The organism is Nonomuraea sp. NPDC049637 (genome assembly GCF_040675235.1).
Classification (GTDB): domain Bacteria; phylum Actinomycetota; class Actinomycetes; order Streptosporangiales; family Streptosporangiaceae; genus Nonomuraea.
The window spans coordinates 225974-283644 of the sequence record NZ_JBFAOM010000005.1 but is presented as its reverse complement, the minus strand read 5'-3'; the positions used below and the strand labels follow the sequence as shown (position 1 = coordinate 283644).

45 protein-coding genes (2 of these 45 running past the window's edge) are annotated in these 57671 nt (G+C 73.2%); 19 read left to right on the top strand and 26 right to left on the bottom strand.

Annotated features, from left to right (window positions below; translation table 11 throughout):
• Window positions 1-1193, top strand: the 3' portion of a protein-coding gene (locus AB0J71_RS09915) for a tetratricopeptide repeat protein (RefSeq protein ID WP_364413624.1). 196 nt of this gene lie to the left of the window's left edge; only the last 1193 of its 1389 coding nucleotides appear in the window; the start codon falls outside the window, past its left edge; it ends in the stop codon at window positions 1191-1193.
• A gap of 34 nt (window positions 1194-1227) precedes the next feature.
• Here AB0J71_RS09915 and ald read toward each other — a convergent pair whose 3' ends face one another.
• Window positions 1228-2337, bottom strand: a complete 1110-nt coding sequence (ald, locus tag AB0J71_RS09910; protein WP_364413622.1) for an alanine dehydrogenase — start codon at window positions 2335-2337, stop codon at window positions 1228-1230.
• A 52-nt stretch (window positions 2338-2389) separates the two neighbouring features.
• Window positions 2390-3772: an aspartate aminotransferase family protein gene (locus AB0J71_RS09905; protein WP_352326942.1), complete on the bottom strand. Its 1383-nt coding sequence runs from the start codon at window positions 3770-3772 to the stop codon at window positions 2390-2392.
• Window positions 3773-4003: 231 nt separating this feature from the next.
• Here AB0J71_RS09905 and AB0J71_RS09900 point away from each other — a divergent pair, with 231 nt between their 5' ends.
• Both AB0J71_RS09900 and AB0J71_RS09895 read left to right on the top strand, forming a co-directional pair.
• Window positions 4004-5359: a dipeptidase gene (locus AB0J71_RS09900; protein ID WP_352326941.1), complete on the top strand. Its 1356-nt coding sequence runs from the start codon at window positions 4004-4006 to the stop codon at window positions 5357-5359.
• Window positions 5360-5452: 93 nt separating this feature from the next.
• Window positions 5453-6223: a phytanoyl-CoA dioxygenase family protein gene (locus AB0J71_RS09895; RefSeq protein WP_364389208.1), complete on the top strand. Its 771-nt coding sequence runs from the start codon at window positions 5453-5455 to the stop codon at window positions 6221-6223.
• Window positions 6224-6504: 281 nt separating this feature from the next.
• Here AB0J71_RS09895 and AB0J71_RS09890 read toward each other — a convergent pair whose 3' ends face one another.
• The gene (locus AB0J71_RS09890; RefSeq protein ID WP_364413716.1) at window positions 6505-7017 is read right to left on the bottom strand and encodes a helix-turn-helix domain-containing protein; all 513 of its coding nucleotides are present in this window, start codon (window positions 7015-7017) and stop codon (window positions 6505-6507) included.
• A gap of 126 nt (window positions 7018-7143) precedes the next feature.
• On the opposite strand from AB0J71_RS09890, the gene AB0J71_RS09885 reads away from it, so the two are divergent.
• From AB0J71_RS09885 to AB0J71_RS09870, 4 genes are read left to right on the top strand one after another with little or no spacing between them, the layout of a single operon-like run.
• The gene (locus AB0J71_RS09885) at window positions 7144-7788 is read left to right on the top strand and encodes an alpha/beta hydrolase (RefSeq protein ID WP_352323082.1); all 645 of its coding nucleotides are present in this window, start codon (window positions 7144-7146) and stop codon (window positions 7786-7788) included.
• Between the two features lie 57 nt (window positions 7789-7845).
• Window positions 7846-8415: an ATP-binding cassette domain-containing protein gene (locus AB0J71_RS09880; RefSeq protein ID WP_352323083.1), complete on the top strand. Its 570-nt coding sequence runs from the start codon at window positions 7846-7848 to the stop codon at window positions 8413-8415.
• Window positions 8415-10694, top strand: a complete 2280-nt coding sequence (locus AB0J71_RS09875; protein ID WP_364413620.1) for a YhgE/Pip domain-containing protein — start codon at window positions 8415-8417, stop codon at window positions 10692-10694. Before AB0J71_RS09880 ends, AB0J71_RS09875 begins: the two co-directional genes overlap by 1 nt.
• Window positions 10691-11257 carry a TetR/AcrR family transcriptional regulator gene (locus tag AB0J71_RS09870; RefSeq protein WP_352323085.1) on the top strand — a complete coding sequence of 189 codons (567 nt, stop codon included), beginning with the start codon at window positions 10691-10693 and terminating at the stop codon, window positions 11255-11257. Before AB0J71_RS09875 ends, AB0J71_RS09870 begins: the two co-directional genes overlap by 4 nt.
• 7 nt (window positions 11258-11264) lie before the next feature.
• Here the strand turns inward: AB0J71_RS09870 and AB0J71_RS09865 are convergent, their stop codons facing one another.
• Window positions 11265-11786: a cysteine dioxygenase family protein gene (locus tag AB0J71_RS09865; RefSeq protein ID WP_352323086.1), complete on the bottom strand. Its 522-nt coding sequence runs from the start codon at window positions 11784-11786 to the stop codon at window positions 11265-11267.
• 117 nt (window positions 11787-11903) lie between these two features.
• On the opposite strand from AB0J71_RS09865, the gene AB0J71_RS09860 reads away from it, so the two are divergent.
• The 3 genes from AB0J71_RS09860 to AB0J71_RS09850 all read left to right on the top strand — a co-directional run bounded on the left by AB0J71_RS09860 (window position 11904) and on the right by AB0J71_RS09850 (window position 20273).
• Window positions 11904-12785 (top strand): LysR family transcriptional regulator, encoded by an 882-nt coding sequence (locus tag AB0J71_RS09860; RefSeq protein ID WP_352323087.1) that lies wholly within the window; start codon window positions 11904-11906, stop codon window positions 12783-12785.
• Window positions 12786-12806: 21 nt separating this feature from the next.
• Complete coding sequence (locus tag AB0J71_RS09855; protein ID WP_352323088.1) at window positions 12807-13436, top strand: LysE family translocator; 630 nt, start codon at window positions 12807-12809, stop codon at window positions 13434-13436.
• Window positions 13437-13520: 84 nt separating this feature from the next.
• Window positions 13521-20273, top strand: a complete 6753-nt coding sequence (locus tag AB0J71_RS09850; RefSeq protein WP_364413618.1) for a hypothetical protein — start codon at window positions 13521-13523, stop codon at window positions 20271-20273.
• A gap of 119 nt (window positions 20274-20392) precedes the next feature.
• Here AB0J71_RS09850 and AB0J71_RS09845 read toward each other — a convergent pair whose 3' ends face one another.
• From AB0J71_RS09845 to AB0J71_RS09825, 5 genes are read right to left on the bottom strand one after another with little or no spacing between them, the layout of a single operon-like run.
• Window positions 20393-21979: an acyl-CoA synthetase gene (locus tag AB0J71_RS09845; protein WP_352323090.1), complete on the bottom strand. Its 1587-nt coding sequence runs from the start codon at window positions 21977-21979 to the stop codon at window positions 20393-20395.
• Window positions 21979-23127, bottom strand: coding sequence for a thiolase domain-containing protein (locus AB0J71_RS09840; RefSeq protein ID WP_352323091.1), 1149 nt, complete (start codon window positions 23125-23127; stop codon window positions 21979-21981). The genes AB0J71_RS09845 and AB0J71_RS09840 overlap by 1 nt, the downstream gene beginning before the upstream one ends.
• 3 nt (window positions 23128-23130) lie before the next feature.
• Window positions 23131-24150 (bottom strand): thiolase domain-containing protein, encoded by a 1020-nt coding sequence (locus AB0J71_RS09835; protein ID WP_364413616.1) that lies wholly within the window; start codon window positions 24148-24150, stop codon window positions 23131-23133.
• Complete coding sequence (locus AB0J71_RS09830; protein WP_352323093.1) at window positions 24147-25049, bottom strand: OB-fold domain-containing protein; 903 nt, start codon at window positions 25047-25049, stop codon at window positions 24147-24149. Before AB0J71_RS09830 ends, AB0J71_RS09835 begins: the two co-directional genes overlap by 4 nt.
• A complete protein-coding gene (locus AB0J71_RS09825) occupies window positions 25039-26649 on the bottom strand; it encodes an acyl-CoA synthetase (protein WP_364413614.1) in 1611 nt (536 codons plus the stop codon). The genes AB0J71_RS09830 and AB0J71_RS09825 overlap by 11 nt, the downstream gene beginning before the upstream one ends.
• Window positions 26650-26774: 125 nt before the next feature.
• Between AB0J71_RS09825 and AB0J71_RS09820 the strand changes: the two genes are divergently transcribed.
• Together AB0J71_RS09820 and AB0J71_RS09815 are read left to right on the top strand one after the other, a co-directional pair.
• Entirely contained in the window at window positions 26775-27584 is an 810-nt protein-coding gene (locus AB0J71_RS09820; RefSeq protein ID WP_364413612.1) for a crotonase/enoyl-CoA hydratase family protein, read from the top strand.
• A gap of 105 nt (window positions 27585-27689) precedes the next feature.
• Window positions 27690-28163: a carboxymuconolactone decarboxylase family protein gene (locus tag AB0J71_RS09815; RefSeq protein ID WP_352323096.1), complete on the top strand. Its 474-nt coding sequence runs from the start codon at window positions 27690-27692 to the stop codon at window positions 28161-28163.
• Between the two features lie 150 nt (window positions 28164-28313).
• On the opposite strand, the gene AB0J71_RS09810 is transcribed toward AB0J71_RS09815, so the two are convergent.
• The 5 genes from AB0J71_RS09810 to AB0J71_RS09790 form a co-directional block, all read right to left on the bottom strand.
• Complete coding sequence (locus AB0J71_RS09810) at window positions 28314-29420, bottom strand: nitronate monooxygenase family protein (RefSeq protein ID WP_352323097.1); 1107 nt, start codon at window positions 29418-29420, stop codon at window positions 28314-28316.
• An 89-nt stretch (window positions 29421-29509) separates the two neighbouring features.
• Window positions 29510-30250 carry an SDR family NAD(P)-dependent oxidoreductase gene (locus AB0J71_RS09805; protein ID WP_364413610.1) on the bottom strand — a complete coding sequence of 247 codons (741 nt, stop codon included), beginning with the start codon at window positions 30248-30250 and terminating at the stop codon, window positions 29510-29512.
• A 52-nt stretch (window positions 30251-30302) separates the two neighbouring features.
• On the bottom strand, window positions 30303-31622 hold the full coding sequence (locus tag AB0J71_RS09800; protein WP_364413608.1) for an FAD-binding oxidoreductase: 1320 nt from the start codon (window positions 31620-31622) through the stop codon (window positions 30303-30305).
• Window positions 31619-32506 carry a decaprenyl-phosphate phosphoribosyltransferase gene (locus AB0J71_RS09795; protein WP_364413606.1) on the bottom strand — a complete coding sequence of 296 codons (888 nt, stop codon included), beginning with the start codon at window positions 32504-32506 and terminating at the stop codon, window positions 31619-31621. The genes AB0J71_RS09800 and AB0J71_RS09795 overlap by 4 nt, the downstream gene beginning before the upstream one ends.
• On the bottom strand, window positions 32503-33423 hold the full coding sequence (locus AB0J71_RS09790; protein ID WP_352323101.1) for a DUF3068 domain-containing protein: 921 nt from the start codon (window positions 33421-33423) through the stop codon (window positions 32503-32505). The genes AB0J71_RS09795 and AB0J71_RS09790 overlap by 4 nt, the downstream gene beginning before the upstream one ends.
• Window positions 33424-33543: 120 nt before the next feature.
• Here AB0J71_RS09790 and AB0J71_RS09785 point away from each other — a divergent pair, with 120 nt between their 5' ends.
• Entirely contained in the window at window positions 33544-34791 is a 1248-nt protein-coding gene (locus AB0J71_RS09785; protein ID WP_352323102.1) for an acyltransferase, read from the top strand.
• On the opposite strand, the gene AB0J71_RS09780 is transcribed toward AB0J71_RS09785, so the two are convergent.
• Window positions 34734-36557, bottom strand: a complete 1824-nt coding sequence (locus tag AB0J71_RS09780) for a hypothetical protein (protein ID WP_352323103.1) — start codon at window positions 36555-36557, stop codon at window positions 34734-34736. The genes AB0J71_RS09785 and AB0J71_RS09780 overlap by 58 nt on opposite strands.
• 34 nt (window positions 36558-36591) lie before the next feature.
• Here AB0J71_RS09780 and AB0J71_RS09775 point away from each other — a divergent pair, with 34 nt between their 5' ends.
• Window positions 36592-37329 carry a methyltransferase domain-containing protein gene (locus AB0J71_RS09775; protein WP_352349378.1) on the top strand — a complete coding sequence of 246 codons (738 nt, stop codon included), beginning with the start codon at window positions 36592-36594 and terminating at the stop codon, window positions 37327-37329.
• Here the strand turns inward: AB0J71_RS09775 and AB0J71_RS09770 are convergent.
• From AB0J71_RS09770 to AB0J71_RS09735, 8 genes are all read right to left on the bottom strand, one after another.
• Window positions 37270-38247 carry a DUF3068 domain-containing protein gene (locus AB0J71_RS09770; protein ID WP_364413604.1) on the bottom strand — a complete coding sequence of 326 codons (978 nt, stop codon included), beginning with the start codon at window positions 38245-38247 and terminating at the stop codon, window positions 37270-37272. The two genes, AB0J71_RS09775 and AB0J71_RS09770, sit on opposite strands and share 60 nt — an antisense overlap.
• On the bottom strand, window positions 38244-40082 hold the full coding sequence (locus AB0J71_RS09765; protein WP_364413602.1) for a hypothetical protein: 1839 nt from the start codon (window positions 40080-40082) through the stop codon (window positions 38244-38246). The genes AB0J71_RS09770 and AB0J71_RS09765 overlap by 4 nt, the downstream gene beginning before the upstream one ends.
• Entirely contained in the window at window positions 40079-44218 is a 4140-nt protein-coding gene (locus AB0J71_RS09760) for an alpha-(1->3)-arabinofuranosyltransferase (RefSeq protein ID WP_364413600.1), read from the bottom strand. The genes AB0J71_RS09765 and AB0J71_RS09760 overlap by 4 nt, the downstream gene beginning before the upstream one ends.
• Window positions 44215-45438 (bottom strand): glycosyltransferase family 4 protein, encoded by a 1224-nt coding sequence (locus tag AB0J71_RS09755; protein WP_352321740.1) that lies wholly within the window; start codon window positions 45436-45438, stop codon window positions 44215-44217. Before AB0J71_RS09755 ends, AB0J71_RS09760 begins: the two co-directional genes overlap by 4 nt.
• Window positions 45439-45520: 82 nt before the next feature.
• Window positions 45521-45652 carry a hypothetical protein gene (locus AB0J71_RS09750; RefSeq protein ID WP_260477562.1) on the bottom strand — a complete coding sequence of 44 codons (132 nt, stop codon included), beginning with the start codon at window positions 45650-45652 and terminating at the stop codon, window positions 45521-45523.
• Between the two features lie 124 nt (window positions 45653-45776).
• Window positions 45777-47285 (bottom strand): hypothetical protein, encoded by a 1509-nt coding sequence (locus AB0J71_RS09745; RefSeq protein ID WP_352321738.1) that lies wholly within the window; start codon window positions 47283-47285, stop codon window positions 45777-45779.
• A 77-nt stretch (window positions 47286-47362) separates the two neighbouring features.
• Window positions 47363-49540 (bottom strand): acyl-CoA dehydrogenase, encoded by a 2178-nt coding sequence (locus AB0J71_RS09740; RefSeq protein ID WP_364413598.1) that lies wholly within the window; start codon window positions 49538-49540, stop codon window positions 47363-47365.
• Window positions 49541-49610: 70 nt separating this feature from the next.
• Window positions 49611-50393, bottom strand: a complete 783-nt coding sequence (locus AB0J71_RS09735; RefSeq protein ID WP_364413596.1) for a hypothetical protein — start codon at window positions 50391-50393, stop codon at window positions 49611-49613.
• A gap of 749 nt (window positions 50394-51142) precedes the next feature.
• Between AB0J71_RS09735 and AB0J71_RS09730 the strand changes: the two genes are divergently transcribed.
• Window positions 51143-52573, top strand: coding sequence for an AMP-binding protein (locus tag AB0J71_RS09730; protein ID WP_364413594.1), 1431 nt, complete (start codon window positions 51143-51145; stop codon window positions 52571-52573).
• A gap of 19 nt (window positions 52574-52592) precedes the next feature.
• Window positions 52593-53681, top strand: a complete 1089-nt coding sequence (locus tag AB0J71_RS09725; protein WP_352321731.1) for a trypsin-like peptidase domain-containing protein — start codon at window positions 52593-52595, stop codon at window positions 53679-53681.
• Window positions 53682-53721: 40 nt separating this feature from the next.
• Here the strand turns inward: AB0J71_RS09725 and AB0J71_RS09720 are convergent, their stop codons facing one another.
• The 3 genes from AB0J71_RS09720 to AB0J71_RS09710 form a co-directional block, all read right to left on the bottom strand.
• Entirely contained in the window at window positions 53722-54261 is a 540-nt protein-coding gene (locus AB0J71_RS09720) for an OmpA family protein (RefSeq protein WP_352321729.1), read from the bottom strand.
• Entirely contained in the window at window positions 54245-54826 is a 582-nt protein-coding gene (locus AB0J71_RS09715) for a lipoprotein (protein ID WP_364413592.1), read from the bottom strand. Before AB0J71_RS09715 ends, AB0J71_RS09720 begins: the two co-directional genes overlap by 17 nt.
• 83 nt (window positions 54827-54909) lie before the next feature.
• Window positions 54910-55878, bottom strand: coding sequence for a helix-turn-helix domain-containing protein (locus AB0J71_RS09710; protein WP_364413590.1), 969 nt, complete (start codon window positions 55876-55878; stop codon window positions 54910-54912).
• A 99-nt stretch (window positions 55879-55977) separates the two neighbouring features.
• Here AB0J71_RS09710 and AB0J71_RS09705 point away from each other — a divergent pair, with 99 nt between their 5' ends.
• The 3 genes from AB0J71_RS09705 to AB0J71_RS09695 form a co-directional block, all read left to right on the top strand.
• Window positions 55978-56403, top strand: a complete 426-nt coding sequence (locus AB0J71_RS09705) for a hypothetical protein (protein WP_352321724.1) — start codon at window positions 55978-55980, stop codon at window positions 56401-56403.
• A 54-nt stretch (window positions 56404-56457) separates the two neighbouring features.
• Window positions 56458-56919: an SRPBCC family protein gene (locus AB0J71_RS09700; RefSeq protein ID WP_352321722.1), complete on the top strand. Its 462-nt coding sequence runs from the start codon at window positions 56458-56460 to the stop codon at window positions 56917-56919.
• A 68-nt stretch (window positions 56920-56987) separates the two neighbouring features.
• On the top strand, window positions 56988-57671 hold the 5' portion of the coding sequence (locus AB0J71_RS09695; protein ID WP_364413588.1) for a hypothetical protein. The gene runs 675 nt beyond the window's last position; 684 of the gene's 1359 nt are visible here — the first part of the coding sequence; the start codon lies at window positions 56988-56990; its stop codon lies off the right edge, out of view.

Sequence of the window (57671 nt, the reverse complement as noted above, 5' to 3'; positions counted from 1 at the left end):
ACAGCGCCTACAACCTGGGCGTCTGGCACGAGAAGCACGGCAGCCTGGAGGAGGCGGTCATCTGGTACGAGACCGCCGCGGCCACCGGCGACGCGGAGGCCGCCGCCAATCTCGCCACGCTCCTGCTGGAACAGCGCGGCGACGCCGGGGCCGCCAGAGCCTGGTTCGAACGCTCGGCCCTGGCCGGGTCACGTTCCGCGGCCCGCCGGCTGGCCCTGCTGTGCGAGGACACCGGCGAGACCGGCGTGGCCCGCGAGTGGCACCGCAGGGCGGCCGACGACGGCGACCTGGCCTCGGCCCACGACCTCGGCTTCCTGGCCTACTCGGCCGGCGAGGACGAGGAGACCGTGCGCTGGTGGGAGTACGCCGCCCGCGGCGGCCACGCCGACTCCGCCCACTGCATGGGCCTCTACCTGCACGCCAGCCGCGACCCCGAGGGCGCCGAGGCCTACTACCGGCTGGCCGCCAAGAACGAGCACCCGGGCGCCGCCTCCCGGCTCGGCGCCATCGCCCTGTCCCGCGGCGACCTGCGTACGGCCCGCGCCTGGTACGAGCGGGCGGCCGCGGCCGGGCGGCTGGAGGACCAGCGCATGGCCGGGTTCGTCTGCGTGGAGCTCGGCGACACCCCGGCCGCCAGCCACTGGTTCGGCAGGGCGGCGGCGGGCGGCGACGCCGAGTCCGCCTTCAACTACGGCCTGCTGCTGATCGCCGAGTTCGGCGATCTGGCCGGCGGCCGCCACTGGTTCCGCCAGGCGGCGCGGGCGGGCCACCACGGCGCGGCGGTCGAGCTGGGCGGGCTGCTGACGGTGGCCGGCGAGCTGGGCGAGGCCGAGGAGTGGCTGGCCGACCCGCCGCCGCAGGCGTGGGCGCGCACCGCCGAGCCCGAGCTGGCCGCCCGCGCCGAGCTGGCCGCGGCGGCCACCGGCCGCAGGGGCGGCGTGCCGCTGTCGGTGCCCGACCTGACGGAGGTGCTGGGCACCTGGGACCTGGTGACCAGGCCGCTGCACGACCACTCCGACGTGATCGGCTGGCTGGTGGAGCGGAGCGGGGTGCACCGCAGCGCGGTCGAGCACCTGGCGTCGGTGCGCGGCACGCTGCTGCGCCCCGGCAGCGCGCCGTGGCCGGGCACCGGCGAGATCCAGCACGTCCTCGCCACCGCCCGTGACCTGCGGCGCCGCCTGGGAGTGTGTTAGGGGCGCGACCGCCGGCCGCGCCCCTGGAGGACGATCAGAGAACGTCGGCGACCGGCGTGTACGGCAGCCCCAGCGCCTGGGCGACCGGCTCGTTGGTGAGCACGCCGTCATGGGTGTTCAGACCGCCCGCGAGGCCCTGGTCGGCCTTCAGCGCGTCGCGCCAGCCCAGGTTGGCCAGCTTGACCGCGTACGGGAGCGTCGCGTTGGTCAGGGCGTAGGTGGAGGTGTTGGCCACCGAGCCGGGCATGTTGGCCACGCAGTAGAAGATCGACCCGTGCACCGTGTACGTCGGCTCGGCGTGCGTGGTCGGCCGCGAGTCCTCGAAGCAGCCGCCCTGGTCGATGGCGATGTCCACGAGCACCGAGCCCGGCTTCATCCGCGCGACCAGGTCGTTGGAGACCAGCGTCGGGGCCTTGGCGCCGGGGATCAGCACCGCGCCGATGACCAGGTCGGCCTGCAGCACCTCGCGCTCGATCGCGTACGAGGTGGACACGAGGGTCTTCAGCCGGCCCTGGTAGATGGCGTCGATGTGGCGGAGCCGGTCGATGTTGGTGTCGAGCACGGTCACGTCCGCGCCCATGCCGACGGCGATCTGCGCCGCGTTGAGGCCCGAGACGCCGCCGCCGATGACGACGACCTTGGCGGGGGCCACGCCGGGCACCCCGCCGGGCAGCACGCCCCGGCCGCCGTTGAAGCGCATGAGGTTGTAGGCGCCCACCTGCGGCGCGAGCCGGCCCGCGACCTCCGACATCGGGGCGAGCAGCGGCAGCGTGTGGCCCACCTGCACGGTCTCGTACGCGATGCCGGTCGTCCTGGCGGCCAGCAGGGCGTCGGTGCACGGACGGGAGGCGGCCAGGTGCAGGTAGGTGAACAGCACCAGGCCCTCGCGCAGGCGGTGGTACTCCTCGGCGATGGGCTCCTTGACCTTCAGGACCATGTCCGCCCCCGCCCAGACGGCGTCGGCGTTGTCGAGGATCTTCGCGCCCGCGGCGAGGTACTCCTCGTCGGTGATGTGTGAGCCGAGGCCGGCACCTCGCTGGACGGTGACGTCGTGACCGTTCCGCACCAGCTCGTGAACACCGGCGGGGGTGACCGCCACACGGTATTCGTGGTTCTTGACCTCGGCAGGGACGCCGATCTTCATCGTAGGGATCCTTTCGGAGACCGGCACTTCGTCGTACCGGGTGGGGAGGGTGTTAGAGGCGCGCCCACGCTTCCGAGAGCACGCCCCGCAGGATGGATCCGATCTCGTCGAACTCCTTCTGCCCCGCGATCAGCGGGGGCGCGAGCTGGATCACGGGGTCGCCGCGGTCGTCCGCCCGGCAGTAGAGTCCGGCGTCGAACAGCGCCTTGGACAGGAATCCGCGCAGCAACCGCTCGGACTCCTCGGCGTTGAACGTCTCCTTGGTGGCCTTGTCCTTGACCAGCTCGATGCCCCAGAAGTAGCCCGAGCCCCGCACGTCGCCGACGATCGGCAGGTCGCGCAGGTCGTCGAGGGCGGCCTGGAAGAGGGGCTCGTTCTTGGTGACGTGGCCGAGCAGGTCCTCGCGCTCGAAGATGTCGAGGTTGGCGAGGGCCACGGCGGCCGACACGGGGTGGCCGCCGAAGGTGTAGCCGTGGGCGAACATGTTGTCGCCCTGCTTGAACGGCTCGAACAGCCGCTCGTGCGCGATCATGGCGCCGATGGGCGAGTAGCCGCTGGTCATGCCCTTGGCGCAGGTGATGATGTCGGGCACGTAGTCGAACTTCTGGCCGCCGAACATGGTGCCGAGGCGGCCGAAGGCGCAGATGACCTCGTCGGAGACGAGCAGCACGTCGTACTCGTCGCAGATCTCGCGCAGGCGCTGGAAGTAGCCGGGGGGCGGCGGGAAGCAGCCGCCGGCGTTCTGGACGGGCTCGGCGAAGACGGCGGCCACCGTGTCGGGGCCCTCCATCTCGATGGCGCGGGCCACGCGGTCGGCCGCCCAGATGCCGTATTCCTCCGGCGACATGCCGGGGACGCCGCTGATCTCGTCGGCGCGGTAGTAGTTCGTGTTCGGAACGCGCACCGAACCGGGCACGAGGGGCTCGAACATCTGCTTGAACGCCGGGATGCCGGTGATCGACAGGGCGCCCTGCGGGGTGCCGTGGTAGGCGATCTGGCGGCTGATGACCTTGTGCTTGAGCGGCTTGCCGACGAGCTTGTAGTACTGCTTGGCCAGCTTCCACGCGGTCTCGACGGCCTCGCCGCCGCCGGTGGTGAAGAAGACCCGGTTCAGCTCGCCCGGCGCCTGCTCGGCCAGGCGGGTGGCCAGCTCGGCCGCCTTGGGGTGCGCGTAGGACCACAACGGGAAGAAGGCCAGCTCCTGCGCCTGCTTGGCGGCGGCCTCGGCCAGCTCGGCACGCCCGTGTCCGACCTGGACGACGAACAGCCCGGCCAGGCCGTCGAGATAACGCTTGCCGTGGATGTCGTAGATATAGGACCCCTCACCGCGCACGATGGTCGGGATCTCGTTCTCCTGGTAGGCGCTGTGCCTCGTGAAGTGCAACCACAGGTTGTCCTGCGCGGCCTTCAGGACGTCGTTTTCCGGCTGCGTCATGGTTATCTTCCCTCGTGTCGAACTCCCCACAGTGTGCATCTTCACCTGCGGTTTGCCAAGCGAATCGGTCGCAGCACTATGCAAGAAAATCGAGATCCGCAGAACCGTTGTGTAACCGCAACGAAATCCGCAGGTAGATTAACGCGCGGGTCATGCCCGTTTCCATACGGTGGAACCTTCTGTGATCCAATGAGACCAAACTGTCGAGAACGACCCCCGGGGGACCGTCCCGTGACTCCTGACCAGATCGAGAGCGCCGTCGCCGCCGCGATGCCCCGAGCCATCGAGGAGCTCAAGCGGCTCGCCGCCATTCCGTCCGTGGCCTTCCCCGGGCACCCGGAGGAGCCGGTCCTCGCCGCCGCGGCGGTGACGGAGGAGCTCGTGCGCTCGGCGGGCCTGCCGCACGTCCAGCAGGTCGCCGTCGAAGGCAGCTTCCCCGCGATCTACGGCGAGGCCCCGGCCCCTCCCGGCGCGCCCACCGTCCTGCTGTACGCGCACTACGACGTGCAGCCCGCCGGCGACCTGGCCGCCTGGCGCACGCCGCCGTTCGAGCCCACCCTGATCGACGGCAAGCTGTACGGCCGCGGCTGCGCCGACGACAAGTCGGGCATCATCTCGCACATCGCCGCGCTGCGCGCCTTCCAGGGCCGGTTCCCGGTGGGCATCAAGGTCATCATCGAGGGCCAGGAGGAGTACGCGGGCGAGCGCCTGGAGGCCTTCGTCGAGCGCAACCCCGAGCTGCTGCGGGCCGACGCCATCGTGGTCGCCGACACCGGCAACCCGCGCGTCGGCGACCCGGCGGTCACGACGTCGCTGCGCGGCATGGCGGCCTTCACCATCGAGGTGCGCACGTTGCGCGAGGCCGTGCACAGCGGCTCGTTCGGCGGCGCCGCCCCCGACGCGCTGGCCGCCCTGATGCGCATGCTGACCGCGCTGCACGACGAGAACGGCGACATCCGGGTGCCCGGCCTGCCGCGCGGCAGCTTCCTCGGCCAGGGGCCCTCGGAGGAGGAGTTCAGGAAGACCGCCGGCGTGGCGGACGGCGTCTCGCTGGTCGGCTCCGGCTCGCTGGCCGACCGGCTGTGGGCCTCGTACGCCATCACGGTCACGGGCCTCGACGTGCCGACCGTGTCGGGCGCCGTGAACGCGGTCCAGCCGGCGGCGCGGGCCCGGGTGACCGTCCGGGTGCCTCCGTCCGGCGACCCGAAGACCACGGTCAACGCCGTGGTGGAGTTCCTGCGCCAGGTGGCGCCGTGGGGCGTGCAGGTGTCGTTCGACGACTTCACCGTCGGGTCCGGCTTCCAGGCCGACTCCGGCGGCAAGGCGCGGTCGGCGCTGAACCGGGCGATGGAGCGCGCGTTCGGCCGCCCGCCGCGCGACGTGGGCGCGGGCGGGTCGATCCCGCTGGTGAACACGCTGCTCAAGCAGTACCCGGCGGCCGAGATCCTGCTGTTCGGCGCCGAGGACGAGGACGCCGCCATCCACGCTCCCAACGAGCGGGTCGACCTCGACGAGCTGCGCCGGGTGGCCACCGCCGAGGCGCTGTTCCTGCAGGAGCTGAGCCTGCCGTCGGCGCTCGGCGTCTGAGCTTCGCCCCCGGGCGGAAATTGCGTTGCCCCTCCTGGCCGCCGTTCGTCAGACTGCACGACGTTCCGCGGAAATCACCAGGAGGGGCTGCGCATGTTGACCGACGAGCAGATCGAGTCGTTCGTCGAGGACGGATTCGTCCGGCTTCCCGGCGCGGTTCCCCTGGAGACCGCCGAGCAGTGCCGGGCCGAGCTGTGGGCGGCCAGCGGCTGCGACCCCGACGACCCGTCGAGCTGGACCCAGCCGGTCGTGCGGCTGGGCTGGATGGCCAGCCCGCCGTTTCGCGCGGCGGCCAACACTCAGGAGCTGCACGAGGCCTACGACCAGCTCGTGGGCGCCGGGCGCTGGACCGGGCCCATGGGCCTCGGCACCTTCCCGCTGCGTTTCCCCAGCGACAAGGAGCCCGGCGACGACGGCTGGCACCTGGAGGCGAGCTTCTCCGGCGACGCCGGCGAGTACCGGGTGAACCTGCGCTCGCGCGGCCGGGCCCTGCTCATGCTGTTCCTGTTTTCCGAGGTCGGCCCCGACGACGCCCCCACCCGGGTACGCGTCGGCTCACACCTGGACGTGCCCGCCCTGCTCGCCGATTCCGGGGACGAAGGGCGTGAATGGTTCTCGCTGTGCGGGGACGCCGTGCCGCTCAGCGAGGGGCGCCGGGAGGTCACCGTCACCGGCTCCCCCGGCGACGTCTTCCTGTGCCACCCGTTCCTGATCCACTCGGCCCAGCCGCATCGCGGCAGCGTGCCGCGCTTCATGGCCCAACCGCCGCTGATGCCGACCGGCCTGCTCGACCTCACCGGCACCGCGCCGACGCCGGTCGAACGCGCGGTCCTGAAGGGCTTGAACGGGACGGCTCCGGCTTAGAACGCCCGGCGGTCCGGGCGGCGGGGGCTTGGCGGCTTGGGCCGGGCGGGTCAGGCGTGGTGGTCCGCCAGGCGTGGTGCCTGGTTGGTCGTGCCGCGGCTGACCAGGCGGAGGCCGGTTTCCACCAGGGCCCAGCCCAGCCGTCGTTCCCAGGCGCGGGCGACCGTCCCCGGGTGCGTCCGGGCTGTCCGACGGGGTGTCCGGGCGGCGGCGGCGCGCAGCTCTTGCCCGCGCACTCGCTCGACAAGTAGGTATAAGTCGGGGTTCATCCTGGTCTCTCCTCACGTCGTGAACGGGAACCCGTACAGGTGCACGGCCACGTTCTCGCGGCCCTCGGTGTCACCCGCCTCGCCGGCCGCCCGGCCGCGGGCCGTCCACTTCGCGACCACGTCGTCGATCTCCTGCCGGAGGTCGCGCAACTCCTCCGCCGTCAGCGACAGCAGGAACTCCGACCCGAAGGACGAGTCCTGCCAGGCTTCGCTCCAGGCCCACTGCGCGTCGAGGTAGCCCTCGTACATCTCGGAGAGCTGGCGGGCGTGCAGGCGGGACAGGGTCTGGTGGACCACGACGCCCTCGGGGCTGCCGCGGAAGTCGGAGTTGCGGGTGGAGAAGCTCTCCGCCGACGTCCGCCACCAGCGCTCCCGGGCGTCGCCCCGGCCTCCTTGCGTCTCCTCGATGAGGCCGTGCGAGGCCAGCTTGCGCAGGTGGTAGCTGACCAGGGAGACCGCCTCGTCCACCTGCTCGGCGAGCTGCGAGGCGGTCGCGAGCCCGGCGACCTTGAGCGCGCGGTACAGCTACGTTTTCTGTCTTACCTCCTCGCCATACTGCGTCGTGAACAGGGACACCGACGATGGGAGCAAGAGCCATGAGCGAGGCACCGCGGGGCGTTTCCGGCACGACGGCGCGGGGGGGGGAGTCGGGTGGCGACGTTCGCGCTGATCCACGGCGGCGGCAGCTCCGCCTGGGACTGGCACCTGGTCGAGGCCGAGCTGCGCGCCCGGGGCCACCGCACGGTGGCCGTCGACCTGCCGATCGAGGACGAGTCGGCCGGCCTGGCCGACTACGCCGACACGGTCGCGCGATCCGTCGGCGAGGCGGACGAGCTGGTCGTGGTGGCCCACTCGTGGGGCGGCTTCGTCGCCCCGCTGGTCTGCGAGCGCCTGCCCGTGAAGCTGCTCGTGCTGGTCACGGCCATGATCCCGGTCCCGGGCGAGCCGCCGGGCGAGTGGTGGGCCAACACCGGATACCAGGGCGCCGACGGCCTGGACACGATCGCGCAGTTCATGCACGACGTCCCCGAGGAGCTGGCGGAGGAGGAGTTGTCGCGGGGGCGTGCGCAGGCGGAGAAGTCGTCCGTCGAGCCGTGGCCGGGCGCGGCGTGGCCCGACGTGCCGACGCGGTTCCTGCTCTGCCGGGACGACCGGTTCTTCCCGCCGGAGTTCATGCGGAAGGTGGTCCGGGAACGGCTCGGTGTCATACCCGACGAGATCGGGGGCAGTCACATGGTCATGTTGTCGCGGCCGAAGGAGCTGGCCGAGCGGTTCGAGGCGTATCTCACAGTGTGACGCGCCGCATCACGAGGTAATCTTTTGTACTGACCAGTCAGTTCAAGAGATGGGGTTGTGGTGATCGTCGCGGAGGGCTTGTCGATCGAGGGGGTGTACCCGGCGGTCTCGCTGAAGGCGGGCCCCGGCACGCTCACGGCGGTCGCCGGGCCGGCGGGCAGCGGGCGTACGAGCCTGCTGCTCACGCTGGCCGGCCGGATGAAGCCGACCACGGGCACACTCTCCGTCGCCGGGCACACCAGGCCGCGGGCCATCCGCAAGGCGGCGGCGCTCGCGCTGGTCGACGGCGTGACGGATCTCGACAGAGCGCTGACGGTCAAGGAGCACCTGCGCGAGCGCAGGCGCAAGCCGTACCGGGAAGTCCTGAAGCGGGCGGGGCTCACGGCGCCGGACACGACGCCGGTGAGCCAGCTCGACCGCGAGCAGCAGGTGCGCCTCGGCGTCGCCCTGGCCCTGCTGGACGAGCCCGCGGTGATCCTCGCCGACAACGTGGACGCGGGCCTGCCCGACGACCGCGTACAGAAGCTCTGGGACCTCCTGCGCGACCTCGGCGCCGGCCTCGGCACGGCCGTGGTCGCGACCTGCGTGCGCCCGCCCGCCCGCTACGACCACCTCGTGGAGCTGTGATGAAGGGCATGCTGCGGTCCCGGTTGACCCGGGCTGCGCTGGCGGCGGTGATCGTGCTGCCGCTGCTGTACGCCGGACTGTACCTGTGGTCGTTCTGGGACCCCCAGGGCAACCTCGACCGGGTCCCCGTCGCGCTGGTCATGGAGGACCGCCCGGCCACGGTCGACGGCAAGACCCTGCACGCGGGCCAGGACCTGGCCGACGAGCTGCGCGAGCGCAGGACGTTCGCCTGGCACGAGGCCACGCCCCGGCAGGCGGCCGACGGGGTGGCCGACGGCAGCTACTACCTGTCGCTCACCGTGCCCGCCGACTTCAGCGCCCGCCTGGCCTCCCCGTCCGACGACACGGCCACCCCGACCCCCGCCCAGCTCGGCCTGCGCGTGGACACCGGGCGCAGCTACATCGTCGGCAGCATCTCCGACGCGGTCTTCAACGAGGTACGCGCCGCCGCCGAGCGCACGGCCATCCACGACTACTTCGACAAGGTCTTCGTCTCGATCGGCGACATCCATGACGCCACCACCGAGGCCGCCGACGGCGCCGGCAAGCTGCACGACGGCGCGGTCAAGGCCGGCGACGGCGTCTCCCGGCTCAACTCCGGCCTCGGCACCGCCGAGAACGGCGCCCAGCAGCTCTCCGTCGGCCTGAACAGCGCCAACACCGCCACCGGCAAGCTGCGGAACGGCTCGGCCCAGGTCACCGGCGGCATCGGCAAGGCGCAGCAGGCCATCGGCGAGCTGCGCGACGGCCTGCGCAAGCTCCGCAGCGAGGGCACCTCGGAGCTGCGGAAGGGCACCCGGAAGGCGGCCGACCAGGTCCACACGCAGACGCGCGCGGTCAACCAGCTCGCCGACAAGTACGTGCCGGTGCTGAACGAGTGGGGCCCGAAGGTCGCCGACGCCGCCGAGCAGGTGGCCGACGCCGCCGACCGGCTGGCGGACGGCTCCGGCACGAGCTCCGCCACGGGCGCCGGCGCGACCCGTGCGGCGGGCAGCGCCCGCGAGGCCGCCTCGCAGGCGCAGGCCGCGCTCGACCGTCTCGGCGCGGACGCCGACCCCGAGGTGCGCTCCCTGCTGCGCAGCGCGGCGAAGGCCGCGGAACGCGCCGCCGAGCAGGCCGGCTCGGCCGGCGCCGGCGGCACGGGCGGCGGCACGGGCGGCGCCTCCGCCTTGTCCGCCCAGGCCCGCGAGCTGGCCAGGAACGCCAGGAAGATCGCGGCCGTGGCCCCGCAGATCGGCCCCAAGGTCGACCAGGTCAGGACCCAGGTGAACGCCCTGGACGACGGCCTGGCCAAGCTGGCCGCGGGCGCGGCGACCGTGGACGCGAGCCTGGCCAAGGCCGGCACCGGCGCGGGCACCCTCTACCAGGGCGCGGCCAAGCTGCACGACGGCTCGGCCCAGGTCACCAGCGGCCTCGGTCAGCTCGGCGGCGGGCTGGTCAAGCTCAGCGACGGCGCGAGCACCCTGCGCACCGGGGTCGGCCGGCTGCACGACGGCGCGGGCCAGGTGGACAAGGGCATGGACCAGCTCGCCAAGGGTTCGAAGGACCTGGCGGGCGGGCTCGGCGAGGGCGCGGAGAAGATCCCCGACTACGACGCCCAGCAGCGGGCCGCCCGCGCCGACGTGATGAGCGACCCGGTGCGGCTGGCCAAGACGGTCGACAACGAGGTCCCCAACTACGGCACCGGCTTCGCGCCGTTCTTCCTGCCGCTGGCGTTGTGGGTGGGCGCGATGATCACGTTCATGGTGCTCAAGCCGCTGAACCAGCGGCGGCTGGCCGGGACCCAGGGCGCGGTGCGCATCGCGCTGGCCGGCTGGCTGCCCGCGGTGGCGCTGGGCGCGGCCCAGGTCGGCGTGCTGGCGGCGGTGCTGCGGTTCGCGCTCGGCCTGGAGGCGGCCCACTGGCTCGGGGTGATCGGGCTGCTGCTGCTGGCGGCGGCCGCGTTCCTGGCGGTGGTCCAGGCGGTCAACGCGCTGCTCGGGCCGCCCGGCCGGGTGGTGGGGCTGGCGCTGCTGATGCTCCAGCTCACCTCGGCGGCGGGGACGTACCCGATCGAGACCTCGCCCGGGTTCTTCCAGACGATCTCGCCGTGGCTGCCGATGAGCTGGGTCGTCTCGGCACTGCGCAGGCTGATCAGTGGTGGCGATCTGACCGTGGTGTGGCAGGCTTGCGGCGTGCTGTCCGCATTCCTCGTGCTCGGGCTCGCGCTGACCACCCTCGCGGTGGAGCGGGGCCGCGTCTGGTCCATGAAGCGCCTGCACCCCGAGCTGTCGCTGTGAGCAGGCAGGACACCCGGGCGAAGGTGTTCACGGCGGCGGTCGAGCTGATCGCCGAGCAGGGCTACGCGGCCACCACGGTCGACGCGATCGCCGAGCGTGCCGGGGTGGCCAAGGGCACCGTGTTCTACAACTTCGGCAGCAAGGAGGGCCTGTTCTCCGCGCTGCTGGAGCACTCGATCGAGCGGCTGGCGGGCGCGCTGGCCGCCGCCGACACCGGCGGGAGCGGCCTGGCCGCCCTCGACTCGGTCGTGCTGGGCCAGCTGCGCTTCTTCGAGGAGCACGGCCCGTTCGCCCGGGTGTTGCTGGCCGAGATGTGGCGCACCGCCTGGCAGGAGGCGGTGGCGCGGCTGCGCGAGAGCGCGCTCGGCGTGTACGCGGGCGTGCTGCGCAGGGCGGCGGCCGGTGGCGAGATCCGCGCCGACCTCGACGTGGAGACGGCGGCGACCGCCCTGTTCGGCATGGTCCTGACGGTCGCCATCGAGCGCCGCGCCCTCTACCCCGAACGGCCGATCGAGCAGACCCACCAGACCCTGGTCGAGCTGCTCCACGGCCGCATCAGGTGAGGCGGGCTCAGCGCACCGGCAGCTCGTAGACGCGGCGCACGCTGCTGCCCAGCTTGCCGACGTCGGCGCCGTACACGTGCAGCGACACCCCGACCTCGTCGCTGGTGTTGCGCACCATGTGGATGTCGCCGGGCGGGGCGAAGCCGCTGACCTCGCCCGGCCGGTTGTCGGCGCGTCCGATCTCCAGCAGGTGGTCGCCCATGTCGCGGTAGAGCGTCTCGTGCTCGATGCCGCTGAGGATGCCGAACGTGCACCAGGACACGTGGTCGTGGATCACCGTGTACTGGCCGGGACGCCACACGACCGCCACGATCGAGAACTCGTCCTGGGCGTGCAGCAGGTGGGAGGCATAGCGGTCGGGCGTGCCGAGGCGTTCCTCGGGCGTGAGGATGTCCATGCCGGGCAGCCGGTCGCGCAGCAGGTCCGCGACGGCGAACGCGGTCTCGCGGGCGACGAGCTTCCTGGCCACGATCTCGGAGATGCCGGACACCAGAACGTCGAGCCCTGGCCTGGTGGTGGTCGCGACCATGTTCACGGTGTCCCCCTAGAGAGAATGTGGCAATTTGTCCTCCCTCTCTACGGTGGCCCATGGCGATCGATAGGTCCAACAGAAGTCTTCTGGCCCATCGATAGATATGATTGATGAATGCTCGACGTCGCCCGGCTCCGCGTCCTCGTCGCGGTGGCCCGCAAGGGGTCGCTCACCGCGGCCGCCAAGGAGCTCCACTATTCCCAGCCGTCCATCAGCCACCACCTGGCCCGGCTGGAGGCCGAGACCGGCGCCAAGCTCGTCCAGCGGGTGGGGCGCGGCATCCGGCTGACCGAGGCGGGCCGGCTGCTGGCCGACCGCGCCGCCGACATCATCGGCCGGATCGACGCCACGGCCGAGGAGCTGGCCGCCCACGTGGGCCTGCGCGAGGGCCGGGTGCGGCTGGCCGCCTTCCCGTCGGCGCTCGGCACGTTCATCCCGTCAGCCGTCCGCCGCCTGTCGGCCGCCCATCCGGGGCTGCGCCTGGAGCTCACCGAGACCGAGCCGCCCGAGGCCCTCAGGCTGCTGCGCGCCGGCCGCGTCGACGTCGCCGTCATGTTCCGGTACGACGACACCGCCCCCGAGGACGCCGGCCTGCACCTGATCCACCTCCTCGACGACCCCAGCTACCTGGTCTCCGCCGAGCCGGGCGGCGAGCTGGCCGACCACGCCGACTCCCCCTGGATCGCCGGCTGCGACCGCTGCCGCAGCCACCTGCTCGACATCTGCGCCAAAGCCGGGTTCGAGCCGCGCATCTCCTTCACCAGCGACGACATCGTGGCCGTGCAGGCGCTCGTGGCGGCCGGCATGGGCCTGACCGTCCTGCCCGGCCTGGCGCTCAGCGCCCACCGCAACCCCGACGTCGAGGCGACCCAGGTCCCCGGCTCCACCAGGCACGTCTACGCCGCCGTCTACGGTGAGCCGCCGCACCCGCCGGCCACCGGCGCCCTGCTCGAAGCGCTCGGCGCGAGCCTGACGCCCGCCCGGGAAAGCCGTTGACGGTGTCCTTACCATGAGCACATGCCGGACATCACGCATATCGCGCTGTTCTGCGCGGCCACGCTGGGACTGCTCGTGGTCCCCGGCCCCGCGGTCCTCTACATCGTCACCCGCAGCGTCTCCCAGGGCCGGTCCGCCGGGTTGGTCTCGGTGCTGGGCGTGCACGCCGGCTCGCTGGTCCACATCGGCGCGGCGGCCGTCGGCCTCAGCGCGCTGATCGCGGCCTCGGCGACCGCGTTCACGGTCGTCAAGTACGTGGGCGTGGCGTACCTGCTCTGGCTCGGCCTGCGCAAGCTGATGAAGCGCGGCGGGGAGTCCGAGGAGGTCGTCGAGCTGAAGGTGCAGTCCAGGCGGCGGCTGTTCTGGGAGGGGTTCGTGGTCAACGTGCTCAACCCGAAGACGGCCGTGTTCTTCCTGACCTTCCTGCCGCTGTTCACCGTCCCGGCGGCGGGGCCGGTGGGGCCGCAGATCCTCCTGCTCGGCGGGTTGTGGCTGGTGCTGGGGATGGCCAGCGACGGCATGTACGCGCTGCTGTCGTCCACGCTGGCCGGACGGCTGCGCGGGTCCGTACGCGCGCGGCGGCGGCTCGACGTGGGCAGTGGCCTGGTGTACCTCGGGCTGGCCGCGTGGCTCACAACTGAGAAGGCATGACAAGCCGCGAAATTTCCCGCTCTTAATGCGATAGTGAGATCGATCGGGGGACGAAAAGCCGGGACGTAGCAGCTAGGCGGACCCATGGACGCGCCACCGCACCGCCTCGGCCTCGAACGAGTCGTCGAGGTCTACTCGGGTCACGACGACGTGGTCGGCGTGACCGCGACCGGCCATGTGATCGGCACGGATCTCGTGCTGACCGCGTCCCTCGTGGTGGACCCCGGCGCGCCCTGCCAGGTGCGCCCGCCGTGGTCGTCCCGGTGGGCGCCGGCCGAGCAGGTCTGGCGCGGGCACGGCGCGGCGCTGCTGCGGGTGCCCGGAGAGCCCTGGGCCGACGTGCCCGGCATCGGGCACGTCCGGTGGGCGGCGCCGGCCGGGGAGCGGGTGCCGTGCCTGGCCATGGGGTTCCCGCAGGCGCCCCGGCGGTCGGGGTTCAGGGACGTCCGGGTGTTGTCCGGAACCACCGCCGCCCCCAGGGGCCCGGCGTCGCGGACGCTCAGCATGGACGTGCCAGGCCCGCCGCCTCCCCTGCAGGTGTGGGCGGGCCTGACCGGGGCCGCGCTGCTGGCCGAGCCCGCCGGGCAGGTCGCCGCCGTCGTCACGGCCTCGGCCGCCGGGCACGCCCGGGGGCGGCTCGACGCGGTGCCGGTGGGCGTGCTGCTGGGCGACGACCGGTTCCGCGAGCTGACCGGGGCTGCGCCTGGCGCGGTGGAGAGCGTTGACGCCGGTGACGGGCGGGTGGTCCTGGCCGGGTTGCTGTTGCCGGCGCGGGAGCCGTTGCCGTCCGACTGCCCGGACTGGCGGCTGCTGCTGCCGCGGCACGCCGTGGTGCCGTACTCCGGGCGGGACGGGCAGCTCGCCGCGCTGCGGGCCTGGGCCGGGGAGCCGGCCGCGCTGTCGGTCGCGGTGGTGACCGGGCGGAGCGGCACGGGCCGTACCCGGCTGGCCGGGGAGTTGTGCGAGGAACTGCGGGAAGCGGGCTGGGACGCCGGTTTCCTGTCCCTGGACGCCGCGCTCGCCGCCCTGTCCGGGCGCGCGGCGGTGTCGCTGGAGGCGGTGCGGCCCTCGCTGGTGGTCGTGGAGTCGCCGGAGCCGTCCGCTCCGCTGGTGGGCGAGCTGGTACGGCGGCTGGCCAAGCACGGGCACAACCCCCGCGTACGGGTGTTGCTGCTGGCCCGCGAGCCCGGCGAGGCGGAGTGGTGGCGGCGGCTGGACACGGCGGCGGGCGGCTGGCTGCGCCGGCTCAACACCACGACCGTGCAGCTCAACCAGCACCCGCTCACCCTGAACGAGCGCACCGAGCACGCGTTCACGGCGATGAAGTCGTTCGCGCCGAGCCGGGCCGCGCTCCCCACGCCGCCGCGCCTGGACGACCCCGAGTACGGCCTGCCGCTCCGCGTCCACCTGGCGGCCCTGCTGCGGCTGCGCGGCGGCGAGACGGAGGTCCTGCCCGCGCCCACCGTCCCGGACGCCCTGCCCGGCGGCGGGATCGGCGCCCCGCCCTACCGGACGGCGCCCGAGCCCCGCCCCGGGACGTCCTGGAACGCCTTCCGTCCCGGCGGCCGGAGCGGGACCAGGACGCGCGCGGTGGTGACCGTCGGCGAGGAGTTGCTCAGCCGCTTCCTCGACCGCGAACGCGACCAGTGGGCCACCGTCTGGCCCGCCGGCCGCGCCCAGGTGGACGAGACCACCGCCCGGCAGTCCGTCGCCCTGCTCACGCTCACCGCCCCCACCCCCGCCGAGCTGCCCGGCCTGCTGTCGGCCGTGCCCGCCCTGCACGGCGACCCGCAGGCCGCGGCGGTCGTCGCCGACTGGCTGGGACGCGTCTTCCCCGGCGTGGACCGGCTGTGCCCGCTCGGCCCGGACCTGGTGGCCGAGCAGGCGCTCGCCGAGACCGAGGACCTGGACGCGCTGGTCCTGGCCGTGCACGACCACGAGCGGCGGACGGCCGGGCACCTGGCACGCCTGCTCGACGTGCTCCGCCTGGGCGCGGAGCGGGCGGAGGTGGGGCGGGCGCTGCGTTCGCTGGTGACGTCCAGGCTCGGGGCGCTGGTCGCGGAGGCGGCGGCGAACCCCGCCACCCGGCTCGGCGACCTGCTCAACGCCGCGCTCACACAACTGCCGGCCGACCGGACGACGGCCGCGGCGGCGGCCGCGCTGACCCTCGAACCGCAGGCGGAGCCGCTGGTGGATGCGCGGGGGGATGCGCAGGGGAATGCGCAGGTGGATTCCCGGGCGGATTCATGGGGTGGTTTCCGGGCTGGGCCGCCGCTCGGGTTGCGGGCCCTTGAGGTGACGCTGGCCGAGCTGGCCGTACGGCACTTCCGTGCAGGTGGCAGGCGGACCTCGCTGGCGGGGGCGCTGGCCCGGCTGTCGTCCCGGTTGTCGGCCGTGGGACGGGTGGGTGAGGCGGTGGTGGCCGCCGCCGAGGCCGTGGAGATCTTCGCGGCCGCTCCCCCGTACGAGGAGGCGGCCGGTCAGGCGGAGGCGCTGTTCGTCCTGGGGGCGTGCCTGCTGCTCGCGGGCGAGTCCGGGAGCGCGCTGAGGCCCGTCCAGGAGGCGGCGACCCGGTTCCGCATCCTGGCCGAGGACGCCCCCCGGTACGCGGGACGGGCCGGGCAGGCGTACCACAACCTGGCGTGCGCGCTGCTGGACTCGGGGCGGACGGCCGAGGCAGTGGAGGCGTTCGCGGCGGCGGGCGGTTCCGGCGAGGTCGCCACAGCCCTGACCGACGTCCTCACCGCGAACGCCTTCCCCACCAGCCCCATTTCTGCTCCCCTGCCCCAACCCCCCAAACCCACCGCCCTTCCGTTACCCAGCCTCGAACCGACCACCACACGCGACGCGGTCCCGCCCACCATGCCCGAGTTCACCGGACCACCCGCCACGCCCAGCGCCGGACAGCCCCCTCCGTCCCGCGCCACCGGACCGACCACCACGCCAGGCACCGCCCACCCGCCAGTGCCCCACGGCTCCGGACCGGCCACCACGCCAGGTGCCGGGCCGCCCGCCATCCCCGTTGCCGGACAGCGCTCCATGCGCCACGGCTCCGGACCGGGCACGGCGCCAGGCGCCGGACCGGCCGCCATGCCGGGCGTCGTCAGGCGGGTGCCAGCGCCCGTCCCGCCGTTCGCCTTCGCCGACACCGGTACCGAGCCGGAGGCGTTGCCCGAGTTGGCCGCCTGTCTCACCGTGGCGGTCACCGCCGCCGTGGCGGGCGCGGCGCCGACCGACAGGGATCTGGCTGAGCGGTTGTGCCTGCTGGCCCGGTGGCTCGGCGAACACGGCAGGGCGGCCGAGGCCGTCGCACCCGCCGCGGAGGCCGTCGTACGGCTGCGCGGCCTGGCGGACGAGGAGCCGGGCCTGCGGCTGATGCTGGCCGAGGCCGCGGGCCTGCTGGCCGGACTCCACCGCGAGCTGGACGACCTGGACCAGGCCGAGCGGTTCGCCGCCGAGGCGGTGCGGAACCTGCGCTCGCTGGTCGCGCTCGAACCCGACGAGCACCGCCCGGCCCTGACCGCCCAGCTCCTCGACCTGGGCGAACTGCTGCTGACCGACGCGCGCCCCCGCGAGGCGCTCGACCCGCTCCAGGACGCCGCGATCCTCGCCGCCGAACTGGACAAAGTGGACGAACGGCACACGGCCGCCAGGGCCCGCTCCAGGCACCTGCTCGCCCTCTGCCTGGCCGAACTCGACCGCCCCGCCGACGCCCGAGCCCACCTGGAGGCGGCGGCCGCTCTGTACGACGCTCTGAGCACCGCAGACGCGTCCTACCGGCGACACCGGGAGGAGATCCAAGCCTGGCAGGACTCGACGACCGACCCCACCGCCGCGGCCGCCGGAGAACCCGAACAGCCCTGGATGACCCCCCTGATCACCCCGCCACCCGACGTGACCAGAGCCGCACGAACCCTGACCGAACGCCGCGCCGCCCTGGAACCCGCGGACACCCCCGCATTCGCCACCGGCCCTGCGGCCCTGGAAGGCCCACAAGCCATGGGCGGCCCGAGCTCCCTGGAGGACCCGCAACTCCCCACCGGACCACAGCCCACGAATGGTCCGCAGACCCCGAACCGGCCGCAAACCGCAGACAGGCCGCATGCCCCGAACGGACCGCAAACCGGAGACAGGCTCCAGTCTGCGAACGGGCCGCAAGCCGTGAGGGTGCAAGCGTTCGTCGCCGCCCAGGCAGCGCTGGCACGCGCCTGGGCCGAAACCGGACGCGCCCGCGACGGCCTCCGTCTCGCAACCCAGGCCGCCGACCTCCTACGACGCCACGCGGCACCTGACGACCCCGGCGACGGGAACGGCGCGAACGGCGCAGGTGGCGCGGGCCTGGACGGCGCGCGACTGAGCGGCGCGGGCGGCGGGGGCGTGGGCGACGGGGGTACCAAGGGGGCTAGAAGCGGCGGCGGGATGTTGGGTGGGGCGGTGGTGGGTGGGCCCACCGCAGGCGCGCCCACCGCAGGCGGGTCCGTCGGGGGTGGCCCCGTCGCAGGAGGCCCCGTCGCAGGAGGCCCCGTCGCAGGAGGCCCCGTTGTGGGTGGGGCTGTTGTGGGGGCGGTTGGGCGGGCGCTTGTGGGGTTGGGGCGGTACCAGGAGGCGGTGCCGTACCTGCGGGGTGCTGTCGAGGCGTGTGGGCCGCAGGCCGAGGTCAGCTTCGTGGTGCAGCAGGAGCTGGCCAAGCTGCTCGTCCTGGAGGTCGTGGCGCTGGAGGCCACGGGCCGCCTGGAGGCGGCCGACGGCAAGGCGGAGCGGCTGGTCACGGTGTGTGAAGGGCTGGTGGCCGAGCGGCTGGAGTCCCCGGTCGTGCTCGCAGGCGCGCTGCGTCTGCACGCGGGTCTCCGGCTGGCCGCCGGGAACGTGGCAGGAGCGCTCCAATCGGTCACCCGCGCGCTGGACATCCTGGTGCCCGAGCCGCCCGAGCGCACCCGCCTGCTCACCGCCACCTGCCTGGAGCTCAGCGGCCTGTGCCACGCCGACCTGGACGAACGCGACCTCGCCGCCGCCGAGCTGGCCAAGGGCATCGCCCTGATGGCCGAGGAGGGCCCGCTCACCCGGGACCTGGCCGGCGTGCACGTACAGGCGCTGGCCCGGCTGGCCCGGCTCCGGGTGACCGGTCACGGCCCGTCCGCCGGAACCGACCTGTACGCCCAGATCCTCCGGGTACGCCCCCTACCCCGCCCCGACGTGCTCATCAAGGCCGTGGACGAGCTGTCCGCCCACCTGACCACCCCGAGGACGGCCGCCAGGCTGCTGCCGCTGCTGACGGCGTTCGCCGAGGCGTTGGAGCGCGAAGCCCCGGTGAGCGAGAACCCGCTGCTCCACGAGCGGTTCGGCCACTGCCTCATGCTCAGCGGCGCGACGGCGGCTCCGGCCGTACGCGTCCTCAAGGGGCTGGCCGCGTTCGACGCCCGCCACCGGCATTCGCTGGGCCTGGCGCTTGCCGCGCTCGGCGACGCCGACCTGACCGTCCTTGAGCAGGCCGTGGACCTGTTGGCCGAGGACGGGAGGGCGCTGGCCGACACGCTGAACAGGTACGCGGTCAGGCTGTTGGAGGCCGGTCGGCCGGTGGAGGCTCTGGCCCACTCGGAACGCGCCGCCGACCTCTGCGACGAACTGGACGAGCCCGCCGTCGCCGCCGTCACGTACGCCCAGCTCGGCGCCGCTCTGGCCGCCCTGGACCGCCCGCAGGCCGCGCTGGAGGCGGTGACCTGGTCGCTGGCCGAGCAGGAACGCGCCGCCGAGGCGCGGGGCGGCGAGGCCGGGCTGCTCGGCGTGCGCGCGCAGGCGATCCAGGTGCGGGGGCAGGTGCTGCGCGCGTCCGGCAGGACGCAGGAGGCGCTGGCCCACCTGGTGGAGGCCATGCGGCTGCACGTCCGGCTCGCCCGGCCCGCGGCGGCGGCAGAGGTGGCCGGGACGGTGGCCGACGACCTGCTGGCCGCCGGGCGTCCCGAGGAGGCCGCCGAGTACGCCAGGATCGCCGTCACCGGCCTGCCGCCGCGCACGCTCAGGCATGCCCTGGCCACCCAGCGCCTGGTCAGGTGCCACATGATGCTGGGCGAGGCGCGGGAGGCGGGCGCGCTGGCCGAGGAGCTGATCCGGCTGGCCAGGCGGTCGCCGGGCGAGCTGACGTACCGGGCGATCCTGGCTGATTCGCTGGCGCAGAGCTCGGAGCTGCTGCCCTTGCTGCGGCCCGGCGCGGCGGCGGAGGCCGAGCAGCGGGCCCGCGAGGCCATCGCGATCTACGACGAGCTGCTGACCACGGGCATGAACGCCGAGGCGCTGCACGTCAGCCGGGCCGGTGCCGGGCTGACGCTGGCCGCCGCGCTCCGGCTGCGCGAGCAGCCGGCGGCGGCGGTGGGGCCGCTGCGCGAGGCCGTCGCCACGCTGGAACGCCACGCCCCCGCCAACCCCCTGCTCGGCGGCATCCTGTCCCGCGCCATGCTCATGCTGGGCGACGCGCTGATGGAGTCGGGCCGGGCGCTGGAGGCGAGCCTGGTCTTCCATCGCGGCGCCCAGGTCATCGACGACGAGCCGGCCGCCGCCGTCGCCCACGCCCGGCTCGGCTTCTGCCAGGAGGAGCTGGGCAGGGACGACGCGGCCGACACCGCCCTCCGGGTCGCGCACGGCCTGCTGCGCGGCCTCCTGACCGCCGGCGGCCCCGCCACGAACAGCGGAACCGGCGCGAACGGCGCGAACGGCGGGACCGGCGAGCTCACCGAGCTCACCGAACTGCTGCGCGACGTGCTGCGCGGCCGGCTGCGGCTGCTGGAGAAGGCCGGCAGGCGCGAGGAGGCGGCCCAGGTGGAGGCCGAACTACGCACGACGTAACCCTCCCCTGCGGCCGGAACCGGCGAGCGACGCCCCCGAGACAGGAGGAAGGCGAGCCCCTGCGAGGGCGCGCGGGCCACGCGGTGGGGGTGGGGTGGTCAGGGCGTGCGTTGGGGTGGTCAGGGGGTGGCGGTCTCGGCGGTCTGCCTGGCCCAGCGGTAGTCGGCCTTGCCGGCGGGCGAGCGGACCATCTCCTTCACGAACGCGTACGAACGCGGCACCTTGTACCCCGACAACGACGCCCGGCAGTGGGCGTCCAGCTCGGCGGCGGTCACCTCGACGCCGGGACGCGGCTCGACCACGGCCGCCACCCTGCTTCCCCACCGCTCGTCCGGCACGCCGGTCACCACCGCGTCGAACACCCCTGGATGGCCCTTGAGCACGGCCTCGACCTCCTCGGGGAACACCTTCTCGCCGCCGGTGTTGATGCACTGCGAGCCGCGGCCGAACACGTGCACGGTGCCGTCGGCGTCCACGGTCGCCAGGTCGCCGGTGAGCAGCCAGCGGGTGCCGTCGGGGTCGGTGACGAAGGTGCGCGCCGACTTGTCCGGGTCGTTGTAGTAGCCGAACGCCACCCGCCCGGACCTGGCCACCGTCCCCATCTGCCCCGAACCCGGCGGAACGGGACGTCCCCGCTCGTCCAGGACGCTGATCCTGGCCGACGGGTTGGGCTGGTAGCGCAGCCCGGTCTCGGGCGTGGAGCCGGGCAGCGCGGAGGCGGTGTAGCCGGACTCCGTCGAGCCGAAGCTGTCCACGATCATGACGTCGGGCAGCAGGCCCTGGAGCCGGTCGCGGACCGCGCCGCTCAGGATCGCGCCGGTGGAGCTGACGACGAACAACGACGACAGGTCGTACGTGCCCGTCTCCAGCGCCTCGGCCAGCGGCCTGGCCATGGCGTCGCCCGTGATGCTCATGGTGAGCACGCGCTCGCGCTCGACCGCCCGCCACACCTCGCCGGCGTCGAACTTGGGGACGAGCACCATCGTCCCGCCCGCCCACCAGCTGATGAAGGTGGCCATCTGCGCGGCGCCGTGCATGAGCGGCGAGGTGGCCATCATGATCATGGGGGTGGCCTTGACGGCCTCGTCGATGACCTCCTGCGGGGTGGTGCGCGGGTCGCCGTACGGGTTGCCGCCGCCGAAGGCCATGAACAGGTCCTCGACGTGCCACATCGCGCCCTTGGGCATGCCGGTGGTGCCGCCGGTGTAGATGATGTAGACGTCCTGGCCGGTGCGCGGGGGGAAGCCGCGTTCCGGCCTGCCGCGCTCCAGCGCCGCCTCGTACGGCACCGCCGAGGCGATCGACGACTCGCCGCCGACCGCGATCAGGTGGTCCAGCAGCGGCGCCTGGTGCGCGACGGCGGCCACACGGGGGTCGAACTCGACGTCGTAGACCAGCGCGCGCAGGTCGGCGTCCTGGTAGAGGTAGAGCAGCTCGGCCTCGACGTACCGGTAGTTGACGTTGATCGGCACGGCCCGGATCTTGAGCGCGGCCAGCAGCCCGGCCAGGTACTCCACGCCGTTGTACAGGTGCAGCCCGACGTGCTGGCCCGGCCGCACGCCCAGGTCGGCGAGGTAGTGGGCGAGCCGGTTGGCCTCGGCGTCCAGCTCGGCGTAGGTGCGCCGCCGCTCGCCGCAGATGACGGCGGTGCGGTCCCCGATCGTGTCGGCGAGTGCTTCGAACAGGTCCGCGTGGTTGAACTCCATCAGGGTCTCTCCCGTCCGACGATCCACATCGCGAAGAACTGGGCTCCGCCGCCGTAGGCGTGGCCGAGCGCCGTGCGGGCGCCGTCCACTTGGTGCTCGCCGGCCTGGCCGCGGACCTGGAGGGCGGCCTCGGCGAACCTGATCAGCCCCGAGGCCCCGATCGGGTTGCTCGACAGCACGCCGCCGGAGGCGTTCCACGGGATGTCGCCGTCGAGGGCCGTGGCGCCGGACTCGGTCAGCTTCCAGCCCTCGCCTTCCGCCGCGAATCCCAGGTTCTCCAGCCACATCGGCTCGTACCAGGAGAAGGGCACGTACACCTCGGCCACGTCGATCTCGCGGCGCGGGTCGGTGACGCCGGCCTGGCGGTAGACGTCGGCGGCGCAGTCCTTGCCGCCCTGGGGGCTGACGGTGTCGCGGCCGGCCCGGAAGATGGGCTCCGAGCGCATGGCGGTGCCGTGCACCCAGGCGGGGGTGCCGGTGACCTTGTGCTCGGCGGCCAGGACCATCGCGCACGCGCCGTCGCTGGACGGGCAGGTCTCCAGGTAGCGGATCGGCTCCCAGAGCATCGGCGTGGACTCGACCATCTTCTGGTCGATGCCGGGGATCCTGAGGTGGGCGTAGGGGTTCTTCAGGGCGTTGAGCCGGTCCTTGACCGCGACCAGCGTGCCGATGTGGCCGGGCGCGCCGGACCTGCGCATGTACTCGCGGATGTGCGGCGCGAAGTAGCCGCCGGCGCCGACCACGAGCGACGCGCTGAAGGGCAGGTGCGTGGACAGCGCCCAGGTGGCGTTGGACTCCGACTGCTTCTCGAAGGCCACCACGAGCACCCGCTCGTGCACGCCGCCCTGGATCAGGCTCGCGCCGACCAGCGCCGTCGAGCCGCCGACGCTGCCCGCGGTGTGCACCCGCATCATCGGCTTGCCCGCCGCGCCGAGCGCGTCGGCGAGGTACGCCTCGGGCATCATCACGCCCTCGAACAGGTCGGGCGCCTTGCCGACCACGACGGCGTCGATGTCCTTGAACGTCAGCCCGGCGTCCTCCAGGGCCCGCAGCGCCGCCTCGCGGACCAGGCCCGCGATGGAGACGTCCCTGCGCTTGGTGGTGTAGTGCGTCTGCCCGACCCCGATCACCGCGCAGCGGTTGCCCATGATTCACGCCTCCAGGACCGTGACGAGGTTGTGCTGCAGGCAGGGGCCGCCGGCGGCGTGCCCGACGGTGCGGCTCGCGCCGCCGTCGAGGATGTGCCGCGCGGCCTCGCCGATGCGGATGAGCCCCGTGGCCATGACGGGGTTGGCGGCGAGCGGCCCGCCGGACGGGTTGATCACCGTGTCGCCGCCCAGTTCGAGCGCCTCGCGCAGGATGAGCTCCTCGTGCGGGAACTGGACGTGCAGCTCGGCCACCTCGACCGGGCCCTTGCCGACGCCGGCGGCCCGTGCGGCGTCGGCCGCGGAGGCCGATCTGGCCAGTTCCCGCATGCCGAGGTAGTGCGGCTCGATGCGGTGGGCGATGCCCTTGACGAAGGCGGGGCGGCTGGTGAGCCGTCCGGCCAGTTCCGCCGTGGCCAGCACGATCGCCGCCGCGCCGTCCGTGACGGGCGGCACGTCCGTCTTTCTGAGGGGTTCGACCGCGACCTCCTCGCCGTCCGGTTCGGGCAGGTCGAGCGCGTACGGGTTGCTCCTGCCGTCCGCCCTGGACCGGCGGACGATCTCGTCGAGCTGCTTCCTGTCCGCGTCGAGCGCGTTCGCCTGGAGTGCGGCCAGGGAGAGCTGGTCGAGGCCGAGGGGTTCCAGGTAGTAGGGGTCGAGCTGGAGGGTCATGATGGTGCGCAGGTCGCCGAGCGACGACTTGCCGAAGCCGTAGACCAGGGCCGAGTCGATGTCGCCGTGCTGGAGGCGGACCCACGCCTCGTACAGGGCCCAGGCGCCGTCCATCTCGACGTGGCTCTCGGAGATGGGCGGCCAGGCGCCGAGCGCGTCCAGGGCGCTGACGAACGAGAACGGCGCCCCGGCCAGGTAGTCGCAGCTCCCGGAGCAGGTGAAGCCGAACCTGGTCAGCCCGGTCCGCTCCTTGACCTCGCTGATCACGGGCAGGATCAGCTCGGGCTCGGTGAGCCCGGTGTCGTGGTCGGTGTGGACGGTCTGCGCGAACGCGACGATCGCGACCTCTCTCATGACAGCTCCACGTCGGGCTCGCCGGTGGGGGCGAACCAGCGGATGTTCGCCATGGACTTGCTCCGCTCCTCCTCGGGCACCCAGACGGCCCTGACCCGCATGCCCTGGCGCACCTCGTGCGCGGGTACGTCGCCGATCAGGGCGATCATGGGGATGTCGGCGTGGTCGAGCAGGATGTAGGCGGAGACGAACGGCACTTCGGGCGCGCGCGGATCCGGCAGGTTGTTGATGGCGAACGTGGTGATCGTCCCGGTGTCGGGGAGTTCGAGCGTCTCCGGGATGAGACCTCCGCACTGGGGGCAGGACATCCGGTACGGCACGTACACCTGGTCGCACTGCTCGCAACGTCCGCCGAGGAAGACGCCGCGCTCGACGCCCTCCAGGAAGACGCGGAGCGAGCCGCCCGCCTGGAGGCGGTACTCGGCCCGCACGTTGGACACGATCTTCGTGACCTCGGGTGCGAAGTGGGCGATGTCGGTGATGTGGCCCGTGGGCCGGTCGCGCCACACCGGCCAGACGCGGGAGCCCTTCGACAGCGCCTTGGGGCCGTCGGCGGCGACGGCGTGCACGAGCGCGGTGTCGGCGCCGTCCAGCAGGATCGTGGCCCAGGCGAAGGGCCGGTCGAGCGGGTGGTTCGCCAGGGGCTCGGGCACCCAGGCCCAGGAGGTCACCGTGCCGGCCGGGCCGACCTCGACGTACTCGGAGGTGACGGGGTCGCCGGTGGCGGGGTCGTATTCGAGGGGCGGCACGAGCACCTTGCCCTCTTTCGTGCGCACTCCGACGATGCGGCGGCCGCGCAACTCGGTGAGGAAGCGCCCGATCACCGGCCCGGTGGTCCGGGTGTAGCCGCCGGGGAACTCCAGGACGTGCTGGGCGACCAGCGGATCGTCAGATGGCACGGTCGTGACCCTCCCAGTACGGTGCGCGGAGCTTGCGCTTGAGCAGCTTGCCGTTGGGCTCGCGGGGCATCTCGGCGATGAAGTCGACGCTCTTGGGCCACTTCATCCGGGCCAGGCGGCCCTCCAGCGAGGCGATCAGCTCGGCCGCGAGCTCGGGACCCGGCGCGACGCCCGGCGCGGGCTCGACGACGGCCTTGATCTGCTCGCCCCAGTCGTCGTCCGGGATGCCGAACACGGCCACGTCCGCGACCTTGGGGTGGATCATGAGCTCGTTCTCGATCTCGGCCGGGTAGATGTTCGTCCCGCCGGAGATGATCATGTCGGCCTTGCGGTCGCAGAGGAAGAGGAAGCCGTCCTCGTCCAGGTATCCGATGTCGCCGACCGTGAAGTAGTCCTTGAGCCGGTTCGCGGCGGTCTTGTCGGGGTCGCCCTTGTACTCGAAGGGCACGCCCATCATCTTCATGTAGATCGTGCCGGGAGTGCCGGTCGGTACGGGTTCGCCCTCGTCGTCCGCGATCAGCAGCTCGCTGATCGGCCAGGCGGAGCCGACCGTGCCCGGATGCGCCTTCCAGCCCTCGGGCGTGGCCAGGGTGCCGCCGCCCTCGGTGGCCGCGTAGTACTCGTAGATGCAGTCGCCCCACCACTCGAACATCGCCCATTTGACCGGGACGGGGCAGGGGGCGGCGGCGTGGATCATCCACCTGAGCGAGGACAGGTCGTACTTGGCCCTGGTGGCCTCGGGGAGCGCGAGCAGGCGCTTGAAGTGCGTGGGAACCATGTGGGAGTTCGTGACGCGGTAGCGCTCGCACAGCCGGAGCGTCTCCTCGGCGTCCCATCTGTCCATGTAGACGAGGGTGTGGCCCATGTGCAGGGCGCTGCCGCCGAACTGGGTGACGGCGGTGTGGTAGCTGGGCGAGGTGACCAGGTGCGCGTTGGGCGGCCCGGCCGTGATGCCGAACAGGCCGAGCAGGAAGGTCATCAGCTCGGCGCCGTCGTCGGGGTCGAGGCCGCTCAGCGTGCGCCTGACGCCCTTGGGCCGGCCGGTGGTGCCCGAGGTGTAGTGCATGGTGGCGCCGGCCGTGCGGCCGGGCGGCGCGGTGTCCGGCTGCCCGGCGGTCAGCTCGCTCGCCGGGCGGAAGCCGTCCCCGCCGCCGTCCCCGCCGCCGTCCCCGCCGCCGTCCCCGCCGCCGTCCCCGCCGCCGTCCCCGCCGCCGTCTCCGAGGAGGAAGCGGCGGTGCGGCTCGATCGCCTCGGCTCCCCTGGCGCCCTCCTGGAGGAAGCGGGGGTGGACGAAGAACGCCTTGGCCTCGCTGTCGGAGACGATGTAGCCGATCTCCGGGCCGGTGAGGTGCCAGTTGATCGGCGTGTAGTACCAGCCGGCCTGGAGCGCGGCCAGGTAGAGGACGAGGCCGTCCGCGCCGTTCGGGACCAGGCCGCAGATTCCGTCGCCCGGCTCCAGGCCGAGCTCGCGTAACCCGTGGACGAGGCGGTTCGAACGGGCCAGGAGGTCACCCGCGCGGTGCTCCGTGCCGTCGGGGTCGACGGCCGCGATCCACTCGGGATCCGCCTGCGCCAGCCTCCAGAAACCGAGCGTGCCCATCTGATCTCCTCAGCTCAGGCGTAGCAAAACAGGAACTTGTTCTCGTTTGCTGTGCGGAGCGTATCCCGCGGGTAAAGTGCGGAGCAAGCGCTTGATTCATTGCTTCTGGGATTCGGGAGGCGTACATGGAGCTTCTGCCGATCAGCACCCCGCACTGCCGGGTGGAACGCGACGGCCACGTCCTGACCGTCACGATGAACCGGCCGGAGGCCCGCAACGCCCTCTCCTCGGACATGCTGATCGGGCTGGCCTCGGCGTGGGCGTACGCGTCGGCCGAGCCCTCGATCCGGGTCGCGATCCTGACCGGGGCGGAGGGCACGTTCTGCGCCGGGGCCGACCTCAAGGCCATGGGCCAACCCTCGACCGATCCCGAGGTTCAGGCAAGGGCCGCCCAGATCCCGAATTTTCACTGGAAGGGGCTGCTGAGGGAGGACCTGCCGACCAAGCCGATCATCAGCGCTGTCGAGGGGTACGCGGTCGCCGGCGGCACGGAGCTGCTGGTCGGGACGGACCTGAGAGTGGTCGCCGAATCGGCCACCCTGGGGCTGTTCGAGGCCAAACGCGCACTCTTCCCCATGGGCGGCTGCGCCGTCCGGCTGCCCCGCCAGATCCCCTACTGCCACGCCATGGACCTGCTGCTCACCGGCCGTTCCGTGACCGCCGCCGAGGCCCTGGCGATGGGGCTGGTCAACCGGGTGGTGCCGTGCGGGCGGGCGCTGGAGACGGCCCGGGAACTGGCAGCGGACATCGCCGCCTCCGGGCCGCTGGCGGTCCAGGCCATTCTGCGGACGTACCGGGACACCCTGGGCATGCCGGAGCCCGAGGCCCTGAAGGTGTCGGACGAGCTCGGCTGGCCGGTGATCGGCTCGGAGGACGCCAAGGAGGGCACTCGGGCGTTCCGCGAGAAGCGCCCGGCCCGCTACGAAGGCCGCTGACCACTCCCCAGGAGGAGAGACGCACGTCACATCCGTTCCTGTCACATCCCGTCGGGCTGCCCCGTCCCAGAGGTGGAAGCAGTCGACGACGACAAGGAGCGCGTCATGGAAGCCCGTCTGAACGTCTTCGAGAACCAGGTCGCGACCAAGGCTATGAAGCACCTCATCAGCACCAACAAGGTCATCATGGACTCGGGCCTGCCCCACGCCACGCAGGAGCTCGTGAAGATCCGGGCCAGCCAGATCAACGGCTGCGGCTTCTGCACCGACATGCACACCAAGGACGCCGCGCACGCCGGCGAGACCTCGATCCGGCTCAACCTGGTCGCCGCCTGGCGCGAGGCCAAGGTGTTCACCGAGGCCGAGCGGGCCGCGCTGGAGCTGGCCGAGCAGGGCACCCGCATCGCCGACGGCGCCGGCGGCGTCCCGGAGGAGGTCTGGGCGAACGCCGCCAAGCACTACGACGAGGAGCAGCTCGGGGCGCTGGTGTGCCTGATCGCCCTGATCAACGCCTTTAACCGGGTGAACGTCATCGTCCAGCAGCCCGCGGGCGACTACGTGCCCGGCATGTTCGGCTGACGGAGAACCGCCGGAGAGCTGCCGGGAGAGCCGCCGGAACCGCGGCCTGCGGGAAGGGAGTCAGTCCCGCAGGCCGCCGAGGCCCGTCCGCACCAGGCGCTCGCGGACGCCGCCGGGCAGCGGCACGCCCCCACGGCGACAGCCGGGCGGTCAGTCCCGGGTGATGCGGTCGAGGCGTTCCAGGGCCTCCGCGTACTCCTCCACGAGCCCGAACACCACGTCCTTCGTCGAGCGCACCTGGTTGGTGAGGCCGATGACCTGCCCGGCGGGGAACGTGGCCAGCTCCGAGGCGTCCGAGCGGCCGATCCGGCGCAGGGCGTCCGAGACGAGCATGAACTGCAGCGGCATCGGCAGCGTGCCCGGCGACTCCTGCGACTCCCACGCCTCGGTCCACTCGTTCCTGAGCAGGCGGGCGGGCTTGCCGGTCCAGCTCCGGGAGCGCACGGTGTCGCGCGAGGTGGCCTCCAGGATGCGGCGTTTCGCCATCTCGGGGGTGTCGGCCTCCTCGACGGTGAGCCAGAGGGAGCCGGTCCAGACGCCCTCCGCGCCCAGCGCCATGCCGGCCGCCATCTGCCGGCCGTTCCCGATGCCGCCCGCCGCGAGGACGGGGACGTCCACGGCGTCCACCACCTGCGGGATGAGCACCATGGTCGAGATCTCGCCGGTGTGGCCGCCGGCCTCGGTGCCCTGGGCGACGACGACGTCCACGCCGACCTCGACCTGCTTGAGCGCGTGCCGCGGGGTCGAGGCCAGGGCGGCGACCTTGACGCCGTGCCGGTGGGCGAGGTCCACGACGTCGGCCGGGGGCGGCCCGAGGGCGTTGGCCAGCAGGGCGATGGGATGGCGGAGCGCGACCTCGACCTGGGGACGCGCGGTGGCGTCGGTCCAGCCGAGCAGCACCCGGCCGGGGTCGGCGTCGGACGACAGCGGCGGCACGCCGTGCCTGCCCAGCAGGTTCTCGACGAACGCGCGGTGCCCCTCGGGGATCATCGCCTGCAGGCGGCCGACGAGCTCCTCGGGGGCGAAGTCGGCGCCCTCGTAGGAGGCGGGCATGACCACGTCCACGCCGTACGGTCTGCCGTCGACGTGGTCGTCGATCCACTTGAGCTCCATCTCGAGCTCTTCCGGGGTGAAGTAGAGCGCGCCGAGCACTCCCATGCCGCCCGCGCGGCTGACCGCGGCGACCACGTCCCTGCAGTGGCTGAAGGCGAAGATCGGGAGCTCGATTCCGAACATGTCCGTGACCCGTGTCCGCATAGCCCGACGATAAGCCGCGCCGCAGCCGAACTGCAACGTGTTCTACTCTAGAACCTTTCGTCGGTCGGCCTCCGGGCCTGGGACGCGTTCTAGCGCGGCAGCCGCCGCCAGAGCGGCCGCGGCAGCAGGCGCAGCAGGCCGAACGCCGGGCCGAGCGCCCGCGGCACCCACACGGACGACGCGCCCTCGCGCAGCGCGCGCACGGTGGCCAGGGCCACCTGGCGGGGCGTCGAGGAGAGCGGCGCCGGCGGCAGGCCCTTGGTCATCCGCCCGACCACGAAGCCCGGACGCACGATCAGCACGCGCGCGCCCGAGCCGTGCAGCGCGTCGCCGAGCCCCTGCGCGAACCCGTCGAGCCCGGCCTTGGCCGAGCCGTAGACGAAGTTGGCCTTGCGCACCCGGGCCCCGGCGACCGACGAGAGCACCACGAGGGTGCCGTGCCCCTGCTCGCGCAGGACCCTGGCGGCGTGCAGGTCCACCGAGACGTGGCCGCCGTAGTTGACCGCGACGGCCTCGGCGGCGGCGGCCGGGTCGGCGTCGTAGTCGTCCTGGCTGCCGAGCACGCCGAACGCGGAGATCACCACGTCGAGGTCGCCCACCAGCTCCACGGCCCTGGCCAGGACGGCGGCGTGCGACCCCACGTCCAGCGCGTCGAACGGCAGGACGTGCACCTCGGCGGCGAGGTCCGCCGGCGGCGTGAGCTCGCCCCTGGCGGCCAGCACGACCCGGCTCGCGCCCAGCCCGACCAGCAGCCGGACGATCTCCAGGCCGATCTCGCTCCGCCCGCCCAGCAGCAGCACGCTGTCCACGGCCCCGAGCGCGTTTCTCACGACGCCCCCCGCCCCGGAGCGGCGGCCGCCCGGCTCGCGTCAGAAGTGGTGGTCACAGTCGTAGTCTCCTGGACAGGTCCGAGCGGAACAGGCCCTCCGGGTCGGCCTCGTCCCTGATGCTCCGCCATCGTTCCAGTTCGGGGTACATCGCCGCCATCATGTCGGCGCGCAGCCGGGCGTCCTTGGCGAGGTACACCCGTCCCCCGGCCTGCGCGACGCGCTCGTCGAAGCCGCGCAGGAGCCCGCTCAGGCCGCGCTGACCGGCCGGGATGTCCAGGGCCAGGGTCCAGCCGGGCACGGGGAAGGACAGGAACCCGCCCGAACCGGGACCGAACCGCTTGAGCACCGTCAGGAACGACACCGTCCCGTGGGCCGACAACGACCCGACGACGTCGCGCAACGTCTCCTCCGCGCCGAACGGCACCACGAACTGGTACTGCACGAAGCCGCGCGAGCCGTACATGCGGTTCCAGCCCTCGACGAAGTCGAGCGGGTGGAAGAACGGCGCGATGCCCTGCGTGACCGTCGCGCTCCGCGGCGCCCTGCGGTACCAGAGCTCGTTGAAGGCGCGCACGCTGAGCCCGTTGAGCAGCCCGTCCGGCACCCACGGCGGCGCGTGCAGCCGGGCGCGCGGCGCGAAGACCGGCGGCGGCTTCTCCGCGTCGCGGGGCGCGTGGTCGCCCCTGGTCAGGACGCTGCGGCCCATCCGGCGGCCGCGGGCGAGCAGGTCGATCCAGGCCACCGTGTAGCGGTAGCGGTCGTCGGTGCGGGCCATGACGTCGAGCGTCTCGTCCAGGTCGGCGGTGCGCCGTACGTCCACCCGCATCAGGGACGACTCGACCGGCACGCAGCCGAACGTCGCCTCGGCCACCACCCCGGTCAGGCCCATGCCGCCGACGGTCGCCCGGAAGAGCGGGTCGCCGGGGCGCAGCACCCTGGCGGCGCCGTCGGCGGTCACCAGGGTGAGGGAGCGCACGTGCGCGCCGAAGGAGGAGTCGCGGTGGTGGTTCTTGCCGTGCACGTCGGCCGCGACGGCCCCGCCGACCGTGACGTGCCTGGTCCCGGGGCTCACGGGCACGAACCAGCCGCGGGGCACCAGCGCCGTCATCACCTCGTGCAGGCTGACCCCGCCCGCCGCGGTCACTTCGCCGGTGCGCTCGTCGAGGCTCCAGGCGTCCAGGCCGGTGCAGTCGAGGACGAGGCCGCCGGCGTTCTGGGCGGCGTCGCCGTACGAGCGGCCGAGCCCGCGGGCGACGGCACCGCGGGCCGGCGCGGCCGCGACCAGGTCGCGCAGCTCGTCCAGGGAACGGGGGCGGCGCAGCACGGCGGGGGTGGGCGAGGTGCGGCCCCAGCCGGTGAGGAACGTGCTCACGCGTAGATCCCGAGCCCCACCAGGACGACCAGCGCGGCGGCGAAGACGAGGGTGGGCCGGTCGCGGATCACCAGCTCCTCGGGCTCCTCGCCGCCGCCCCGCTCGACCAGCAGGTTGTGCCGGAGCACGAGGAGCAGGAACGGGACGATGCTCAGCCCATAGAACACGTTCTCGTGCGCGTTCAGCGCCCACAGGCAGTACGTGACGATCATCGCCCCGGACGCCATGATCCGCACGTGCGTGAGGTACGCGGCCGGGTAGGCGGCCAGCGTGGCCCGCGTCCCCGACACGCCCCGCGACCGCAGCTCGGCCTCGCGCTTGCCGGCCACGAGCTGCAGCGCGGCCAGCGAGACGACCACGAGGAACCAGCCGGTCACCGGCACCCCGACGGCGACGGCCCCGGCGTAGGCCCTGATCACGTGGCAGCCGGCGACCGCGATGAGGTCCACGACCTCCTGGTGCTTGAGCCAGGTCGTGTAGGCCAGGGTCAGGGCGACGTACCCGGCGACGACCGCGGGCGCCTGCCAGCCGCCGGCGAGCGCGGCGACCGCGGGCCCGAGGACCAGCAGGACGACGCCCGCCACCCGGGCCGTGCGCACCGACACCGCGCCGGAGGCGACGGCCCGGCGGCGCTTGCGCGGGTGCAGCCGGTCGGCCTCCACGTCGGAGGCGTCGTTCAGCAGGTAGGAGCCGCTGGCGGCCAGGCAGAAGGCGGCCAGGACGAGCAGCGCCGCGAGCAGGCGGCCCGGCTGACCGAGCACCCCGGCCGCCATGGGGGCGGCCAGGACGAGCAGGTTCTTCAGCCACTGACGCGGCCGGGCCGCCCTGACCAGCGCCAGCGCGGGCGCGGGCGACCAGGGCCGGGCGACCACGCCCTGGCTCATGCGGACCGGCGGCCGCGCAGGGCGAGCAGCAGGCCGCCCAGGAGCAGGACGACCCCGACCACGCCGAGCACGATCGGCAGCGTGGTCCTGATCAGGTTGATCTGGCTCTTGCCCTCGGCGGCGCTGTCCACCAGGCCCTTGACCGTGTCGTCGGTCATCTTGGCGGTGGCCACGAACGCCTTGGAGCGCTCGATGCCGTCCTGGCTCTTGAGCACCTCGTTGCGCACCTGCTCCTGCTTGACGGGCGCGCCGGTGGTGGGCTCGATCCAGTAGGTGACGGTGCCGGAGTAGAACCGGTTCAGCTGAACGTCGCCCGAGGTGCCCATGCCGAACCAGGCGGCGGGCGCGTTCAGCGTCTGCGTCCTGGTCTCGGGGACGGTCTGCTCGAACTTGTACGTGGGCAGCCCGTTGACCTGCTCCTCGCCGACGAACCTGGCGTCGAACGCCTTGCCCGCGCTGGCGTTGAAGACCTGGTAGGTCTTCTTCTCCACGTCGAACGGGAACTTGTAGATCTGGCCCTGGAGCTGCACCGGGGCCTTGTCGATGCTGGCGCCGCAGCAGTTGAGGCCGACGCCGGAGCGCTTGTCGAAGGCGCTGCGCCGCTCGCTGAAGTTGATGCCCGGCTTGCTGTTGGTGACGTCGTTGACGGCGGTGAACTCGTCCCAGACGACGCGGTCGTCGTTGGCTTCCTTAACATCGCCGCGGGTGGTCACGATGATGTCGAGGTCGGCGGTGAGCACCTTGCCGTCCGGGATGCTGAAGTACTGGGCGCCCGTCGCGTGCAGTTTGCTGATGCTGTACTGGTCGCCCTTGGCGGCCATGAAGGCGGGCGCGACCTGGAGGCGCACCAGGGGAGCCAGAACGATGAGGAATGCCCCGACGGCGATGAGGACGCTGCCAACGACGACCCGGTTCATGGACCCTCCATGTGCGCAGGTGCACTGACGCCTGTTTGGGTGGTTAAGTACTGAAACGAACTACCTACTCGCCGGTATGTTATTGCGACGAGTGACCGACGTCACCAGGGATGCGGAAACGTGACCGAAACAGGTTCTACTTCGGGCGGGGTGCCGGTGGTCTCAGGACACCAGACCTCGCTCGACGGCGTGCGCGCCGTGGCCGCCTTCGCCGTCCTGCTGTTCCACGTGTCCATGGAGGCGGGGACGGCGCTGGACCCGGGGTTCCTGGGCGGCGTGCTGTCCAGGGGCGAGATCGGCGTGCCGATCTTCTTCACGCTCTCCGGCCTGCTGCTGTACCGGCCGTGGGCGGCCCAGGTCCTGCTCGGCGACCGGGCCCCGGACACCCGCCGCTACCTGTGGAAACGCTTCTTCCGGATCATGCCGGCGTACTGGCTGGTGGTCGCCGTGGCGCTGCTGCTGTGGGGCGACGCGCACCGCGCGGACCCCTGGACGTGGGCGCAGATGTTGTTCCTCGTGCACACCTACGACATCACCCCCTGGTGGTACGGCCTCGGCCCCAAGGGGCTCGGCCAGATGTGGAGCCTCGCGGTCGAGCTGACCTTCTACCTCACGCTCCCGCTGATGGCGGCGGTGCTGCGCAGGTTCGCCCTGCGCGGCGACCCCGACCTGCGGACCAGGGGACGGCGGCTGCTCATCGGCCTGGCCGTCTTCGGCGCGCTGTCCTACGTGTACACGGTCTTCGAGTACTTCCCCGACTACCGGCCCTGGATGAACGTGTGGCTGCCGCGCTCCTGGACGTTCTTCGTGCCCGGCATGGCGCTGGCCGTGCTGACCGTCTGGGCCAGGGCCGAGGACGGCCGCGCCCGGCGGCTGAGCGCCGCGCTGGCCTCCTCGTGGGGCACGTTGTGGGTCATCGCGGGCCTGGCCTACCTCATCGCCGCCACGCCGCTCACCGGGCCGCGCGCGGTCGGTCTGGGCAGCATCTGGACCGCGTTCACCGAGCAGGGCCTCTACACGCTCGTCGCCTTCTGCCTGGTCGCCCCCGCCGCGCTGGCGGCCGGACGGCCCACCCGGGTGCACGAACTGCTCGGCGGCCGGGTGATGAGCTACCTGGGCCAGATCTCCTACGGCGTCTTCCTGTGGCAGTTCGTCATCCTCTACCTCTGGTACGACTTCACCGGCCAGCGGCCGTGGACCGGCAACCTCCTGGTCAACCTGGTCGCCGTCACCGCCATCACGGTCACCATGGCCGGGCTCACCCACCGCTACGTGGAGGAGCCCGCCAGGCGGCTGATCCGCCTGGTGCCTCAGCGCGCCGCCGGGCCCGGCTCGCCGAAGGCCACCGCCCTGAGGCAGAACGCCTGACCCTGCGCCCCGGCCGCGGTGATCCGCATGCCCTTGCCCGGCCCGTCGTGCGGCACGTAGAACAGCGCGCCCATGGCGCCGGTCGCGGGCAGCGTGGCCGCCCGCTGGGCCTCGCCGACCTCCACCACGACCTGCACGGGCCGCGGGCTGACGTACGACATGGCCACCACCACGCCGGGCCCGCCGAAGGACTCGACGGGGAACTCCTTGCCCGCCGGGAAGCACTTGCGCCCCTTGACCGCGTCGAAGAACGGCACCACCCGCCCCACCAGGACGAGCTTGCCCGTGTCGTCCAGCACGTACGGCTCCGACGAGGGCCGCGGGTCGCGCATGCGCTCCCTGGTCGCGTCGTCGGCCAGCGGCGCCAGCACGTACGAGGTCATCCGGCGCTCCCCGTTCCACGGCAGGACGATCTCCGGCGGCACCGGACGGGCGTAGATGTCGGCCTCCCCCGCCGCCGCGGCCAGCGAGGCCTTCGCGTTCTCCAGGTACGTCCTGACCCGGTCGCCGGTGAGCGTGTCGCCGAAGGTGTTGATCGAGATCAGCGACACGACGAGGAAGACGGCGGTCAGCACGCCGCCGACGGCCGGCATGCTCGCCGGCACCGGCCGGCGCAGGACGTCGGGCTCGTCCTCCACCGGCATGACGGCCAGCGCCAGGCAGAGGGCGAAGAGCACGGCGGCGTCGGCGACGTACCGGGTCTCGGCCCCGATCAGGTCCCAGGCGGTGGCCCGCGCGATCACGGTGGGCACCGCGTCGGCGACCACCACGTAGACCGCCAGGATCGCCCACGCCCGCCAGGCCCGCCTGCGGTACACGCAGGTGACCACGACCAGCGCGGCGAGCACCGCCCACGCCACGGCCACGGTCACCGGGGCCGGGTCGGCCAGCCCGCCGGTCGAGGTGACGCCGCCCCAGCGCAGCGGGCCGCCGACGGCCCCCGTCGGGAAGGTCTCACCTAGCAGCCTGCGCAGCAGCCCCGGGACCACCTCGGCCTTCGGGCCGGTCAGCGCGTCGGCCCCGGCGGTGTCGCGGCGCAGCCAGTAGAGCAGCGCGTACCCGGCCAGCAGCAGGCCGTGCGCCCACCAGACCGGCCTGCGCAGCTCGGCGAGCAGGGCGCGGGCCCACAGGCCCCGGCCGAGGTAGGCACTGCTGACGCCGAGCACCACGAACGGGATGAACACCCCCTTGGTGGAGAAGGCCATCCCGACGGCGGTCCAGGCCAGGGCCCGCCAGCGGCCCTGGCCCTCGCGTACGTACCTGACGTGCGCGGCCAGCGCCGCGATCAGCGCGAGCTGCAGCGGCACGGCGTTGAGCGCCGCCGACCACCAGCTCATGGCGGGCACGGTGAGCGGCGCGAACGCGTAGACGGTCAGCGCGGCGAGCACCGCCGCCCGGTCGCCGAACAGCCGCCGCAGCAGCACCAGGAACATGACCGAGGCGGCCCCCTGGATCGCCACGGTCACGAACGACACCAGCGCCCAGCTGTACGGCGCGAGCGACGTGAGCAGCCACACCAGGCCGAGCGCGCCCGGCATGAGGTGCCCCTTGTGCACCCTCATCAGGTACTCCCAGGTCGGCCCGCTGTCGCCGGCCCCGGCCACGAAGAGGAAGTCGTCCTCGACGAAGTAGGCCTTGCTGAGCAGGCTCGCCCGGAACACCAGCGAGATCAGCACGATCAGCAGGCCCACGCCGATGACCGGCCCGGTGCGCACCGCCGGGATGGTGATCTGGAAGGGCTCGGCTCGCTTGACGTCTTCAGCCATGGACGTATCCCTCCACTGCAGTAAGCTCCGCGCCGTGGACACCGAACCGTTCCGAGCGGATCTCGGCAGATCCGTCCGGTTGCTGCGCGCCTTCCGTCTGGAGCAGAGCGACCCCGACTTCTTCTACGGCACCCTGGCCAGGGACACGGTGGCCCAGCTCGCCACCTACACCGACCTGGCCGGCGCGACCGTGGCCGACATCGGCGGCGGCCCCGGCTACTTCGCCGACGCCCTGCGCGCGGTCGGCGCGCGGCCGCTGTGCGTCGACTGCGACGCCGGTGAGATGCGCCTGCGCGACGGCGTGCCGCCCCGCGACGCCGTGCTCGGCAGCGCGCTCGACCTGCCGCTGGCCACCGGCTCGGTGGACGTGTGCTTCTCCTCCAACGTGCTGGAGCACGTGCCCGACCCGCTGCGGATGGCCGACGAGATGGTCCGGGTGACCCGGCCGGGCGGCGTGGTCTACCTGTCGTACACGATCTGGTTCTCGCCCTGGGGCGGCCACGAGACCTCCCCCTGGCACTACCTCGGCGGCCACTACGCCGCCCGCCGCTACGCCCGCACCCACGGCAAGCCGCCCAAGAACGTCTTCGGCGAGAGCATGTACGCCATCGGCGTGGCCAAGCCGCTGGCCTGGGCGCGCAGGAGGCGCGACGTGGAGGTCCTCGACGCGATCCCCCGCTACCATCCACGCTGGGCCAGGCACGTCGTCCACCTACCTGGCATCCGCGAGCTGGTCACCTGGAACCTGCTCCTCGTCCTGCGCCGCAGGTGAGCGCCGCCGCGACAACCACAGGGCGGCCGCCACGCAGCCCGCGCCGAGCAGGCCGCCGCCGATCGGCGCCACCGTGCCGAGCAGCAGGATCCAGCGCTTGTAGGCGGCCGCCGTCGCCAGGGCCGCGGCGACGTCCGGCTCGGCGGTGCGGAAGTCGGCGTCGAGTGCGGTCAGGCGGCCCCGGCCGTCCGCGGTGACCAGCGTCTCGGTCACCTCCTCCAGCGTCCTGACGGGCAGGCCGCTGACCGGTTCGACCCAGTACGTGCGCCGGATCTCGGCGTAGCGGCCGAGGCCGACGTCGCCCTTGCCGGGCAGGCCGAGCAGGCGGCGCGGCAGCGGCGGCGTCTCGCCGGGCACCAGCTGGCGCGGCGTGCGCTGGACGTAGCGGTAGGTCTCGACGCCGCGCACCCGCTCGACCCCGTCGAAGACGGCCGTGACCGGGCGGCGCAGGCGCAGGTCGAACAGCGGGTAGTCGCGGCGCTCGGCATTGAACGGCCAGCGGAAGGCCTGCCCGGTCTGCCGGACGGAGACGTCCTCGTCCAGGTACTCGCCGCAGCAGTTCACGATCTCGCCGGTACGCCGGTCGAAGGCCAGGCGGCGCTCGTGGTAGTCCAGGCGGTGGCCGTCGCGAGTGGCCAGGGAGACCGACTCGCCCCACACCGCGCGGTCGTCGTCGCCGGCCAGCACGTCGCCGATCAGCCACCGGGTCTGGACCAGGTCGCCGGTCGTCTGCCGCATGGTCGCCGGGTCCACGTACGTGGCCGACTCGGCGGTCGCCCTGGTCATGCTCTGCTGTTCCAGGGGGGCCTTGAGCACCCGGTCGTAGACGTACAGGCGGCTCAGCGGGATGAGCGTCAGCAGGAAGGCCCCCACGGCGGCCAGCACCAGCGCGAGACTCCTTCGGCTCGGTGCGGTCACGGCCGGGGCACCGCCTGTCCCGGCGTCACGTCGCCCAGGCACAGGCCGGGCGGCACGTCGTGCACGACGATCCGGTCCGCGCCCGGCACGGCCAGCACGAACACCCGGCCGAAGCCGGCGCGCAGCTTCATGTCGGTGGCCCGGTCGCCCATCCACAGGGTGACCGTCGTGTCGGACCGGGCCGCGTACCCCAGCCTGACCAGGGTGCCCTCGACGCGGGTGACGCGGTTGTCCAGCGGCACCTGGACGGTCCCGCCGGTCACCGGCCAGCACCGGTCGCGGGTGGTGGGCACGAGCGGGATGCCCTGCACGTCCACCGGCCGCAGCCGGCCCTGGTCGTCGAAGACCAGGCCGTCGAGCGCGGCGGGCGGCGCCTGCATCCTGGCCCTGAGCGCGGGCGTGGCCAGCGCGCCCAGCACCCGCGAGGTCAGGCTGTAGGCCCGGTACGAGTTCGGCAGCACCTCCGTCGGCACCAGCCGGTCGTAGATCACGCTGTCGGGGGCCGCCCTGGCCAGCTCGGCGCGGGCGGTCTCGATGTAGTCGTGCCGCCGCTCGGCCCCCAGGTACCCGGCGAACAGCGTCACCGTGACCAGCGACGCGCCCGCGAACAGCCCGAGCATCGCACCGGCCGCCCCGGTCACCCGCTCCCGCGCCGGCAGCGCCCTGCGGTACGGCTCCGCCTCGCCGCGCAGCGGCAGCAGCACCAGGCCCACGACCAGCGCGAGCAGCGGGACGGCGTCGGCGACGTACCGGGTGTCGGTGCCGACGAACGAGCCGAGCAGGTGCACGCGTCCCCACAACACCGGCAGCGCGTCCGCGACGAGCAGGTAGCCCAGCAGCGTGGCCCAGGCCAGGACGGCCCGCCTGCGGTACCGGCTGGTGACCGCCACCAGCGCGGCCAGGACGACCAGGGAGGCGATCACCAGCGGCAGCGGCGGCGAGGCCACCCCCCAGTCGCCGCCCGCGAACCACCGCCACGGCCCGCCGAGCACGGTGGTGGCGAACGTCTTGCCCAGCAGCTCCCACAGGAAGCCCAGGGCCTGGTCGAAGATCGGCAGCGCCCCGGTGTTCGGCGCCGACAAGGACCGCTGGACGTAGAGCGCGCCGAAGGCCACCAGCACGGTGGCGTACATGGCCCAGGCGGCCAGGTATCGGCGCAGCGCGGCGCGCAGGCCGCCGTGGTAGATCGCGGTGAGGGCGAACAGCAGCAGCGGCAGCGCGAACCCCTTGACGAAGCCCAGCAGCCCGACCAGCACCCACAGCGCCGCGGCCACGGCGTGCCGCAGCCGGCCCGTCCGCAGGTGGTGCCAGTGCGAGGCGACCGCCATGGGCAGCGCGACCTGGAGGAACACGGTGTTGAGCCCGGCCGCCCACCAGGCCAGGGCGGGCACGGTGACCGGCGCGAGCAGGAAGACCAGCAGCGGCACGAGCGTCGCCGGCCGCCTGCCGAACATCACCCGCAGCATGCGCAGCACGCCCAGCGCGGCCAGGGCGTGCAGCGCCAGCACCGTGCCGGCCGCCCACCCCCAGTCGAACGGGTGCAGCCGGGAGACCAGCCAGGCCACCAGGAAGCCGCCCGGCATGAACTGGCCGAAGTGGATCCGGGTCAGGTAGTCGAAGGACAGGTCGCTCTCCATCGCCCTGGCCACGAACTCGTAGTCGTCCTCCTTGAAGTACGCCTCCTGGACGACGGCCGCCTTGCCCGCCACCGCGGCGGCGACGAGCAGGAGCCCGGCCAGCAGGACGCCGTGGCGGCGGACCCAGCGGGCGGCACGCGCCACCGGGCCGGGCACCGTGATCACCGTCCCCGGACGTGGCTTGATCGTGTCGGTCACGGAACACTCGTCATGGTCGGGCCGCCGGCGGCGACGGTGATCGGTACGGTGGTCTGCCGGGCCGGCGCGCGCCTGGCCGCCACCTCGACGAGGAGCTGCCCGAGCAGCGGCAGGCAGAGCAGCTGCGCCCACAGGCCGCCCGCGCCGAGCGCCACCGCGACCGTGGCGGCCAGGTAGAGCGCCAGCCCGCCGGGCGGCCCGAGCAGCAGGGTCCAGCGCCGCCGCCCGCGCAGATGCTCGGCCTCCCGCAGCGGACGCGACCAGGCGCCCAGCACGAACGCCACCCCGGCCACGCCCGCCCCCGCCGGCCCGCCGACCCAGTAGCCCAGCGCCACGGCGAACACCGCGACGTGCCGGACCCGTGGCCGGGCGGCCAGGACGGGCGCCAGATGGCGTCCCGGCCGGCCCCTGCCCACCAGGGCCAGCCCGGCGACGAGCAGCGCCAGCGCCCCGCCCGCGGCCAGCCCGGCCCGGTACGGCTCGTCCGGCTCGTAGGTGAGCCTGACCGTCCCGGCCGTGAACGCGGGCAGGAACCAGGCCTGCCGCCAGCCGTCGAGCCGGACCGGCTTGAGCGCCGCGGCCCCCAGCGTGGCCTTCCAGCCGGCGTTGAAGTTCTCGTTGACCACCAGGTAGGCGTCGTCCTGGACGTTCACCTCGACGACCCGCTCGCCGGCCGCCCACGTGGTGACCGGCGTGCGCCGCATGACGGTGGGCCCGGCCGCGGGGCTGCCCGGCTCGTGCCGCACGACCGCCGACTCGACCCGGTACGACTCCCCCGGCCGCACCGACAGCCGGGTCGGACCGGCCACGAGCTGCAGCCGCTCGCAGGTCTCGAAGGTCACCGGCCGGCCGGTGACCACGTCGTGCAGGGTGCCGCCGGTGACGGCGGTGTGCACCTCGTTGCCGTCGATGGTGAGCGTCGGCCCGAAGCCGCACGGCAGCGTGAGCTTGAAGCCGGTCAGCGCGCCGAGCGGCCGCACGCCGGGGAAGGCCACGTCGCTGATCTCGATCGGCCGGCCGCCGGACGCCCCGAACTCCAGCGCCACCTTCCTGGCCTTCATCTCCGGGAAGCGGACGAGCCCGTCCGTGCCGACCCAGCTCTGCCGGACGCCGCCCTCGGCGCGGATCGTCACCCGGACGGGAGGGGCGCCGAGGTAGGAGTCGGGCGTGATGACGCGGATCTGCGACAGCTTCGTCTCGCGGGCCAGCTCGACGTTCAGCGTGGGCCTGGGGTCGAGCGGGTCGGCGAACCAGGCCGTCCTCGGGTCGCCGTCGAAGGCCCAGCGGCCGCCCGCCGCGCCGCTGTCCACCGCGGTGGAGGAGGCGCGCACGCTCAGGGAGTCGCCGGGCAGCGTGCTGAGGCGTTCGATCGTCGCGCGGTCGGTGACCGTGGCGCGGCCCGAGATGCCGTACGCGCCGTCCTTGCCGGTGACGAAGGAGCGGTCGAAGCCGTTGCCGTCGTCGCCCAGCACCTCGTGGCCCTTGGCGCAGCTCCAGGCGGCCGAGCCCCGGACGCAGCCGGGCACGTCGCCGGTCCTGGCGACCGAGATCGTGGCCGGCTCGCCGGTGTCCTCGCGCGGGTCGGGCACGACGATCGAGCGTCCTGGCCGGACGCCGGGGATGTCCAGCTCGGTGATGCCGACCCGGCCGCCGAGGCGGTTCGCCGGCTCGTACGCGGTGGCGACGACCTTCACCCGCAGCCGCTCGACCGGGCCCTTCGGCACGGCCAGCTCCTGCGGGTCGGCGGTCGCGCGCACCTTCTGACGCAGCGCGCCGGCGCCGGTCTCCACGACGACCTCGCTGGGCGGCGGCCCGATCGGCGAGTTCTCGAACGCCACCTGGATCGTGGGGATCGTCAGCGGCTCGGCGAAGGTCACCTCCAGCCACTCGCCGACGGCGCCGTTCCAGCCGGTGGAGCGCCAGCTCGTGCGCCGGTCGCCGTCCAGGGCGGCGAAGGGCTGGTGGCCGGGCTCGCGGCTGTTCGCCGCGGCGCCGACGTCGGCCTCGGAGCTGGAGGCGGTGACGCCCGCGACGCCGGTGAGGCCGGCCGTGGAGACGTACCGCGCCCAGCCGGGGTCGAGCAGGTCGTTGGAGGGCGAGCTGCCGCGCAGGGGCTCGTCCGCGGTGAGCGTGGCGCTGGCGTTGCGGCGCAGGTCGGCGAAGGCGACCTCCCTGCGGCGCAGCGTGTCGGTCAGGATCGTGTCGTGCGCGGGCACCTTGACCACGCCCGCGTCGTCGTTCAGCAGGACGGGCCGGTCGTCGTCCAGGAGGCCCTGCTCGGCCAGGGAGAGCACGGACTCCGGCGCGCCGCCGACGCGCAGCGGGCGGGTGGCGTCCACGGTGCCGACCAGCGGCGCGGCGCCGGCCACGCGGTAGATCTCGACGGCCGGGTAGGGCTGGTCCAGCCAGGCGGCGGCCCGGCCGTACTGGGCGATGCCGACGCCCGGCCCCATCCGGGCCACGAGCGAGACGCCGGGCGAGTCCTCCAGCGCCTGGTGCACCCGGACCGGCCAGGCCGTGCCGATCGTCGCCCGGTCCAGGTCGTTCCGGACGACCAGGTACGACACCCCCATCCGGCGCAGCGTGGCGGCCAGCCCCGGCGAGCCCTTGCCGGTGGCCAGGCGGTCGTCCACGGCGGCCATGAGCCGCGAGATGCCGGCCGAGCCCCACGGCACGATCGTGTGCGTGGCCCAGCGGGCCTGCGAGAGCGCCTGCAGCGGCTCGTCGAGGGGGCGGCCCCACAGGTACTCGCCGCGTTTGGCGCCCGGCACGGCCAGCACCATGCCGTCGCCGGCGTTGCGGTTGAGCCAGGTGATGGCCTGCCGCCAGTAGTCGGGGATGGCGGTGAAGCCGCCGGCGGGGGCGAGGCCGGCGTACAGGATGGGCAGGCCCGACAGGGTCACGAGGCCGGCGGCCAGCACGGTCAGGGGCGTGCGCAGGCGCGGCCGGGCCAGTGAGAGCAGCCCGGCCAGGCCGAGCGCGACGGGCAGCCGGATCAGCGCGTCGAACTTGTGCAGGTTGCGGAAGGCGGCGAGCGGGCCGTCGAGCAGCCCGACCATGAACTGCTCGTGCGGCGTGCCGGGATGGCCGGTGGTGATGATCGCGACCCCGCACAGCAGGCTGATCAGCAGGAACGGCCGCTCGGGCAGCCGGCGCAGGGTGAGCCCCGCCAGGCCGAGCGCGGCCACGACGGCGGTGACCACGATCAGCCACGGGACGGTGGACTGCTGGTGGGCGTCGGGCAGCCAGGTCTGGCCGTCCACGGTCAGGAAGCTGAGCCAGCTCGACGTGCCGCGCAGCGCGTTGACCAGCGACGTCACGCCGGTCGTCGCGGTGGCGGTCTCGATGTAGGGCAGGAAGGAGAAGATGTAGCCGCCGAGGGTGAGCAGCGGGACGGCCCACCACAGCGAGGCCAGCAGCACCAGCGGCAGCCACCAGGCGATCAGGCGGCGCTTGACCGGCCCGCCGCGCCTGGTCAGCAGGTACACCGTCGGCACCACGAGCACGGCCGCCTCGGCCACCGCGTTGACGCCGCCGCAGAACAGGAAGGCGAACGCCGACAGCGCGGCCGACCGGCGCGGCGTCAGCTCGCCCTTGGCCCCCTTGACCAGCGGGAGCAGGATCCACGGCAGCACGGCGCTGGGCAGGAACTCCGAGGAGTTGATGCCGATCAGCGCCTGGGCGTGCGGCGCGAGCGCGTACACGAAGCCGGCCAGGACGCGGGTGTGCGGGCCGCCGACGCCGAACGCGCGGGCGAGCTGGACCACGCCGAGGAAGGCGACGCACAGCACGAGCGACATCCACAGCCGCTGGACGGCCCACGACTCCATGCCCAGCTTGAGGAAGATCGCGTAGAACGGGCCCATCGGGAACAGGTAGCCGTACGCCTGGTTCTGCAGGTGACCGAAGTAGGCGCCGTCCCACAGGTGCAGCGCCCGGCCGAGGAAGCCCAGCGGGTTGACCGCCATGTCGAGCTTCGTCTCGGGGATGATCTTCTCGGTCGAGGTGTTGAACGCGATGGCGCCGAGCAGCAGACAGGACGCGAGCAGCCGCAGCCTGTGCCTGATCCGGGCCTCGTAGCTCTCGACGGTGGAGTCCCCGCGTTCCCCCGGGGGTCCAGGCGAGGCTTGGGTCACTGAGGGGCTCCGCCGCAATCTTGGAGTTTCGCCAGGATAAGTCCGGTCATGTTAGCCCCAGTTCGGGCCCACGTAAATTCCCCGGCCCAGGCGCGGCAGGCCGCGGCCACCTCCGCCCGCCGCCGCGGGTCGGCCAGCTCCTTCAGCGCGCGGCCGGTCACCTCGGCCAGGCTCTCGCCGTCCCGGACGAGCCAGCCGGTGACGCCGTCCCGCACGGAGTCGCGCAGCCCGGCCACGTCGTAGGCCACGGTCGGCACGCCGAGCGCGGCGGCCTCGATCACGGTCAGGCCCCAGCCCTCGAACTCCGAGGCCGTCACGTTCAGCCGGGCGGCGGCCAGCAGGGCGTTCTTGCGCGGCTCGGGCAGGAAGCCGTGCAGCTCGACCCGGCCGTCCAGGCCCCGGGCGGAGATCCGGGCGGCCAGGGCGTCGTGCTCGGGGCCGCGGCCCACGACGTGCACCCGCAGGCCCGGCCAGGCGTCGCCGAGCTCGGCGGCCAGGTCCACGACGCGCTCGATGCGCTTGTGGCCGATCAGGCGGCCGGCGTACACGAGGGCGGGCTCGCCCGCGGCGGCCGGCGGCTCGCTGCGCGCGGGCTCGGCGCAGCCGTTGGGCACGACGGTGACCGGCGCGAGCCAGCGCAGCTTCGTGGCCAGGTCGCGCCTCGACGACTCCGAGACGGTGACCGTCAGGCAGCGCCGGTAGACCAGCCGGGCCACCTCGCCCTCCACGAAGCACCCGATGCGGGCCAGCCAGGCGGGCAGGAAGGCGTGGAACTGCCGGTCGTGGACGTGATGCACGAGGCTGATCACGGGCGTGCGGCGGCGGACGACGAGCGGGGAGAAGAACGGGATGCCGTTCATGGTGTCGATGACGACGTCCACGCGCCGCCGGTGGATCAGCAGCCAGAGCGGCACCAGCAGGTAGACGAGGTACGGGTTGCCCATCCTGCGCAGGTCGACGCCGTCGAGCACCTCGGCGCGGCGCTGCCCGCGCTGGCGGCCGGTGACGAACACGACCGAGGCCCCCTGCGTCAGCAGGAACCGGCTGACCTGCCAGGCGTACTCCTCGGCGCCGCCGGCCGTGGACTGGCAGGGTTCGCGGAAGTTGAGCATCGCCACGCGGACGCCCGCGAGTGGCCGCTCCTCCGCCGTCGCGTCGCTGGTCCGCGGCTCGATCAGCCGTGCCGTGTCCGCCTTGCGCTCACCGGTAAAGACCACCATCACTCCTCGTCGGCGGGCATGCGGGCATGGCGGAGCCACACTCCGTGCTCGCTGTGTATGGCCCCGCGTCAAGCGGGATGGATCACCTGGTGCCGTAGTTGTAGAGCGGCTGGTTGGGCGGGGTGAGCGACGGTGAGGCCACGTTGACCACCGCGACGGAGGCTCCGACCGCCAGCAGGGCTCCTATCGCCAGGGCCACGAGAAGTCGCAACACGAAGCTCTCCCTTCCTTCCGGTGACGCGGTGTGCCGAGACTAGAACGTGTTTCGTCTTGAATCCATAACATTGGTCAAACCGTGATAAAGCAAGTTACTCTCCGGTACATCATGAAACAGCCGGTCAACGCCGCAGCAAGCGCAGCTCTTCGCCGTCGAAGACCGTTCTCCAGCCGGGCGGCGCCGACGGGAACCCGTTCTCGCCCGCGGCCATGAGGAGATACCGGGCGGGCAGCTCGCCGTAGGCGCCGGCGGCCAGCAGGTCGCCGGTGAGGCGGTTCAGCGGGTCCTCGCCGCGCACCCGCAGCCGTCCGCCGCCGGGCAGGCCGACGAGCAACGTGTCGTCCCAGAGCACCCGGCGCCGGAACAGCTTGGTCGCCGGGTCGAGCACGACCCGGCCGCCGTTCCAGGCGAAGGCCCGGTGGGCGCCCCACGGCAGCGACACCAGCGGGCCCGGCGCGGGGTCGCCGTCCACGATCCGCTGGACCGCCGTCCATTCCGCCGGGTACGTCACCGCCGCCAGCCGGCCGAACGCGCCCAGCGCGAACGTCGGCAGGGCCAGCACCGGGGCCAGCACCCCGACCAGCGCGAGCGCGCCCGACCGCAGGACCGAGGCCAGGCCGACGGCCGTCAGCAGGGCCAGCGGAGCCAGGTACACCTGGCCGTCGCGCAGCGGCCCGAACCCCGGCCACAGGGCGACGAGCCACTTGAGCGCCTCGCGCCCCGGCTGGAACGCGCCCAGCCCGGCGACGCAGAACCCGGCGGCCGCCGCCACCGCCAGGCCGCCCCACCAGGCGGGCCGCTCGGGGGCCGCGCGCAGGCGGGCGTAGCCGTACAGGCCGGCGAGGACCAGGAGGAGCCGGGCGGTCGCCGTCCACCACGCCTCCTGGCCCGGCAGCCCGGCCTCGGCGTTCCAGATGCCGCCGAGCGAGAGCAGGCTGCCCAGCACGCCGAAGGGCCCGTCGGCGCGGGCCGCGAACGCGTCCACGCCCGCCGGATCGGTCACCGCGCCCGAGCCGAGCGCGGGCACCGCCCACGGCAGGCTGTAGGCGACCAGCACCCCGGCGGCGACCGGCGCCCTGCGCCGGGCGACGGCGATCGGCATCAGGGTGAGCCAGGACACCAGCATCGCCTGGAACCCGCCCACCGCCGCGGGCAGCAACGCCACCGCCAGCCGCCCGGACCGGGCGACCCCTCCGGGGATCTCCCGCGTGAGCGCGCGGATCGCCCACGGCAGCCCGGCCACGCCCAGGAGCAGGGCCCACTGGCCGAGCATGAGCCGCTGGGCGAGGTAGATGTTCCAGGCGTAGAACGCGGCGGCCACGAGCCGGGCGAGCCTGCGCTCCGGCGGCACCAGCGCCGCCGCCCCGGTCGCGGCCAGCACGAACACGGCGACCAGGGCCGCCTTCTGCACGATCTCCACGGGCAACGCCCTGGACAGCAGCGCCACGACCAGGTCGCTGGGCACCGCCCGGGGGAAGCCGCCGCGGTCGGGCCACAGGGGCGGATCGGGCACGAAGAGCAGGTCGTACCGGAGCACCAGCCCCCAGCCCAGCGCCGGGCCGAGCGCCAGCACCGCCAGCCCGAGCCCCAGCGCCGCCGGCCCCCAGCGGCCCGCACGGCCTTCGCGCACCGTGACACCGCCTCTCCCTCGTGCCAGGACCGGCGATCCGGGCACAAGGGAGATTAGCCGCCGACGCCTCACATGTGTTATTTGCCGGGCTCGGGGTCCCGGGGCAGGCCGAGCATGCGCTCGCCGATGATGTTGAGCTGCACCTCGGTGGTGCCGCCGTAGATGGTCATGGCCCTGGTCGCGAGCACCGCCCGGTTCCAGTAGCCGGCGTCGCCGAGCTTCATGTCGGCCGCCACCACGGCCTGCGCGCCGAGCAGGCCGACAGCCGTCTCGGAGACGTGCTGGGCGTGCGAGGTGGACAGCAGCTTCCGTACGGACGCGTCGGCGCCCGGCTCGTTCCCGGCAAGCTGCTTGAGCGTGACCCGCAGCGACAGCGCGTTGATCGAGTGCCCCTCGCACACGACCCGGGCCACCTCCTGCTCCTCGGCCGGCGTGAGCTCGCGCCCGAGCCGCCCGATCAGCCCCAGCAGGTCGGGCACGGACGCGCCGGTGCCGCCCGATCCGGACGACAGCGAGACGCGCTCGTTGGACAGCGTGTTGCGGGCCACCTTCCAGCCGTCGCCGACCTCGCCCACGACCAGGTCGTCCGGGACGAAGACGTCGTCGAGGAAGACCTCGTTGAACAGGTTCTCGCCGGTCATCTCGGTGAGCGGCCGGACCGTGACGCCGGGCGCCTTCATGTCCACCAGGAAGTACGTGATGCCCTCGTGCTTGGTGCCCTCGGAGGAGTTGCGGGCGATGCAGATGCCCCATTCGGCCACGTGCGCGACCGACGTCCAGATCTTCTGGCCGTTGAGCCGCCAGCCGCCCTCGACCTTCTCCGCCTTCATCTGCAGCGAGGCCAGGTCGGACCCGGCGCCCGGCTCGGAGAAGAGCTGGCACCAGATCATCTCGCCGCTGAGCGTCTTGGGCAGGAACCGTTCCTGCTGCTCGGGCGTGCCGTACACGGCGATGGACGGCACCACCCAGGCCCCGATGATCATCGCGGGCAGCCTGACCTTGGCGGCCTTGAGCTCCTGGGCGATGAGCACCTGCTCCAGCGGCTTGGCCGCGCGGCCCCACGGCCTGGGCAGGTGGGGCATGACGAACCCGCGGTCGGCCAGCGCCCGCTTCTGCTCCTGGCCCTCAAGACGGGCGATCTCGGCGATCTCCGCACGGATGCCCTCACGCAGCTCCTCGGCGCCCTCGGGCAGGTCGATCTCCATCTCGCGGCCGACGCCCTGCAGGGCCAGCGCGGTCACCGAGGCGGCCCACTCGGCCGACGAGCCGAGCAGGGCGCGCAGGGTGAGGGCGCGCCGGTAGTACAGGTGCACGTCGTGCTCGAAGGTGTAGCCGATGCCGCCGAACGTCTGGATCGCGTCCTTGGCGCACTGGACGGCCGCGTCGGGGGCCATCACCCCGGCGACGGCGGCGGCGTACTCCAGCTCACGGCCCTCGGCCCTGGTGGCGTCCCAGACGGTGGCGCGGCCCTGCTCAAGCGCGACGAGCATCCGGGAGATCTTGTGCTTGATGCCCTGGAACTGGCCGATCGGACGGCCGAACTGCTCGCGTACCTTGGCGTAGGCGGCGGCGGCCGTGACGCACCAGGACGCCAGCCCGGCGGCCTCGGCGCCGAGCAGGATCGCGGCCAGGTTGAGCACGTCGGGGCTCTCCACGCCGTCGAGCACGCGCTCGGCGGGCACGCGTGCCTCCGACAGCTCCACCTTGGCCACCGGCCGGGTCAGGTCGAGCGACCGGACCGGCGTGACGGTGACGGCCGAGGCGTCGACGGCGATCCACTCCTCGCCCTCGGACGTGGTCACCGGCAGCACCAGCACGTCGGCCAGCGAGCCGGCCAGCACCGGGTCCGCCGTGCCGGACACGACCAGCGAGCCGTCGTCGGCACGGGAGCCGGTGAGCGAGCCGGACAGCGCGACGGCGCCCGTCAGCGTGCCGTCGGCGAGGGCTTCGAGCAGGTCGTGCCGCTTGGAGGCGTGGATGACCGCGCTGGCCAGCACGGTCGGCACGTACGGGCCGGGGGCGAGCTTCTCGGCCAACGCCTCGACGGCGACGGCCGCCTCCAGCAGCCCGTAGCCCGACCCGCCGGACTCCTCGGGCAGGTGCAGGCCGAGCAGCCCCTGCTCGGCCAGGCCCGGCCAGAAGGGCGGACGTTCGTCCGACCCGGATCGCAGCAGCTCCGAGGGGATGTTCCGCTCGGCCCAGCCGCTCACCGAGTCGCGGAGCGCCTCGTGCTCCTCGCTCAATCCGATCGCCATTGCTCATCCTCCAGCCAGGTCAAAGTCAGTACCCGATGCCCAGAACCATATTCTAGAGCATGCTTCTGGCCTAGAGGGGACGTACCTGCTGGAGGAGTGTGTTCAAATCAGCCCATCGCGCCTTGTTCTTCTCGGGAATCGACGCCAGCAGCAGCGCCGGCTTGGTCTTGCCCACCTCGACGACCGTCACCACGGCCTGGGCGGTCTCCGTCTTGCCGCCCGAGACGTAGGTGACCTTGTACCCCAGCGACCAGCCCTTGCCGACCGGCACCTTCGCGGACCCGGTCCAGGAGGTCAGCTCGGCGCCCGCCGGATACTGCGTACGCAGCGCCCAGCGGGCCGCGCGGACGGCCATCTCGCGGTAGTCGGCATCCTTGGAGGGCTTCTTCGCCGGGGCGTCGCCGGGGAACATGGCCGAGGCGATCACGGTGTACGGCGCCGCCACCTTGCCGATGCGCTGGGCGACGGTGAACGGCGCGAACGACTTGGCGTCCCAGGGCGCGGCCAGGCGCGGGTAGCTGATGCCGCTCGTCTTGTCGGAGATGATCCCGCTCACCACGGACGCCTTGCCCGGGAACGTGGGGAACGCCTTGCTCGCCGGCACCGAGGGGAGCGCGACCGGCGTCTCGCTGGGGGTCGGGGAGGCGGTCGGGGTGGCGGTCGCGGCCGGCACGGGGGCGACGGAGACCGTCGTCCCGGCGGGGTCGCCGGTCGTGGGCACGTCGCCGGAGAACACGACGAAAATCAGCAGCACCGCCGTGACGGTGACGAGGATGGCGCCCATCAGGTAGATCGCGCGGATGGGGATGTCCCCGATGCCACGCTTGTGCGGCTTGGTAACAACCGGCGTCACAGGACCGGCGAAGCCCGGCTGAGGCTGAGGCTGGGCCTGGGCCTGGGGCCGGGCCTGGGGCTGGGCCTGATGGGGCTGAGGTTGAGGCGACCCGGGCGCTCCCGGTGGCCACACCTGCACGGGTTGATGCTGCGGCGCCCTCCCCTGCCCTGGCCGCTGCCCCGGCCCCTGCGCGTGAACCTGCCCCGCCCCCTGCACGAGCCCTGGCCCCGGCCCCTGCGCATGCCCCTGCGGCCCCGGCCTCTGCGGCCCTTGCGCGAGTCCTTGCCCCGCCCCTTGTCCAGCCCCGCGGGCGACGCCCTGCCCCAGCCCCTGCGGGCCGCCGCCTTGGAACTGCGGGTTCCCGCCCGGCGGATGCGGCGGGCGTCCCTGTGGGCCGGACGGAGGCTGCGGGCGCACCTGCGGGCCCGACGGCGGCCCAGGGTAGGGACGCGGTTGCGGGCCGGATGGCGGTTGCGGGCCGGACGGCGGCTGCGGGCCGGACGGCGGCTGCGGGCCGGACGACGGTTGCGGAGTCGGTCCCGACGGCTGGGACGCCCCCGGGCGCGGCGGGCGCGGGATCTTGACCGTCTGCTCGGCGGGCGGCACGGCTTGCTCGGCGGGCGGCACGACGACCTTGCGAAAAGGTTGGGTGTCCTGTGCTGAGCTCTCGTCGCCGACGTCCGCCATGGCCTTGAGGTTACGTCACCGAAGAGCAGGATAATTCCTCTATTCCCCCAGCAGAATCAAATTCTGTATGGTCTGCGGACATGAGGGGTTTCTACGAGATCGCAGCCGCCGACCCGGACCGTCCCGCCCTGCTCGGCGACGCCGGCGCGACCTACGGCGAACTGCTCGCCCGCGCCAACAGAGCCTCCCACGGCCTGGTCGCGCGCGGCGTCCGGCCGGGCGGCGCCGTGGTGACCGTGCTGAAGAACGGGCTCGACGCCCTCACCATGATGCTGGCCACCTACCAGATCGGCGCCTACCTGGTGCCGGTCAACTGGCACTTCACGGCCGAGGAGATCGACTACATCGTCGCCGACTGCGGCGCCGACGTCGTCGTCTCCCCCGGCGCGCTGACGGTCGCCGACCTGATCGACGGCCGGCCGGACACCGCGCCCGAGCACCGCCGGGCCGGCTCGATGATGCTCTACACCTCCGGCACCACGGGCCGCCCCAAGGGCGTGCGCCGCCGGCTGCTCGACCTGACGCCCGAGGACCTCTACCCCATCCTGATGCGCAAGAGCTGGCGGCACTTCGGCCTGCCGTCCGAGGGGGTGCACCTGGTGTGCTCGCAGCTCTACCACTCGGCCCCCTACGGCCAGGCGATGATGGCGCTGCAGTTCGGCCACTCGATCGTGGCGCCGGAACGGTTCGACGCCGCCGAGGCGCTGGCGCTGATCGAGCGGCACCGGGTGACGAACGCGTTCATGGTGCCCACGATGTTCCACCGGCTGCTCGCCGTGCCGGACCGGGAGACCTACGACCTGTCCTCCCTCACCCACCTCTACCACGGCGCCGCCCCCTGCCCGCCCGCCACCAAGCAGGCGATGATCGACTGGCTCGGTCCCGTCCTGTGGGAGTACTACGGCTCGACGGAGGCGGCGGTGGCGACGATGGTGTCGTCCCAGGAGTGGCTGGACAGGCCGGGCACGGTCGGCAGGGCCCTGGACGGGATGGCCTTCACGATCATCCGCGACGACGGCCAGGAGGCGGCCCCCGGCGAGCCCGGGACGGTCTACATCGGCGGCATCAACCGCTTCGAGTATCACGGCGATCCCGGCAAGACCGCCTCGGCCATGCGCGGCGCCGCCTACACCCCGGGCGACATCGGCTACCTCGACGCCGACGGCTACCTGTTCCTGCTGGACCGCAGGACCGACCTGATCATCTCGGGCGGCGTCAACATCTACCCCGCCGAGATCGAGGCCGCGCTGCTCGAACATCCGTCGGTGGCCGACGTCGCGGTGATCGGCGTGCCCGACCCCGAGTGGGGGCACAAGGTCGTGGCGCTGGTCCAGCCCGTGCCGGGCGTGACGGGCGGCGCGCACCTGACCGCGGAGCTGCTGCGGCACTGCGCGCCCCGGCTGGCCCGGCTGAAACACCCCCGGGTGATCGAATACCGCGAGTCGCTGCCGCGCACCCCGACCGGCAAACTCAGCAGAAGGGACGTCCGGGAGGCGTATCTTTCCAGTTGAGCTGGGCAGAGACCTCCCCATGAGGGAGATCGTCGCCGGACTGGCAGCCGTCGTACTGCTCACCGCCTGCGGGCGGTCCCCGTCCATCCCGGCGTCCACCTCGACGGCCGCCGCGAGCCCGGCCACGACCACGCCGGGCTCGCCCACCGCCTCCGCGGAGGCGCCGGGGAGCGCGCCGCAGTCGCTGGAGAGCGCATACGAGCGGGTCATCACGGACGTCCTGCCGTCGATCGTGCAGATCAACACCAAGGTGGGCCTCGGCTCCGGCATCGTCTACGACACGGCGGGTCACATCGTCACCAACGCCCACGTGGTCGGCGAGGCGACCGAGATGAACGTCACGATCGCCACCGGCGGCGCGCCCCGCCCGGCCAAGCTGGTCAAGGCGTTCGGCGCCGGCGACCTGGCGGTGATCAAGGTCGATCGGCCCGACGGGCTGCGCCCGGCCAAATTCGGCGACTCGGGCAAGCTGCGGGTGGGCCAGATCGTCCTGGCCATGGGCAACCCGCTGGGCCTGTCGGGCAGCGTCACGAACGGGATCGTCTCGGCGCTCGGACGTACCGTCAGCGAGCCCCAGAGCCCCGAGTCGCCGGGCGCCACCATCAGCGGCGCGATCCAGACCTCCGCCGCGATCAACCCCGGCAACAGCGGCGGCGCGCTGGTGAACCTGGCCGGCGAGGTCATCGGCATCCCGACCCTCGCCGCCACCGACCCTCAGCTCGGCGGCGGGGCCGCGCCCGGCATCGGGTTCGCGATCCCGAGCAACACGGCCACCGACATCGCGGCCCAGATCGTGAAGAACGGCAAGGTCACCAACAGCCACCGGGCCGCGCTCGGCATCCGCGGCAGCACGGTCATCGGCGCCACCGGGCAGCCGAGCGGTGTGGGCGTGGCGAGCGTGGAGAAGGGCGGCGGCGCGGAGAAGGCCGGGATCCGGGCCGGTGACGTGATCCTGTCGATCAACGGCAAGAAGACCACGACCATGGCCGCGCTGTCGGAGGAGATCACCGCCTACAAGCCCGGCGACCAGGTCAAGGTGGAGATCCTGCGGCCTGACGGCGACACCCAGACCGTCACGGTGACCCTCGGCGAGCTCAAGGCCGAGTGACGCCCCGACCGGGCCGCCCTGTCACCGCCGAAGCGATCCCTCACTGCCGGGCCGTGAAGACGATCTCCACGCGCCGGTTCTTCGCCCGGTTCCGTTCCACCGGCTTGCCCTCGACCAGGTTGGGCAGCTTGGGCCGCCTCTCGCCGTATCCGGCGGCCCGGAGGGTCACGTTCCCGCCGCCCAGCAAAGGGCCCAGGGCCGCGCGCACGGCCTGCGCCCGCCGCCGCGACAACGCCAGGTTGTACGCGTCGCTCCCCTGGTCGTCGGTGTGCCCCTCGATCCTGACGACGCCGCTCGCGCCCTCCGCCTCGACCTTCGCGGCCACGTCCGCCAGCCGTTCGCGGGCCTTGGGCGTGAGCCGCCACTTGTCCAGCGCGAACAGCACGTCGCTGGTCAGCGCGACCGTCACCGTGCGGCCCTGCCTGGTCTCGCTCTGCGCGCCGTCCATGGACTCGACCTCGCCGACGATGTCCTCGACCGGCAGCACCAGGTCCTCCACCGGGCCGGCGGCGTCGGCCGGGACCGGCGCGGGCGTGGGCGTCAGGACGAGGGCCAGCGCCAGGCTAAGAGAGCGGAACATCGGTCAGCACGCCCAGCATCGGCATCTCGACGTTGACCTTCGTGACCTCCGGCGGCGGGGCGGCGAAGACCGCGTACAACGTGCTGGACTCCCCCGCCTCCAGGAACTGGCCCTGGGTGCCGGAGCACACGCACGTGGCGTCGGCGGCGGTGCCGTTGCGGGCGACGCGGTAACGCTTGGCGTTCACCGGGTCGATCAGGGAGACGTTGGAGACCGTGTAGTCGAAGCCGCCGCCGCCCAGGCCGTTGTGCACGTTGACCTTGCCCTCGACGGCGGTGATCGTCCAGTTGAGGGTGACGGTCCTGCCCTGGCGCTTCAGTGCGGTGATCTCGACGCGGGCCCTGCCGTACTGGTCGCCGGAGCCGACCTTGGCCTCGCGGGTGGCGACGACCACGTCCGCCTGCGGCGGCGCCGTCTGCGCAGGCGTCTGCTGCGGCGCGGTCTGCTGCGGCGCGGGGGCGGTGGTGGTCGCCTCCTTGGCGGCGGCCCGCGGCTGCCCGCCGGACACCATGCCACACCCTGACAGGACGACGGCCGCCCCGATGAGCACAATCGTCTTTCGCATCTGCTGATCACCCTAATGCCGAGAAAAGGATCAAGTCAGACACCCTAGCCCGTATTGCCCGTTTCGGGCGGGACAAACGGTGATCAACCGGTCGCGGACGACTGGGTCAGCCGGTAGCGGGAGGGCGGGATGCCGTACCGGTCCACGAACGCCTGGCGCAGCGTCTCGGCCGTCCCGAACCCGCAGCGCACGGCGATCGCGGACATGGGCAACGAGGTCGAGGCCAGCAGCTGAGCCGCCCCCTCGGTACGGGCCCGCCGCACGAACCTGCCCGGCGTCTGCCCGAGATGCCGGAGGAACAGCCGGGTGAGATGGCGTTCGCTGACGCCCGCCGCGGCGGCCAGCGTGGCCGCCGTGAGGTCGGCGGCCAGGTTGGCGGAGATGTGCTCGACGACCCGCCTGACCAGGCCGTCGGCGGGCGCCGGCGGGCTGACGAACATGCTCATCTGGGCCTGGTTGCCCGGCCGCTGCAGGTAGGTGACCATGCCGCGGGCCACCGTCCTGGCCAGCTCCGCGCCGTTGTCCTCCTCGACCAGCGCGAGCGTGAGGTCGATCGCGGCGGTGACCCCCGCGGACGTGGCCACCTCGCCGTCGCGGACGAAGATCGGGGCCGGGTCCACGGTGACGCGCGGGTAGCGGGCGGCCATGTCGGCCGCCTCCCGCCAGTGGGTGGTGGCGCGCCTGCCGTCGAGCAGCCCGGCGGCGGCCAGCACGTACGCGCCGGTGCACACCGACGCGACCCGCCTGCTCTCCCGCGCCAGCCTGCGGACATGGCCGACGACCAGCGGGTTCGCCGCGGCGTCCACGTGGCCGGTGCCGCCGGAGACGATGAGCGTGTCGAGCGGGCCGGTGATCCGCTCCAGGGCGAGCTGGGCCTGCAGCACCAGCGCGCCGGCGGTGGTCACGGGGTGGCCGCCGGGGGTGGCCAGCCGTACCTGGTAGTACGGTGCGGCGCCGTGCCAGTTCGCGTTCTCCAGCGTCGAGCTGACGCACGCGATGTCGAGCAGCTCGGCCGCCTCGTAGGCGACGACCACGACCCGCCGGTACTCCATGGCACGACTGTAGGTCCGGAAGACAAAGAACCCAAGTTTCCAGACATGTACGGCTTCGCCCTCTCGTCCCCGTTCCCCCGCCCGGCCACAGTCGGAGCCATGACACCGACGCCCCCCGCACCCGCGACCCCCTCCGCCGCCGGACGCCGCTGGTCGAAGTTCGCCCTCCACTACGTGGAGATGATCGTGGCCATGTTCGTCGGCATGTTCGCGCTCGGCGCCCTCCAGTCGGCCGTCGGCCTCTCGGTCTCCCACGAGGAGTCGCCGGAGCTGGCATACCTGATCATGGCCGTGAACATGTCGGTGGGCATGGCGGCCTGGATGCGCTACCGCGGCCACCGCTGGCCGTCGACGCTGGAGATGTGCGCGGCGATGTTCGTCCCGATCGTGCCGCTCTATCCGCTGCTCTGGCTCGGCGTCATCGACGGCGGCGTCCTGATGCTCCTCGCGCACGTCGCGATGTTCCCGCTCATGCTGGCCGCCATGTTCCGACGCCTCGACGAGTACACCGGCTGCGCCCACTAGCCGGCACCCCATCCCCCTCGGCCCCGCGCCCGCGGGGATCCCTAAGATGCCGCCATGGCGCGTTTCGAGACCGTGACCCTGGTCTTCGCTCCCCCCGACGTGCTCTTCGACACGTCGCTGTCGGTGGAGACCCACACCGCGTCCATGGCCGGCTCGTCGGAACGCGCGGTCGCGGGCGTCACCACGGGCCTGCTCGGCCTCGGCGACCAGGTCACCTGGCAGGCCAGGCACTTCGGCCTCACCTGGCGGATGACCTCGACGATCAGCGCTTGGGAACGGCCCGGGTACTTCGTGGACGAGCAGGTGTCCGGGCCGTTCCGCCACTGGCGGCACGAACACCGCTTCGAGGCGGCCCCGCACGCGGGCGCCACCCTCATGACCGACGTCGTCGACTTCTCCGCCCCCGCCGGCCCCCTGGGCCGCCTGGCCGAGCTGTTGGTGCTGCGCCGCCACATGACCCACCTCATCAGCCTGCGCAACCAGCACATCAAGACGATCCTCGAACGGTCCCCTTGACCGAACCCGCGCCGCTGGACGGTCGTCCAACCCAGCGGCGAAGGCTGCCGCGAGGAACGGAGACCGGGGTGCGCACGAACATCGGGACCGGCCGTCCCCTTGGCGGGGTCGCGCTGCGGCCGCTGCTGGTCCTGGCCCAGCTCGTCGGCGCCTGGGCGGCCGGGTCGGTCTTCCTGCCGACGGCGTGGCTGGTCCTGCTGGCCGTGCTGTTCGCCGGCAGCGAGGCGATGTTCCTCGCCGCCGGCGCACTGGGCGTGGCGGCCCTGCTCGGCTACCTGGTCATCGTGATCGGGGCCACCCGCGGCGTGTCCGTCCTCGGCGCGACGCGCGGCGGCCGGCTCCTGTGGGCGCTGCTCGTGCTGGGCCTGGGAACCGCCGGCTGGGCCCTCGGCTGGGCGGTGACCGACGTCGCCGGCCTCGGGGTGAGCCGCGACATGCTGCTGGCGGCCGTGCTGGGCGGGGTGCCCTACGCCCTCGTGGCCGGCGCGCTGCTGCGCGGGTGGCGCTGCAAGGGGGTGGCGCTGGGGCTGAGCGTGGCGCTCGTGGGGACGGGCGTGGCGGTGCTGCGCCAGGAGCCGCCGGACGACCTGGCGGCCCGCCTGGCGGTGGCCGACCTCCACCGGGAGACCGCGTACGTGGTCGCCGTCCCCGGCTATCGTCCCGACGACAGGGACTACGGCGGCGGGCTGGGCGGCTCCGGCTTCACCCCGGCGGACCCGGCCGCCATCCCGCCCGACCGGTACGTCCGGATC

Bases quoted from the DNA above. Each gene is read 5' to 3' on its own strand.
- ald (WP_364413622.1), bottom strand. From the start codon at position 2,337: ATGAAGATCGGCGTCCCTGCCGAGGTCAAGAACCACGAATACCGTGTG.
- AB0J71_RS09905 (WP_352326942.1), bottom strand. From the start codon at position 3,772: ATGACGCAGCCGGAAAACGACGTCCTGAAGGCCGCGCAGGACAACCTG.
- AB0J71_RS09895 (WP_364389208.1), top strand. From the start codon at position 5,453: ATGTTGACCGACGAGCAGATCGAGTCGTTCGTCGAGGACGGATTCGTC.
- AB0J71_RS09875 (WP_364413620.1), top strand. From the start codon at position 8,415: ATGAAGGGCATGCTGCGGTCCCGGTTGACCCGGGCTGCGCTGGCGGCG.
- AB0J71_RS09865 (WP_352323086.1), bottom strand. From the start codon at position 11,786: ATGGTCGCGACCACCACCAGGCCAGGGCTCGACGTTCTGGTGTCCGGC.
- AB0J71_RS09860 (WP_352323087.1), top strand. From the start codon at position 11,904: ATGCTCGACGTCGCCCGGCTCCGCGTCCTCGTCGCGGTGGCCCGCAAG.
- AB0J71_RS09855 (WP_352323088.1), top strand. From the start codon at position 12,807: ATGCCGGACATCACGCATATCGCGCTGTTCTGCGCGGCCACGCTGGGA.
- AB0J71_RS09850 (WP_364413618.1), top strand. From the start codon at position 13,521: ATGGACGCGCCACCGCACCGCCTCGGCCTCGAACGAGTCGTCGAGGTC.
- AB0J71_RS09845 (WP_352323090.1), bottom strand. From the start codon at position 21,979: ATGGAGTTCAACCACGCGGACCTGTTCGAAGCACTCGCCGACACGATC.
- AB0J71_RS09840 (WP_352323091.1), bottom strand. From the start codon at position 23,127: ATGGGCAACCGCTGCGCGGTGATCGGGGTCGGGCAGACGCACTACACC.
- AB0J71_RS09835 (WP_364413616.1), bottom strand. From the start codon at position 24,150: ATGAGAGAGGTCGCGATCGTCGCGTTCGCGCAGACCGTCCACACCGAC.
- AB0J71_RS09825 (WP_364413614.1), bottom strand. From the start codon at position 26,649: ATGGGCACGCTCGGTTTCTGGAGGCTGGCGCAGGCGGATCCCGAGTGG.
- AB0J71_RS09820 (WP_364413612.1), top strand. From the start codon at position 26,775: ATGGAGCTTCTGCCGATCAGCACCCCGCACTGCCGGGTGGAACGCGAC.
- AB0J71_RS09815 (WP_352323096.1), top strand. From the start codon at position 27,690: ATGGAAGCCCGTCTGAACGTCTTCGAGAACCAGGTCGCGACCAAGGCT.
- AB0J71_RS09810 (WP_352323097.1), bottom strand. From the start codon at position 29,420: ATGCGGACACGGGTCACGGACATGTTCGGAATCGAGCTCCCGATCTTC.
- AB0J71_RS09795 (WP_364413606.1), bottom strand. From the start codon at position 32,506: ATGAGCCAGGGCGTGGTCGCCCGGCCCTGGTCGCCCGCGCCCGCGCTG.
- AB0J71_RS09790 (WP_352323101.1), bottom strand. From the start codon at position 33,423: ATGAACCGGGTCGTCGTTGGCAGCGTCCTCATCGCCGTCGGGGCATTC.
- AB0J71_RS09780 (WP_352323103.1), bottom strand. From the start codon at position 36,557: ATGGCTGAAGACGTCAAGCGAGCCGAGCCCTTCCAGATCACCATCCCG.
- AB0J71_RS09755 (WP_352321740.1), bottom strand. From the start codon at position 45,438: ATGGTGGTCTTTACCGGTGAGCGCAAGGCGGACACGGCACGGCTGATC.
- AB0J71_RS09740 (WP_364413598.1), bottom strand. From the start codon at position 49,540: ATGGCGATCGGATTGAGCGAGGAGCACGAGGCGCTCCGCGACTCGGTG.
- AB0J71_RS09730 (WP_364413594.1), top strand. From the start codon at position 51,143: ATGAGGGGTTTCTACGAGATCGCAGCCGCCGACCCGGACCGTCCCGCC.
- AB0J71_RS09725 (WP_352321731.1), top strand. From the start codon at position 52,593: ATGAGGGAGATCGTCGCCGGACTGGCAGCCGTCGTACTGCTCACCGCC.
- AB0J71_RS09720 (WP_352321729.1), bottom strand. From the start codon at position 54,261: ATGTTCCGCTCTCTTAGCCTGGCGCTGGCCCTCGTCCTGACGCCCACG.
- AB0J71_RS09715 (WP_364413592.1), bottom strand. From the start codon at position 54,826: ATGCGAAAGACGATTGTGCTCATCGGGGCGGCCGTCGTCCTGTCAGGG.
- AB0J71_RS09710 (WP_364413590.1), bottom strand. From the start codon at position 55,878: ATGGAGTACCGGCGGGTCGTGGTCGTCGCCTACGAGGCGGCCGAGCTG.
- AB0J71_RS09705 (WP_352321724.1), top strand. From the start codon at position 55,978: ATGACACCGACGCCCCCCGCACCCGCGACCCCCTCCGCCGCCGGACGC.
- AB0J71_RS09700 (WP_352321722.1), top strand. From the start codon at position 56,458: ATGGCGCGTTTCGAGACCGTGACCCTGGTCTTCGCTCCCCCCGACGTG.